Genomic DNA, 43419 nt, shown 5'->3' on the forward strand with positions numbered 1-43419 from the left:
GCCTATAAGATAAGAAAACAAAACAACAAAAACAAATTTAAAATTCTGATAATCAGATGTTTATGATGATAATTCATTAATTAAAAAACAAAAAAAGTCGGAAGAAAAATCTTCCGACCACGACTAAGTTTATAAGCTCCTCTTTTTAAATTTTTCTTTTGCAATTAATGTTATTGCTGCAATTTTATTTCGCCCAAATCGGTAGTGGCACTATCTTTTACGGCAACCTTTTCAATTAAGGTATCTTTGTATGGCGCATTCGCTCTTATTAAAATGGTGTAAACGCCTTCTTTCAAATTGGTAAACGTAAATGCACCCTGACTTATCTGTGCTTTAAGCGTATCCGTTCCCGCCACTAAAGAAACGTCGGCAACAGCGTCAGCCGGACTAACTCTCCCAACAATTCCACCAACTTTTATAAAAGAGAATGCTAAAAAGAATATAGTTGATAACATCAATGCGGTTAAAAATACACCTAGCTTTTTCATATTAATTATTTTAGGGGATGAAAATATAAATATCAACCGTTAAACAGTTGTATCAGAAAAATTGTTTGTCGCAGATTTAGAACACTGTATTATCTCTTAACGCTTATTTGTCTGAATTTTTGTACATGATATTTAAAGTTTGTTTAAAATAGTGCCCTGAAAACGTTAACAGATCGTTAAAACAAGATTAGAATGTAACATATCCATAGTGTTAAACAGACACGAAGTCATGTTTTCGTCATGAAACATCCCTAGTAAAATTTTTGGCAATAATGTTGTAATAAGCAGAACATATATGCGTTTTGTATATACTTTAGAAAAAGATCTAAAGCTTCCTCCGCGGATTAGTTACCCGCAATGAGGATTTCTTCATAAATAGTTTGTTTGGTTTATTATCCGGTCAGAGGAGCCCTCCTCGACCGGATTTTTTCTTTTAAAGGGTTTTTCTTTTACATTTGATTTGATCGTTAAAAAATTTAGTGTGAGCCATTCTATTAAAAAAATTGCCATTGTAGGTCCGGAAAGCACAGGAAAATCGACCATGTCGCAACTGCTTGCAAAATATTATAAAGTTTCTTGGGTACCAGAGTATGCCCGCTATTATTGCGAAAACTTAACTGCACCTTATACCTTACAGGATGAAGTAAACATGTATTACGGCCAGGTAGCTTTGGAAGATGCCATTTTAGTAACAACTGAAAATGATTTTATTATTTGCGATACCACCTTTGTTACGGTAAAAATTTGGAGCGATGAAATGTTGGGCGAAACACCTCAATTGGTTCTGGATGCTTTACCGAAAAGACCTTATGATCTTTATTTGTTAATGGACATTGATTTGCCATGGCAGGATGATCCGTTAAGGGATTTCCCCAACCAGCGTGAATATTTTATGGAAGTGTGGCATAAAGAACTTAAAGCGTTAAATGCAAATTATAAAATAATTAGTGGAATAGGCGATGTTCGTATTCAGAATGCAATAAAAGCGATTGATGAATTTTTAGGTTTATAGTTTTTGAAAAGCAATTGCTGTGGTTATTGGGTCAAATTGTTCCCGCCCCCGCTTCTGCCACAATGAAAAATTGTGGGCATCTCGCTATGGTCGGGTTTAGGTGGCAACATAGTTGTACAACCTTAAGTTAACTAAACCCGATTAAAATGAAAATCCTTTTTATATTTTGAAAGTTACTAACCCAAATAAGCAAAATGCCATTAGGGTTAGTAACTTAATTATAAAAAGATTGTAATGTAAGCAGGGCAGAAATTGACTGACAAGGAATAAAAATTGCTTTTCAAAAAAGATTATCTGACATTTTAAAACAATCTTCACATATTTTTCTACATTTGCCCCATCATTAGGGGTGCCTTGTTTGTTATAAACACAAAAACGGGCTGAGATCATACCCATTTTAAGTAAAAAGTGAAAAGTAGAAAGTAAAAAGTTTGGATCACGCAAACTTTCAACTTTTAACCCTCAACTTTTAACTTGAATGCACCTGATCCGGGTAATGCCGGCGTAGGGATTGGAGTTATGGAAGTTTAACTGAAATCGGGAGTACCCCTATTTCCGATGGGTTTAACTAAAAACAAAAACATTGAAAAATTTACTTTTTGCAGCTCTTGTTGCAATGTTGCCTTTCTTCGCATGGGCACAAAATTCGGTTACAGGAAAAGTAACGGATAACAATCAAAACGCTTTACCTGGCGCAACCATTAAACTTAAAAACCAAAAAACATCGGTTATTAGCGATGCCAACGGCAATTACACTTTAGGCAATTTGGCTAATGGGAATTATACCGTTGTGGTAAGTTATGTAGGTTACAGGTCTCAGGAAAAATCAATCAATCTAACTGGCAATGCAAGTTTAAATTTTGCCTTGGTACAGCAAAATTTTCTGGCTGATGAAGTGGTGGTTAGCGCTACACGGGCTTCGAAAAATTCGGCAACCACTTATCGAAACATGGATAAGGAAGAGTTGGCGAAAAATAATTTAGGTCAGGATTTACCGTATTTATTAAACCAAACGCCCTCAGTTGTGGTAACATCTGATGCGGGCGCTGGCGTGGGCTACACAGGTTTACGCATTCGAGGTAGTGATGCAACCCGCATTAATGTTACCCTAAACGGTATTCCGTTAAATGATGCCGAAAGTCAGGGAAGTTTTTTTATTAATTTGCCCGATTTGGCATCATCAGTTGATAATATCCAAATTCAACGCGGCGTAGGTACATCAACAAATGGAGCCGGTGCTTTTGGCGGTAGCTTGAATATTCAAACCACCACACGTAGAGATTCTGCCTATGCTGAACTGAACAATACTTTCGGCTCTTACGATACCTGGAAAAACACAGTAAGTGTAGGTTCTGGCTTAATTGCCAATAAATTCACTTTTGACGGCCGCTTATCCAGAATCAAATCTGATGGATATGTAGATCGTGCTTCTTCAAATTTGAAATCATTTTTTGTTTCGGGTGCTTATTACGGCAAAAAAGATATTCTTCGTGCCAACGTTTTCAGCGGAACTGAAAAAACCTACCAGGCCTGGAATGGCATTAGCGAAGATATGCTGGTTACCAACCGCAGACACAACGATTTTACCTACGATAACCAAACCGATAATTATCAGCAGGATCATTATCAATTATTCTACACCAGAAACATTACCAATCAATTGGTAGCAAATGCCGCCCTACATTATACTTATGGAAGAGGTTACTACGAAGAATACAAAGAAGACCGTAAATTATCGGATTATGGAATTCCAGCTGTGGTATTGGGTGGAGTAACACAAAATACTTCCGATTTAGTAAGAAGGCTTTGGTTGGATAACGATTTTTATGGTGTAACCTACTCCCTAAATTATACGCCTCAAAACAACCTGAATTTTGTATTGGGCGGTGCTTACAATGAATATAAAGGAAAACACTTTGATGAAGTAATTTGGGCACAGTTTGCCAATTACGATGGCAGTGGATCTATCCGTCACAGGTATGATGATAATGATGCTTTTAAAACAGATTTCAACATTTTTGGTAGGATGAATTACCAGGTTGATCAGTTTAACTTTTTTGCTGATTTGCAGTATAGAAGGGTATATTATTCTTATTTCGGGATTGATCCAAATGGCAACCCGGGACAACAAAATGCTACGCTAGATTTCTTTAACCCGAAAGCAGGTTTAACTTATAATTTCAGTGATAAGAGCAACGTTTACGCATCAGTTGCTGTTGGAAATAAAGAGCCTAACAGAAGGGATTTCACAGATTCAAATATCAATAGCCGTCCAAAACCTGAACATTTAACCGATGTAGAGGCAGGTTATCGTACACAATTTTCCAATATTTCTTTAGGCGTTAATGGTTTCGCCATGTTTTACAAAGATCAGTTAATCAATACTGGAAAATTAAATGATGTTGGCGGACAAACACGTCAAAACGTTCCTGACAGTTATAGGGCTGGGATCGAAATTGATGGGAGATGGCAGATTGTTAAAAATCTATCCTGGGCGGCAACGGCCACCTTCAGCAGAAATAAAATTAAAGACTTTACTGAATTTATTTATGATGATGCAAATGGCGCCTTAACTACTTTCAATTATAGCAACACAAATATTGCTTTTTCTCCATCTATCATTGCATCAAGCGAGATTAATTACAATGTATTATCAAATGCAAGTGTGGCGTTTTTAAGCAAATACGTAGGCAAACAGAACCTGGATAATACTTCGGCTGATTCGAGAACGCTCTCTAGTTTCTTTGTTAACGATATTCGTTTGAGTTACAATACACCATTGGCTGGAATAAAAAATGTGGGCTTAAGCTTATTAATCAATAATGTTTTCAGCACTTTGTATGAAAGCAATGGCGGCACTTATCCTTATTTATACGCCGGAGATTTAAGCAGATCTAACTACTACTATCCACAGGCCACCCGCAACTTTTTGTTGAGTTTGAATGTGAAGTTTTAAGGGCGAGCTTAAATTCATTACATTCGTCATAGCGAGGCTCGAAGCAATCTCATTCGCTAAATAGATTGCTTCGTGCCTCGCTATGACGATTTTTTTTTATAACCATTACATGAAATACATCGAAAAACTTCAATACATTACCCATGATGTACCAAATTTCCCTCACATTGATCAAGTGCAGTTGGCTTGCGAGGCAGGAGCAAAATGGATTCAGTACCGTTGTTTAACCAAAAGCAACGAGGAACTTTTAGCCGACATTAATGCCATTGCCGAAGTTTGCGATGACTGGGGTACAACACTAATAGTAACCGATCACATTCATTTAAATGGCAAAGCTGATATTCAAGGTTTTCATATTGAAGATATGAATGCCGATTTTACCGCTTTGAGAAAATTAGTTGGCGATGATATTACTTTAGGAGGTTCTGCAAATACAGCCGAAAATATGATCCGTTTGGCTAATGAAGGGGCTGACTATGTTGGCTTAGGCCCATTTTCTACAACCGAAACCAAGCCAAATAATTTTCCGCTTTTAGCTGCTGATGACTATTCTTCTATTATAAACCAACTTAAAAAACTACAAATAGATATCCCGGTTTTAGCTGTTGGCGGAATTAAAATTTACGATGTAAAGGCTTTAATGCAAACGGGCATCTATGGCATAGCTGTTTCAGGCGCAATTTATTCTGCTGATGACTTTATCGAGGCCTATCAGGACTTCTATGATTTGGTGAAACTTTAATCTTAAACTTGATGCTAGCTACTTGATACTTTAATTTTTATCTTCGCAATATGTCATCACATCACATTGTAAAAGAAAAACAAGAGCCAGCTTTATATATCGATGATCTTGGAAATTTTAATGAAGAATTACTAGGTCAGCTTTTAGAGTGGAGCCCAACCCTTTTGGTTAATGGAGAACATTACGATAAAATATTCTCGCTGGGTTTAAAAGTTGATGTTTTGGTTAACGGAAGCAATCAAGATGTACAGGAAGACACCAAGATTATCCAAGGTCCGGTTGATGCTTTGATGGTGGCTATAAATTATCTATTCGAAGAAAAATATCCTGCCGTAAATGTAATTAGCCGTAAATTTGATTTGGAAAAATTTGCGGGTTTTGAAGATCAGATTAACATTGTAGTCTTTACGGAAAAGGCCAAACACTACCCTATAAAATCTGGATTCTCTGTATGGAAACCAGCTGGAAGTCAGTTTTTAATTCACGGCAATCGTTATCTGGAAGTAACCAATTTAATGCAAAATGAAGAGGAAGTTTTCGAAGTGGTTGATGATGGTTTTGTTGAGTTTACTTTTTCAGGACTGCCAATTTTCGTTAGTGAACCATTATGATTACGATTAGAAAAGCCAAAGAGCAAGACATAGAAATTATCAGGGATATTGCCGCAGCAACATGGCCGGCTACCTATCTCGAAATTATTGGGCAAAATCAAATCGATTACATGCTCGAGAAAATGTATAGCAAAGGGGAGTTGCTTGGACAACTGTTGGAAGGGCATATCTTTTTAATTGCCGAGGATAATGAAAATCAATTTGGTTTCGCTGGTTACTCAATTGTTGATCATGAAGAAAGAACCTACAAACTGCACAAACTTTATGTTTTGCCTTCAGCTCATGGAAAAGGTGTTGGAAAAATCTTGATTAATGAGGTTTTCAATCAAGTAAAAGATGCCGGAGGAGCTGCACTGCAACTCAATGTTAATAAACACAATAAGGCTAAAGACTTCTATTTAAAAGGTGGTTTCACCATAAAAGAATCCGTAAAAATCGATATCGGTGGAGGTTATTTTATGGATGATTATGTAATGGAATATCGGTTTTAGGCTTCAATACTTAACGGTCGTCATTGCGAGGCACGAAGCAATCTTAACACAAAAGCAAATCCAATATTGAGATTGATTCGTGCCTCGCAATGACGATTTTGTAATCCTACTGCTTCAACTTCGGAATTCTTGTTGGCGTATCCGTTCCGTTAACAATTGAAGTTGCACTTTTAGCAATGGCCTTTATGGTTGCTAATATATTCTCAACATCCAATGTGCTATATTCATCTTTCACAGTGTGATAAAATTTATCTATATCAATTTGATCTGTACTAATCGTATGTGCCGGAACACCTAGTGCTGCTAACGTTGCATTATCGCTTCTGTAAAATAAATTTTGTTCGGTGTATGGATCTGGATGAAAAGTGAATTCTGTACCAGCTAAATTTTTCTGCAAAATTTTTCCGAAATCAGACTTGTCGTAACCAGTGATGAACGCTGTATTTTTACCGAATTTAGAGTCTTTTCCAATCATTTCAATGTTGAACATCGCCACTACTTCATCAGGGTTTAACTTACTGGAGAAATACTTTGCCCCATAGCCGCCAATTTCCTCAGCGGTGAAAGCCACGAAAATTAAAGTGCGTTCATTATTCTTTTGCGCCTTGTAGTATTTGGCCAAAGCAATCATTGCCGTTGTCCCGGAAGCATCATCATCTGCTCCGTTTGCAATGCTATCACCATTAACAGTTTTTATTACGCCTAAATGATCGTAATGACCTGAAAAAACCACCAATTCTTTAGCTTTTGATTTTCCCGGAATTATTCCTGCAACATTAAACAAAGGCATTTTAGAAACCTTGCCTTTTAAAGCTACAGTAAAATCGTCGGCCTTATTGGCACCCAAAACAAAAACCTGAACCGCAGATTTTCCAGCGCCCATATCCTTTTCATCTAAAGTAGCAGGTTTATCAAAATAAGCTTTGTAGCGCTTAAAATTTTCAGCAAACTTCTCATCTACCAAAATGATTTGATTTTTGCCTGCTGAAAGCATCGATCTGAACTGGTTTACAAATGGCTTTTCCGGATCCAGCGTTACCACACTTGCATTGGATTTATTTAAAGTGATGTTTTCTTCATTTGCACCGGCGAGGATTACATTTTCGGCAGCCATATCTTTACCATCAATCTTAATGGCTTTACTCACATTGGCCACTTGATATTTGTAAAAAGCCTGGCGGAAATTTTTCTCTCCGGCTAGCGGCTGTAATCCAATCTTTTTAAATTCAGATTCGATAAAAGTGGCTGCTTTATCAATTCCAGGAGAAAATGTTGCACGACCTTGCATCTCATCGCCACTTAAAGTTTTGATCAGATGATCGGCATATTCTCTGGTGATAATTTTATCGATATTTTGAGCATTTACCTGTAAACCTGCCATCCCGACAAGTGTAACTAGCAATAATTTTTTCATTTTATATTTATTAAGTTATTATTTAGATTTTACCTGCGAGTTTAACCAATTATCTCTAAAAGTTTGCATGGACGGCGTTAAAGTTCCCCCAGTTTTTTCGATGGAAACAATTTCCATTACCGGATTTTCTGCAAATGTTAATTTAGTCGATTTATTTTCTCCGCGATATTGATAATTAATTTCTACCACATCGCCAGGTTTGTGCGATTTGGTTACTTGATCAACAATTGATGCATTTGTGGCAGCTTGCCCATCGATACTTAAAATAACGTCGCCCATATCTAAACCTGCTTGATAGGCAGGTGTGCCTTGTAAGGTTTGCGTCAATGTAACTTTACTATCCGCTGGATTAAAATTGCCAAAACCAGCATACGCTTCTCCTGGCTTTGCTTTACGCAATACGAAACCAGCATTTATAAGCAGTTTAGTGTAATCATTTTTCTCCTTCCCGTAGATGTATTTAGTGAAGAATTCTTTTGCAAACGCTTCATTCTTTGTCAGCGAGGCCAATGTTTTTTCCAAATCTGGAACCGTATAAGCAATCTCTGGTTTGCCGTAAGCTTTCCATAATGCCCTCATGTAATCATCAAGTGTAAGTTTAAATTCCGAACGCAAACGGAGATCCAAAGCCAAAGCTGTTGCAGCGCCATACGTATAATAGGAAAGGAAAATATTTCCTTTATTGGTTTGGTCGATTGCCACACCCGCATCCGCAAAAACGGCATATCGGCTGGCTTCTATCGGCGAAAAATTTTTGGCGCCTGGCGAATTTAAAACTGCATTAACCATTCCGTTAAATGCCTGAACAGAATTATCAACGGTTTTTAACCCTGCTCTTGTTAAAAGCAAACCTCCATAATATTGCGTAAAACCTTCAGCAAGCCAAAGTTCATCACTAATGTTGGAATGCTCGAAATTAAAAGGCTCCAAAGTTTTTGGCCGCAAACGCTCAACATTCCAGCTGTGGAAATATTCGTGAGAGAAGGTTCCCAGTAAATTTGATTCATAGCCTTCAATTTTCTCGGTTCGCTGAACAATGGAAGTACTATTTCTGTGTTCCATGCCATCGCCGGCATTTGTAGGATACACATCTTCCAAGAAGTAATAATTGCCGTAATCATAAGTTGGAAAATCGCCCCAAACCGCATAATGTTCATCAACCATTTTCTTCAGCATTGCTGCATAATGATCAATGGCTGCTTGCGTATCGTTTGAATGTGCAACCAAATGTATGGTTTGCACTTTACCATCATGATTTTTAACTTCCCATTTTGCGGTTTTGTAATCGGCAATTTCTATCGGGCTATCCATAAAATACTGGAAATTTGGCGCATAAAATATACCATTGCCCATTGGTTTTAGCTGTGTAGCCACTTTCCAGTTTTGTTTATCGGCATATTTAAACTGCACCAACCGTGGTCGGCCATCCATCCCGATAGGAAATGCAAAAGTTGCAGGAATATTCATGTGGGCATGGGTTTCATCGAAACCCGCATAAGTGCCGTCAATCCAGTTGCCAAATAAAGTGTAGGTGATTTTTACATTGTTTCCATGTGATGGAATTTCATATACATCGCCAGCAGATTGCTTAACTATTAAAACTTTGCCGTTCGCATCAAAAGCTTTTAAATTATACACGTTTTTACCAAATTCATGCGTAGCATATCTTCCAGGAGATGACCTGCTCATGCGCACCTTTAAATTTCCGGTTGGAACATTTGGGATTTGCATGGTAATTTCAGCTTCGTGATGAATGGCATTTGGAAAAGAAACCGTATAACTGATTTCATTTTGAGCAAAAGCACCGAGCGACAAAACACTGAATAAAGCAGCGCCTAAAATTTTCTTCATAAAAAAGGATTTGGATAGCCGAAAAGTACAAAAAATGTAAGAGTTAAGATGTAAAATGGTTGATGGAATGAGGGATGGAAGAGGTAAGATGGAAAATGGAAGATGGACTGAGGAACATAAGAGGTATGATTTAAAATGGATGATGGATTGAGGAACGTAAGAGGTATAATATAAAATGGATGATGGCCTAAGTATTATCGTTATGCGGTTAAAATCATGCATTTTCTATTCCTTATTTCCCTTTTCCATCTCCCATTTCCATTTTCCATCTTCTATTTCCCTCACTCCTTATCCCAATCGTATTTTTCCAAATCGCGGTAAGCCTTGCCTTTGATAATTTCCTTTTGTTTAGATGATTCTGCATCAACCCGGGTTTCGTGAATATTATCGGCGACTTCAAAATGGAAATCTTTATCTTTTTTAGATTGATAAATTGAAATGTCATCAGTATCAGAAGTGGCAAAATCGTAAGGACCGCGAGCGCTCATCAGTTTTACGAAAACAGGTAAACACTCGAAGAAAATAAATAGTAAACCAATAAAAGTTACTGCAATGGCCGTATTATCATCTTTTGTTCCATCAACATTAAATTTCAATTGCCCCAAGGCCCAGTTACGGTCGGCAAAACCCGCTATATCGGCAAGACTATCGAGTTGCTTTTTAGTGTATAATTTCTCATTAAACAATCCATCAAACTCCTTACGTTTATCTACAAAGACTTCAGATTTATTAATGTTGGCCTTTAACGAATCAAGCTCGGTTTCGCGTTGCTTAATCTCTGCTTCCTTGCGTTTGGCATAAGGACCATAACCCATTACGCCAGAAGTTTCCGTGGTTTTGTTCCCGAAAATTTCGAAGTTTAATTTTTGTCGATCGGTTTTAATGCCCTTTTCCAACGAATCTCTGGTGGCTTTTTGCTGATTTAATCGACCAAACTCTACCTGATATTTCTTTTCAAATGCTTTATTTAGCGTATCAATTTTTGAACGTTGACCGTTCAGGTAACTCACTTTCAGTCGCTCTTTAATTTCCTTGTCGAAAATTTTCAATTCGATTGGGCGTGAAATTACCATACCAATCATAATGGCCAATAAAATACGTGGGGTAGCTTGTAAAAGTTGCTTATTGGTACTGGCGCTTTTATTAATACTGGCCACAATGTACCGGTCCATATTAAAAATGGCTGCACCCCATAAAAAGCCAAAGACGATGGCAAAAATTATAGCCAGATCATCACCTTTAAACACAAAATACATGGCATATCCACCAGATAAGGCAGCAAATAAACCCGTAAAGAAAATGGTGGCACCAATGCCAGTATATTTATTTTGTTCTGTAGGATACTTTTCCAGTGTCGGGATGTGAGCGCCAGAGCAAAACCAAAAGAAACGGTTCAGTTTGTCCATTGTAAAACTTTATAATTAAACGCCTAAGGGTTTGATATGTTACAGAACTAAATGAAAATATATGACTCCAGTTTGTTGATAGTAGTAAAATCGATTTTCTTATATTTGCACAAATACTTTAACAACATGAAAGAAATATCAGTACAAGAACTAAAAGAGAAAATTGACAATAAAGAAGATTTTCAATTGATCGATGTTCGTGAAACATTCGAATATGAGGTTTCTAACCTTGACGGGGAAAATATTCCATTGGGTGGGATTTTAATTGAAGCTGATAAAGTTGCTAAAGATAAACCTGTAATTATTCAATGTCGTAGCGGAAAACGAAGTGCTGCTGCAGTAATGCAATTGGAAGCACAATATGGTTACGAAAATTTATATAACCTAAAAGGTGGGATTTTAGCTTGGCAAGAAGTTTATGATCCAAATATGCCGGTTTACTAAATGATAGTATGAATGAGTTTTGAATGAGTGAATGTAAAACACAATACTTATTCAAAACACATTTTTTTTAAATTAGGCGATGGTCTCAACATTCACTAATTCTCTCATTCAAAATTCAATCATTTTATATTGTGGGTAAAAAATTCGCTTTAAATATCTTTTACAACCTGGCTATTATCCTTTCTATTTTAGGAATAGTTTGGTGTTATAATAATCACAAACCACTTCCGGGTGGCTTTTTGGTTGGCGTTGCGGCTTGTTTGGTTTATTTCAAATACCAGCTGATGAAAGATTTACGCAAAAATTTTAGAGAAAAAGATCAGAAGTAACTCCTTCTAAACCTAATCCAGGTAGGTTTTTTAGAACGTATTTTCCATCTACAAACTCTGGATCGCTAAAGGGATTATTTTTGGTTAACCAAGGGCCATCTAAATCAGCCCAATTACATAGTGGTGCTAAAGCAACAGCAGCCAGGGTAGCACAACTCGTTTCGCTCATGCAACCAATTAATACTTTCATACCGAAAGACTGAGCTTTCAAAATCATTTGATGCCCTTCATACATCCCACAACTTTTCATCAGTTTTACATTAATGCCGTGGTAGGCCCCTTTTAGTTGATCCATATCAGCTAATCGTTGTACCGCCTCATCGGCTAATAATGGAATCGGGCTGCGTTCTGTTAGCCAGGCATTGCCATCCAGATCCATTTTATCCATAGGTTGCTCAATGAGAACAACGCCTTGGTTGTGTAACCAATAAATTAAATCGATGGCTTTAATCCGATCGCTCCAACCTTGATTTGCATCAACATAAAGTGGCACATCGGTCATGCTGCGAATGGTTTCGATAATTTCTCGATCATTATCCCTACCCAATTTTACTTTAATTACCTTAAAATTTTCTGCATCTTTAAGTTTCTCCCGAATCACTTCGGGAGTATCAATACCGATGGTGTAAGAAGTTACAGGCATTTTAGATGGATCGGCTCCATAAATTTCGAAACAAGGCTTATTTAAAATTTTGCCATTGATATCGTTCAGTGCAATATCGATTGCCGCTTTTATTGCTGGCTGCCCAGGCGCAATACCATCCAAATAACCAATAATCTCTTCAAAGTTAAACGGATGTTTGAATCGACTTAAATCTACCTGCTTTAAAAAAGCGGTGGCAGTTTCATAACTTTCGCCCATGTAAGGCACCATTGAGGCTTCGCCATAGCCAATAATGCCATCATAATCTACTTTTAAAAGCATCAATGGCGTACTGGTACGGGTAAACTTAGAGATGGAAAAAGGGTGCTTCAACTCTAATTCAAACTGCTTGCAACTAATCTTCATTATCAATCGTCTAATAATTAAATAGGGCGGATATCGTCTTAAAACTTAGTTATCGGAGGAATAAAACATTTGGCTATATTCATCCTATGACTACTAAATGCGCTATTCTATGAAAAACATTTCAAGATTACGGTATTTTATTTATTTATCCCTAATAATTTTAGGGGGATGTACCACAGGAAAAAATGCCTTACAAAAAGGCGATTACGATGCATCGGTTTCAAAAGCCGTGAGCAGATTACAGAATGCTCCGAAAAACAGTGAAGCCATGCAGGTTTTAAAAACAGCTTACGATTTGGCTTTGAAAGATCATTTGCGAAGAATTAACGAAGCTAAAATGTCAAACGATTTGTTTAGATGGGAATCGATTATGTACGATTATCAGAAGATCAATCAATTGGCAGACGATATCAATAGCTGCCCGGCATGTTTAACCCTCGTACCTAATCCATCGAAATACATTAAAGAACTTGCAGATAGCCGTTACAATGCTGCCGTTGCCAGGTATAATTCTGGAGTGGCTTACTTAAATGAACGCAACCGCTTAGCTGCAAAAAAAGCCTATTACGAGTTTGAAAAAGTGCAAAATCTTCAGCCGAATTATAAAGATGTAAAAGCTAAAATGGACGATGCCTACTGGGCAGCAGTAACCCGTGTTGTGGTTCAACCCATCATTTTAAACGGAGGGCCGTATAAGCTAAGTGCTGATTATTTTCAACAACAGATTGATCAGTTCATCAGCAGCTATTCCAGAAATAAGTTCGTAATATTTTATGGCGAAGAACAAGCTACTCAACAGAAAATTGTTCCCGATCAGGTTTTGAGTTTAAATTTTGATGATTTCATTGTTGGCCAAACTTATGTTAAAGAAAGGGTTGAAAGACTGAAACGCGACAGTGTAGTAATTGGCGAAACACGTGAACGTAAGCCTATTTACGGAACCGTACGGGCAACTTTGAGTATTTTCGAAAAAAATATTTCTTCTTCTGGATTATTGGACATGAGCATTATGGATTGGCAGAGCAAGAAAGTTGTTCGCCAGCAAAAGTTTCCAGGTACTTATGTTTGGAGAGACAGTTGGGCAAGTTATAAAGGTGATGACAGGGCATTGGATAAAAGCCAGTTTGCCATGACCAGAAGAAAGGAGATTTTGCCACCGCCGCCGAGTGCGCTGTTTTTAGAATTTACCAAGCCGATTTATAGTCAGCTCGTAGATAACATTAGCGGATTTTATAATAATTATTAAAGAAAAAATGATCGGTGCAATCACAGATCATTTTTAATTTTGGTCTACATGGACACAGAAAATGCTCATAGTATTTCCGCCTTAAGATCGCCAGTCAAGCTAAGGATGACGACCGGTCATGCAAAATGCCAAACACAAAGGTGTATGAATGCTGAAACATTAAGTAATCCCAACGTTAAAATAAATCATCGCTGATAAGCCCTAAAAATATAATGGCTAATATTGTAGTAATGAATACTGGCTTATACAATCCTTTTAAAAGTTTCGATTTTTTATACAAAAAATGCTTTCTAAGTGGCAACACTTTTAACTCTCCTGTACTTCAGGTTCCATTGATTCCGAAATGGTTATTGGAACAAGCAGGATTAACTGGCGATGAACAAATTCAGTTTTTGGATGAAAGTATTCGTTCGTACAACACTTTGGTGATACCAGTGAACAGCGAAATTAATGAGCAGTTTCTAAATCCATTAGAAGCGAAGATCGAAACTGCTTTTGCCGTAGGCTATGATGCTGTTTCGGCTTTGCCAGAATTGGATTTATTTAACTGGATTGGCAAATTTTTGTATGGCTTTGTGTATATCGAGATGCATTCTGCCTTACGCAAAGAGATGACCGCCGATGGTTTGAATATGTCGCAATCTTTGATGATGAAGTTCGCCAATTTAAACTTCATGATGCAGAATTTATACACCAGCATCGAATTTGAGGATTTTACTCCATGGTCTATCACTGTTGTAAAGCTAGAAAATGAGGAAACGCCTTTTAGCTTTCGCGATGAAATTAATACCTTAACTTTTTCTTTAAAAATGAAGGATTTTGGTATTGTGGCTTGTTTACAGGATAACGGAACGAATAAACGATATCACCAGGAAATTATTAATGAGGTAAAAAATAAAGCCTTAACGGCAGAACAGTTTGAGGAATTAACTGCTCGTTTTTATTACTCGGCATACCTTTTTAACCGCTTACCAGAATATACATTTATGCCTGTTGAAGGCATTACCTATATTGAAGCTATGCCACTTCGTGGAAACATGACCAAGCCTTTGTTCGATGTTTGGCAGCACAAAATTTATGCACAGGTGTTAGAAAATTTTTGGAAACCCTGGGGTTATGTGAAATTCGAAATTATTAAAGATCCTGATCGCCCAATGAGTTTTTTTGAGAAACCTTGTTTACCTGCCGCAGGCTAATTACATTCCGAGTTTTGCTCCAATAATGGCAAAAAAGTTTTGGAGGATACCCGGAACAAAAATAATGGTAAAAATTAATCCGGTTAAGGCACCAAAAAAGTGTGCGTCATGGTTGATATTATCCCTCGAATTTTTGGAAGCATAAGCACAATAAGCTAAATAAATTCCGCCGAAAATTACCGCTGGAATGGAAAAAGGCAAAAATAAAATGCCAATTCCAGCCATTGGATTAAATAAAATGAAGCTAAATAACACGCCACTAATTGCACCCGAAGCACCTAAACTGTTGTAATGGAAATCATCTTTATGCCTAAAAACAGTTGGAAGATCACTTAAAATCAGGGCAAGAAAATACATTAATCCAAATTGCCAGCTTCCCATCATTTGTTCCAAAGCAAAACCAAAAGCATAAAAAGTAAACATGTTGAAGAAAAGGTGCATCCAATCGGCATGAATTAAGCCGCTGGTGATTAAAGTGTAAACATTTTTCCCCTTCGATACGCTGTACGGATGAAGCATAAATTTGCCGTAAAGGCTTTGATCGTAGAAAGCGTAAAGGCTCGTAACAATAGTAAATACAAATATGATCGATGCTACAGGAGCTATGCTAAGGTATTCCATTTTTTTATTTTAAGTTGAGCTTTACATCTGTTAACAAACGAGCTATTGGGTATCTGTTGTGTGTTTTCTCGTAATAATCAGAATTTTTATATACAAAATCAAGTTGAGCTGCACCATTTTTGGCGAACTCCGCATCTGAAGCCTTCTTGGCCTCTAATTTATTTTTTAAGTCTGGATTATTCTTCAGTAATTCTGCAGCAGTATCTTCAAAAACATAAGCAGAAAAATGTTCTTTCATATCCAAAATGGAATCGAAAAAATTCCAGTTGAAATAAGAATCTGTAGCTTGTGGCTCAAGGGTTTCTACAATAAATCGATTTGTTTTTTGGTTTACATAAACTACAAAATCGCCAGCATAATATTGCAACGTATTTTGTACAGGATTAACGGCTACGGCAGAATGTAAATAATGCCCTTCATAAGGGCGGGTTGCAGTTTTAAAATCAGTGATGTAATAACTTTCTACAGCAATTTTAGCATCTGCTTTTAATTCATCAACCTTAACATTATTTAGCTTAAGTAGCGTAATTACCTTATCCCAGGCCTTCGGAATAATATAAGCTAAAGGTTTTTGTACCGAAACTGCTGGTTCGTAATTGTTCCATTCTTTAATGGTTTTGGTAAACGGCTTGGTTCGGTCATAAAATAAGCGATCGGTTCCGCTTACCTCACTTGGCTTTTTACCTGCCTCAAAACCCTTGAAAGGCAAGTCGTTTGCTATGGATTTATTTAGCTTCCAGGCCAGGGGAAATTCTTGTTGAGCAGCCACAAATTCGTCTGCTTTGCGTTTGTTTTCGCCAATAATTTTGGCGTCACGCTGAACAATATCGATGTAGGTTTGCAACAATTTGTAAGTGGCATCTACCCGTAAATCGTACGATTTTAGCATGTGGCTTTCTGGCATAAAACCAATGGTATTGTGCAGAGTGGTATAACCCGTAGAATAGCGTGGCGATTCGATAAAACCCGCAATTCCACTTTCGGGTATTTCGCCAAAAGAGTTTACATAAGGAATCATTGGATAACCTTTTTTCTCCATACCAACATATAAATCAGGCACCAACGTTTTGGTTAAATAGCCTGATAGAATGGAATTCAGCTTATCTTTTTGTGTTGGAATTAGCGTCATCACATACTGGTAATCGGCACCATTACTGGTATGTGTATCCACAAAAATTTCGGGCTGCCAGGTATTAAAAATTAACTGAAAAGCTGCAGAATTTTTCGAATCGGTTTTAATAAAATCACGATTTAAATCTAAATTTTTACTGTTGCCACGAAAGCCATAAGCTTTGGGCCCGTTTTGATTTGCCCTTGAAGTTGAGGTTCGGTTAAAGCTTCCATCAATATTATAAACGGGAATAATGCAAATCACCACATCTTTTGGAAGTTGACCAGCTTTCAATAGATCTCTTGCTAACATCATCGAGGCATCAATTCCTTCTGGCTCGCCAGGATGTATCCCATTGTTAATCAGCAAAATTCTTTTATTGCTTTTTCTAATTGTCGCAGGATCAAAAACCTTATCTCTAGATAAAACCAATAAATGAAGTGGCTTGCCAAAATCGGTACTGCCGTAGGTTAAAAGTTTTGCTTGAGGATAAGTTTTAGCAATGTTTTCGTAATAGGCTATAGCCTCATTGTAGGTTGCTGTTTCAGTTTTACCACTATTTTCGAAAGGTGTTTTTTGAGCCATTGTTTTTAAAGTTAGGAATAGAAAACAAATGACAAACAAATTTCTCATGCAAACAGATTTAAAGAAAATGAATAAGATTTAGAAAAACTTACGGTACGCTTTAATATTCCCGAAGAAATATTTTACGCCAATACTATACACATTAAAAGTATCAGGATCGTAGTTTTTAAATTTTGTAGAAGGATCATTGTAACCATCCAAACCTTCGCCAAATGTGAAATTGCTTTGGGCGTTAAAGTTGATTACATAGCGTACATAACCATAGCCATCGTTTAGGTAATAATTAAAACCCAAATTTACGGGAACTAATAAATTAATGCTTTTATCTTCTCCAGGAAATGGACCATAACCCGGATCAAAAGCTGCCCAACTTGGTTTGTAGCGTACAATATCGGTAATGTTATTACTAATTGCACCCACGCCAATCCCGGCATATAATCCTTTAACTGCTTCTAGAAAAGGCCTTCTTTCGTAAGGAATAAATTCGCCCAGATGCAGTTTCAAATTTGCAGTTATGCTGGTATATTTATTAATAAACTGCCGGTTATGAGGGTCGGTTACAATATCTCCACCCTGCACCATTCCGTATTGCGCTTCTACACCACCAGTTATAAAAGGTGTAAAGTGATAATTGATTTCGCCTGTTGCTGTATAGCCCCAATTTCCATCAACAACATCAGTTTTCGAATAGTTTGCACCACCGCCTAAACCCCACGACCATTTAAAATAATTCGATTGAGCAAATGAAATGGTAGCCAAAAAAGAAAATAAAACAGTCAGGATTGTAGCCTTGAGCAGGTTAAAAGTCATATCGTTTTTTTACAAAAATAATATGTTTATTGAATATCTATAACTTTTACCTTTGATTTATGAGCAATTACATAAACTTTAACAATTCTTTATCGCATAGATTTATTAGATATGCCAAAATTGATACGCAATCTGATCCAAATTCTTCCACTTGCCCATCAACAGAAAAGCAAAAGAATTTAGGAAAATTATTGGTTGAAGAATTATTGGAAATAGGCATTACTGATGCTGATATGGATGAAAATGGATATGTTTATGGTACTATTCCAGCTACGAGTGATAAAAACCTGCCAATAATTTTCTTTTGTTCGCACATGGATACCTCACCAGATTGCAGCGGGGAAAATGTGAAACCAATTATTCATGATAATTATCAAGGAGAAGATTTAATCCTGCCGGATGATAATAACATCGCCATAAAACTTGCCGAACATCGCGATTTAAAGCAACAAATTGGAAATGATATAATTACCGCTAGTGGTACAACTTTATTGGGTGCTGATAATAAAGCAGGTTTAGCCGAAATTATGGAAGCAGCAGCTTTTTTGATGAACAATCCTGAAATAAAACATGGCACCATAAAAATCCTATTTACCCCTGATGAGGAAATTGGAAGAGGGGTTGACAAAGCCAATCTCGAAAAACTGGGCGCTGATTTCGGATACACTATCGATGGTGAAACCTTAGGATCAATTGAAGATGAAACATTTTCTGCTGATGGCGCAACACTAATCATCAACGGCGTGAGCACTCACCCTGGTTTTGCCAAAGGTAAAATGGAAAGTGCCATCAAAATTATTGCAGATATAATTGCTGCTTTACCTAAGGATGATTTAACTCCGGAAGCAACACATCAAAAAGAGGGCTTCATTCATCCTGTAAGTTTTGGAGGACAAGTGGAACAAGCAGAAGCGCAATTTATTATCAGGGATTTTACCGATGAAAAACTAACAGAACATGGATCATTCCTGGAGGAAACGGTTAAAAATGTGATTAAGAATTATCCGCATTCCACTTACACACTTACCGTTACGCCGCAATACCGAAACATGAAACAAGTGCTGGATAAACATCCGGAAATAGTAAAATACGGAATTGAAGCAATAGAAAGAGCTGGTGTAGTGGCTAAACAACAAAGTATCCGTGGCGGTACTGATGGTTCAAGGTTATCTTACATGGGTCTACCTTGTCCGAATATTTTTGCAGGCGAACATGCTTTCCACAGTAAGCAGGAATGGGTGAGTATTCAGGATATGGAGAAAGCGGTGCAAACCATCATTAACATTGCCATCATTTGGGAAGAAAAGAATTAGTCAGGAGTCCGAAGTTTGCATTGAACCTGCAGACTTCGGACTAAAAATTCCGGTTCAAAAAGTACCTTGTCCTATATCCAGCCTACTTATCTTCCCATCTTTCCCAATCTGGAACTTAAAATAGGTTTTAAAGTCTCCCCATTGGTCGGAATGGAAATTTCCGTATAAATCTAAGCCATTATTTTCTACTTTATCAATACTGGTAAAACGCTCATGACCCAAAGCTTTTTTAAAGAAATTATTGAATTGAAGCTGATTGCCATCATCGTAGAATTTAACATCTGTAGCAAACAACGGAAACCAAGCTTTTTCATCGCCTTTTTGTAAGGCGTTTATTGCGGCTTTAACTTTTGCATTCGATAATTTTGAGAGATCAACAGGCATGATTTTTTGATTTTGTTTTTGTTGTGCCATCGCAAAAAACGATGTCACCAATAAGAATGATAAAAATAGCGCTTTCATCAGCTGATATTTTTAGCCAGCGGATGTTGCAAATAAATAATCAACAATGATAATAACAGAAAAGGCAATTCGATTGCAACGCCCTTTAAACGCTCTGCCGATGCTGCTGTAGTTTCATTTAAATGGAAACAAATAATAAGCAGAATGCCAGCAGCTGTAATAAAATTACCCCACAAAAATGTTTGTGGTATTACAACCATAATCGCCCCTAAAATGGTGGCTGCACCAATAACCATCATTCCGTTTTTCCCAACATTCCATTTGGCAAACATTTCCATCATGGCTGGTTTGCCAGAAACCATTGCCCAACCCTGTTTTACTCCCATATAAAGCGCAACCAGAATTAATACAGAACTCAGAATTTTTGAAGCCATAATTTAAAATTTCCTAAATAAAGGGTTACAATAGGGAGGATGAATCAAATTTAATAAAAATTGTTTCTAAACCACGGCTAAATTGTTACTTTTAAAATGTAATGATAACCCTCGAAAACGATTACCTAAAAGTAAGTATAGCAGCAAAAGGTGCAGAACTTCAAGGCCTGTATAGCAAAGAAACCGAAATAGAATATTTATGGAATGCTGATCCAGAATATTGGGCAAAATACAGCCCTGTTTTATTCCCGATTGTAGGTTCGCTTAAAAATGATCATTTCAATTATAAAGGCAAAACCTACAATTTACCAAGACATGGTTTCGCCCGCGACCATGTTTTCAAAGCAGCACAAATAAGCAAAACTGAAGCTGTTTTCACGCTAACGCAAAGCGAAGAAACGCTCAAGGTTTATCCTTTTCAATTCGAGCTGAAGTTAATCTACCGGTTAATTGATCGGAAATTGAGTTTAACTTACGAGGTAATCAATACAGGTAAGGATGAGCTTTTATTCTCTATTGGTGCACATCCGGCTTTTGCAGTTCCAAATACACCGAATACCAGCTACGAGGATTATTATTTAGCCTTTAATACAGATGAAAAGCTAACCTATTGGAAGTTAGATAATGGATTGGTAGCCAATGAAACGGAAAGCATTGACCTAAATGGCCATAAACTCAATTTAAAGCACGATTTATTTTATAATGATGCCTTGGTTTTTAAAATGCTTCAAAGCAGTTGCATCAGTTTATTGAATACCAAAAACGATTACGGCTTGCATTTCCATTTTGAAGATTTCCCTTTCTTCGGAATTTGGGCAGCAACCGATGCGCCATTTGTATGCTTAGAACCTTGGTGTGGTGTGGCAGATGGCGTAAATCATAACCAAGAACTTAAGCAAAAAGAAGGTATTATTTCTTTAGCACCCAACAAAAATTGGGAGCGTTTCTGGGAAGTAGAGTGTTTTTAGGTTTTTCCTCGGCCGTCATCCTGAATTTATTTGGGAATCCTAATGCAGTACGAATATTTCTTTCGCTTTAAAATCCCCGCATATGCAAGGATGACGGATAATGAAAACACGAACCAGTAGAAAAAATCTTTAAATCCTTACATCCATAACCTTACCATTTTTTCTACTGCTTTCTGCCATAAAACCCATAATGTGGCTTTCTATAGATTCATCAATAGTCGATGTGAGTAAGGCCGGATTTTGCTGTGAAACTGCCTGAACAAAATCTCTTACTAAAAGCCAGTCTCCACCACCATGGCCACTATTTTTATAACCATCAACATCTTCTGCTTTAGGTACAAATTTGGTTTCTTGCCGGGTTTTAAAATCATGCACCACCAATTCGGTCATGTCGCCAACCATATCGCCCATCGATCCCATAATACGCGTTCTTCTATCGTGGTACGAGGTAAAAGCTTCCATCGAAAAATTTGCGGTAACGCTATCGCTAAACTGAATGCTGGTTACATAATGATCTGGCTGATCGTTATCCATTTTATAAACACAACGACCGTAATTTGTGGTCTTTAACTTCTCTAACACCGCAGCTTTTCTATCAGTTGTACCTTCGGGTATATCCAAAACCGATGTTCGCGAATTCCGATCAACATATTCCTTAAGGGCCGAATATGGGCAAGATCGTTCTACTGCACAACCATCAGTACATCTTGCTGTACTTCCTTCCGGAGCATTTTCTTTTTTGAACCATTTCAAATCGCCCATGGCAACTATCCGCTCTGCTTTCTTGTTAATTATCCATTTCATGATATCCAGATCATGACAAGATTTTGCCAAAATAATGGGCGTAGTTTGCTTAGAATTATGCCAATTTCCTCGTACATAAGAATGTGCCATGTGCGTGTGTTCAATCGGTTCAAAATGTTGAATGCTAATCACCTCGCCTATGGCTCCTTTTGCTATTAATTCTTTCATTTTCACAAAATATGGCGCATACCTTAATACATGGCAAACGGCAACTATTCTTCCCGTTCTTTTCGCCAAAGCTAAAATAGCCCTGCATTCCTTTTCTGTTGGCGCAATGGGTTTCTCCAGCAAAATATCATAGCCCATCTTTAGTGCCTGCATACAGGGTTCGTAGTGCAAATTATCGGGCATGGAGATTATAATAGCATCTGCCATCTTGGGTTTTTTAAAAACATCTTCCCAAGTGTTGAAACGATTTTCATCAACAATTTTATGTTTTTTGGCGTATTTTTCGTTCCGATAAGAGATAGGTTCTGCAACGCCAACTATTTTGATTTGATCGGGAAAACCGGCCGCAAAATTTCCGTAAACCGTTCCTCTGTTTCCTGCGCCACACGTAATTGCTGTAATGGGTTTAGCCAAAGGTTTATGCAAAGGATTATCGCCTATCCGATAACTGTAAGAATTTTCGGCCAGTCGGGCAAGTACATCAGTGCTTACCACGGTAGCGCCTAAACTTATACTTAAGGTTTTCAGTAAATTTCTGCGGTTCATATTTTTGGTTTGGTTAGGTTGGTCTATTTATTCAATTTCATTACAGCTAAAACAGGTAGGTGATCAGATGCATAAGTTTCGTTGATTACCTGATGTGAAATCACTTCAAATTTATTTCCTTTTTTAAATGCGATATGATCGATGGTATGTTTAGGATTAATAACCGGAATGGTAAAGCCACAATCGGTACAAGTCCTGGTAAATTGTTGATCAAAAATTTTAATGGTTTCAGAAGCTGGATTGGCATTCAAATCTCCCGCCAGGATGAACGGCAAAGTTTCCCTTTCCATTAATTTATTAATTTCTTTGACTTGCATGATCCTGTTTTCTTCCAATCGTTGAGCATCCAAATGTGTAGAGGCAAAACGAATTTTTCTACCATCGGGCATTGTCGCGGTGGCAACTCCTAGCACTCTTGGTTCAGCTTTCGGGTCTTTGTTATTTGGGAGTTTATAGGTTTGCGGATCACTCAGTGGATATTTTGATAATATAGCCACGCCATAATCCCCACCATCATGATCTATGGCTTTAAAGAAATAAAAATTCATTTTTAGCTTGCTGGCCAAAAGCACCGCCTCATTAATACTTCCCGATCTTTTTGTGTTCACATCAACCTCCTGCAAAGCAACTAAATCTGGCTTTTGTGCTTCAACAGTTTTAGCAATTGCATCCAAATCGATTACACCTTCTTTTGCTTTCGATGGTGGGTTGGCATGATGAATATTGTAGGTTAAAATGCGAATAACACCCGGATCATTGTTTACAATATGTGTTTTAGGTGAGCAGGAAAAAAGTAAAGTGGTAAGCAGTAATAAGTATATAGGTTTTATCATGATTTTGTTAGGATGAATTGCTTATCGAATTTATAAAATAAAACCAATTGAAAGAAATTGTAATATATTTTTTATAAAAAGAAACTAAACGTAACAATTTATTGATGGGTTAATTCAGTATGCGATCTCAAAATTGCGGAAACAACATGAAGTTTATCCTGTTTAATTATTAATTCTTCAACAAAAAATATAGAATATATGGATAATCAAGTAGAGAAAAACAAAGCGATTTGTAAGGTATTTTTTGATGAACTTTTTAATCTGGCAAATTTAGATGCAATAGATAAGTTCGTTGATGGTAGTGTTAAAGTGCACAAAACATTTCCTTGGCAGCGAGAAGGTGCCAAAGCGTTTTACGATACTGTAGAAGTATTTAAGTTAGGCTTTCCAGATTTAAAAATAAAATTTGATGATATTTTAGGCGATGGCGACAAAGTGATGTGCAAGTTCACCGTATCTGGAACACATAAAGAATCGTTTCTCAATATTCCGGCAACTGGAAAAAAAATTGAATATGAGGAAGTAAACATTGTGCGATTTAGAGACGAAAAAATTATTGAACATTGGGCAGTTGCCGATACCTATAGTTTAATGCAAAAATTAACGGGTGGAGAAATTCACAATCTGGTATAAAAATACCCCTTTATTGTCTCGAATACCCCCACAAAAATGTTTTCTCTTTTAATAACTTAGTACTAACAAAAAGATATTTTATGAGAACCATGCACCCATATTTAAACTTCGATGGCCAGGCCGAAGAAGCGTTTAATTTTTACAAATCAGTTTTAGGAGGGGAGTTTATTTTTTTTAAGAAAATGAGTGAAACCCCGGAATCTGACAAATTACCCGAAAATGAGCGTAACCGAGTAATGCATGTGGCACTACCCATTAATGAGCATACCATTTTAATGGCATCTGATTGTTTGCCTTCAGCTGGCCACACGCTTAACCAGGGCAATAATATGTATGTTCACCTCGCTGCTGAAAGTAGAGAAGATGCTGATCAACTTTTCAATGGTTTATCGGCAGGCGGAACCATAGAAATGCCTATGGAAGATATGTTTTGGGGCGATTATTTCGGGAGTTTCAAAGATAAATTTGGCATCCAATGGATGATTAATTTCGGCAGTTATTAGTTGATAAATTTTTAAATAGGACTTTCGATTGAACCGAAAGTCCTTTTATTGTTACATCCTCCGTTCAAATCTTGCTTGGTTTAATTTGGCCAAAACTGTATCCTTGCTGTTATAAGTTGATCACGAGCATACCATGAATAATGTAACCCCAAGCTTATTAAAAACCAAACAACACTTTAACATTCTCGATGGATTACGCGGTGTGGCAGCTTTAGCCATTGTTGCTTTTCATTTTATGGAAGTTGTTTTTGAGTTTAGCAAAAATTTTCTTGGTCATGGATTTTTAGCGGTTGATTTCTTCTTTTGTCTTTCGGGCTTTGTTATTGCTTATGCTTATGATGATCGGTTGGGAAAGATGGGAATCATGGAATTTTTTAAATCGAGGGTAATCAGACTACATCCATTGGTGGTTTTTGGATCGGTATTGGGCCTTTTAAGTTTTATTTTCGATCCATTTAGCGGAACCGTAGCCCAATACAGTATTGGCAAAATTACCTTACTGTTTTTAACTTCGGCCCTGTTGATTCCTTTTCCAACTATGGAAGACCGATATTTTAACAATTTTGGTTTAAATGCACCGGCCTGGTCGTTATTTTGGGAATATGTGGCCAACATTGTCTATGCCTTTGTACTTTACAAACTGGCCAGAAAATATCTCATTGTACTGGCCTGTATTGCTGCCATAATTTTAGTCAGCGTTGCTTACCGCAGCGGATCGTTATTGGGCGGCTGGGCTGGCGAAAATTTCTGGGAAGGCGGAGCAAGAATATTATACTCCTTTACAGCCGGATTATTAATTTATCGTTCCAAATGGATCATTAAAAATAAACTTGGTTTTCTGGGTTTATCTGTATTGCTACTACTAGCATTTTTTATGCCTTATTCCAAATACAATTGGATTACAGAAACCCTGGTGGTGGTTTTTTATTTTCCGTTATTGGTTTCTCTTGGCGCTGGTACTGTTGCCACTCAAGGCCTTCATAAACTATGCGATTTCTCTGGGAAAATTTCATACCCCCTTTATATGACGCATTACATGGCCATTTGGGTATTTGCAAATTATTATAACACCTACAAACCAGAAGGCATAAAATTGGCACTCATCATCATTGGCGGAATGTTTGCTTTGGTATCATTAGCATATCTAACCATGATTTTATTCGATATCCCAGTTAGAAAATACCTATCCAGAAAGCGAATCAAGGCATTATAGATATTATTTAACTTTTTTTAAAAATTTTAAAACAAACCCATAACACCTGTGTTTATAATATAGTTTGTTTGGTTTAGTTTTATCGGTGGATACTTATAAGACATTCAATATAGCCTCATAGAGATATGAGGCTTTCTCATTTCTAAACTTTTTATTGGCAAAATCTCAATATGCCTATTCAAAAAATACCGAATATCAGGTATTGATAATCAGCACATTATCATTTAACTTAGTAAAAATCACATTATCCCTTTTCGTTTTAGAATATCTCCATACGTTAATCTGATTGGCATAAATATTTAGCAAAAACCATTTTGAATTTATTGTTTTTGGCAAAGAAGTTTTTCAAGACACCCTAAATAATCATCCTATGCATTTTAAGAATCCCTCTGTTCTAACTGATGATACTGATCATCACTGGAAAAATATTGTCAAATCTATTTCAATCCTGGTACTTTAGTATGAAGCGGATTATTATTTGTTGCGATGGAACTTGGAATAGTCCGGGCGACACAGAAGATGGTTCTCCAATTCGTACAAACGTACAAAAGATGTTCGAAAGCATTTGCAATACCGATGATAAAGGTGTTGAACAAATAAAATACTATACCGATGGTGTTGGCACATCTGGAAGCAAATTACGCAGATTTTTTGATGGCGCCACTGGTTTTGGTTTAGACCATAACATTGTAAGTGCCTATAAATTTTTGGTCTGGAATTTTGTAAAAGGTGATGAAATCTATTTGTTTGGTTTTAGCAGAGGTGCCTATACTGCCCGTAGTTTGGCCGGCATGATTCGCAATTGTGGCATTATCAAAAATAACGATTTAAGTTTAATTAACCAGGCTTACAATTATTACCGCCGGAGAACCGAGCTGGATTGGAACCCCAGCGGCGAGAAAGCCAAAGCATTTAGAGAACGAAACAGTTTTGAAAGCCGCATTAAATTTGTGGGCGTTTGGGATACGGTAGGCTCGTTGGGCATTCCGCTATCTTTATTCAGACCATACAATGCTACAAAATATCAATTCCATGATACCGAACTAAGCAAGTATATAGATTTTGCTTACCATGCTTTGGCCATTGATGAAAAAAGAGGCAGTTTTTCACCAACACTCTGGATTCAGGATAAGCAAGCAGCTGAACATAAAGATTTTCCACAGGTAATGGAACAGCGATGGTTTTGTGGCGTACATTCCAATATTGGAGGTGGTTATCCGGAAACGGGATTAAGCGATATTGCTTTTAGTTGGATGGTGGATAAAGCAAAAGCCGCTGGATTAGGTTATGAGGCTGACTTTCTGCGTCGATTTGTAGCACCAAATGCTTACACCGGTAAGCTATACAATTCGCTGAGTTTCCCATTTAGTATCGCTCCAAAAACAATACGGGAAATCAAATTCGATAGTCAAACCAAGCAAACCATTGATCAATCGGTTTTCGAAAGATATTATTACGATGAAAGTTATCGTCCGCCCATGCTGGAAGCTATTATAAAAAGTGTTGAAAAGGAGGGAATGGAAAGCCATTGGTATCCCAATCCAGCCAATAATGGGCCCTTTCCACCAAAATTATCGATAGGATAGTTTCTTACTTGTATTAAAACAAATATTTGATCAAAAACCAATTGGCAGGGAGGCCAAGTTAGATGAGCAGATTTATTGTTAACGTAAACAAGCTAAATAAAAGAACTTCGGTACCTATATCACTTACCGATAAAAGCAATTTGGCTGGCGCTGTTTTTAAAGGCTTTACTTTCGATGGCGAAAAAGTTTTGGGCATTAACAATCCCGATTTGGGCGATTGGTATAAGGATGCCCAAAACAACTATTATTGGGGTGGCGGTTTAAAATTACTTGAAGATAGCTTACCAATTAATTTCCCTGATCAGGATTCATTGATCACTCCGCTGATCAAGAAAAAAATAGAACAAATTGTAAACGTATTTGAAACCAGTTCCATTTTGGGTAAATACCATATCATCGCCAAACATCAGGATTATAACGATCCGATCAGTAAAACCAGAATAGTGCAGGTAACTTATGGCCGATCGCAAACCACAGAATTTGGTTATTTAAAAGATTTGATTGTTGATTACGTCAATCAAAATGGAATGTTCGCCAACGTACTCAAACCGTATTTATCCAGCATTGGAAAACTTCCAAGTTTAGCTACAGATGAAATATTCTGCAATGCCTTAATTGATGCAGGCAAAACAGATCCGATAATGAAACGCTGCCAGGATGAATTGTTTGATAGAAAATACTTTCAGGTAGCCAATCAATGGTTTAGCAAAAATGGTTTCACGCTCCCGCTAAGTTTTCTGGTTATTTACGATAGTCAGATCCATTCGGGCAGTATTTTGCAGTTTTTAAGAAATCGATTTTCGACACTCGTACCTATAAAAGGCGGCTTGGAAAAGGAGTGGATAACGTATTACGTAGATGCCCGACAGGATTGGTTACAGAATCACAGCATTCAAATCCTCCGCAATACCGTTTACAGAACGAATTGCTTTAAGCAACAAATTGCAGCAAACAATTGGAACCTGGAGCAACCGGTAATTGCGAATGGGATTGCTGTGGTTTAAGAGCATAAAAATTACCTGAAAATTTACTAACTAATTTAGTAATTTGCGGCTCGTTTTATTAAATCGCATTATGGAAAATAAGGTTAGTATCAATAACAATAGTGTTGAATTTTCGGGCATTACCCGCGATTACATGGAAGCCGTATCTGAATTAATTTGGAATGGTTTTGATGCCGGAGCTACAAAAGTAGATCTTGTTTTCGACACCAATGAAATTGATTTTATTCCTTCAATAGAAATTATAGATAATGGAACAGGAATAAATTTAAGTAACCTGCACCAAACCTTTGGCGCCTTTTTAGATTCGTTAAAACGTGGTGCCGATCATCGCTCATCTTATGTTAGGGGGAAAAAGGGCAAAGGCCGATTTTCATTCATCGCTTTCGCACAAACGGCCATTTGGAACACCACATTTTTTGATGAAATTGAAAATAAATACATCACTTATGATGTTAGCATCAATGCCGGCAATAAAGATTTCTATACGGATGAGAACATCACTTCGGCTGCACACAAGGCTACAGGAACACGCTTAAAACTGGTAAATTTATTTGGCGTAACCGCTTATTCATTTTCAAGCAATGCTTTTATCAATCACCTGAAATCAGAATTTGGCTGGTTCTTATTGCTAAACAGCAAACACGATTTTCAGCTTTGCATAAACGGCGAACGGATTCAATATGAAGATCTTTTGGCCGACCATGAAATTTTTGAAAGGGAGATTGTAGATGCTTCTACATCGAGATTTAAGTTTACCGTCACTTTTGTTCGATGGAATGAAAAAATTGGCGATAAGTTTTATTACTACTTTTTAAATAGTGATAAAAAAGAGGTTTTCAAACAATTAACTTCCTTTAACAATAACGCCATCAATTTTTACCACAGTGTATATATCGAATCCCATTATTTTAATCATTTTAACTTTAACGATGCAGAAGAAACTGCAAATCTATTCGGTTCAAATCCTCAAAGTCCTATTTTTAAACAACTGATCAAAGAACTTCAAAAAATTGTAAATCAAAAACAAAAGGAATTTGTAAAAGATACTGCCGCAAACGAATTGATCAAAAAATTTGAAGAGTCATTATCAATGCCCAAATTTTCTGCATCAGAATTTGAGCAGCAACAAAGATTTATCGAATTGATTAAAGCGATATATTGCATCCAGCCTAGGATATTTAAAGGATTAAATGATAGCCAGGAAAAAATGATCCTTTCGCTGATTAAAGCGCAAATGAGCGATACAGATGAACTTTATAGTTTGATCAAAGGGCTTCTTCCTGTTAATGATGATGAAAACCAACATTTGAAACACATTTTAACACTAGGCACTACCACTATCAGTTAAAACCTTTGCACAAAGCCTTTGTTGTTTTACTGGACCTATATCCGCAAAATACTTATGGAAAATCAAGGCAATACTTATAGTGAATTACAAGAATTATCAAACAGCGACTATAAACTTACCGCTGGAGAAGCGGACATTAAAGGATGGACCGTTCAAAATGAATCAGAAACGCAGATCGGAAAAGTGAGAGATTTATTATTTGACCCGATCAACAATGCGGTGAGGTATTTAATTATCGATCTGGATGATTTAGGCGTTGATATGGAAAGTAAAGGTGTAATTATCCCGATTGGATTGGCACATTTACATGAGCATGAGGACATTGTAATTTTACCAAATATTCACACCGATCAGTTTAAAGCCTTGCCCTATTATGTATCCGGCGAGATTGATCAAAATGTTGAAAACGAAATCAGGACAATTATTGGAAGCCCGGCGGCTTTACGTTTAGAAGAAAAAATAGTAGAACTTGATGTTGCTGAATTTTATAATCACCATCATTTTGATAAGGCTCAATTTTATAATAGAGATCGTAAGATACATTTGTAACCGTTCGAATAGCATGACAAGCGAGGCCCTTTATGGGCCTTTTTTTTGTGGGGAATTTTCGCAAATAAGAAGAAAGCTTAACAAAGTATGGAGGGCAGAATACAAGTTAAACGACTTTAATCATCAGATGCGTTTTTATATTTCTTATTTTAGCATTTAAATTGAAATCTATTTATTTACGCAACCAAAGCTTATCGAAAAACTTTTCCAGAGTTGCTTTCAAAACCAATATTACACCATTGCAGTAAAAAGGTATCTGCAATAACTTAATTACTTATGGCATATTGCAATCACATTTCTTCTATGGCAGAGCCAAGCAGAAGCCTTCATCAAAACTATCACGATAACCATTATGGCTTCGCCATTCATGACGATAATGAACTTTTTGGTCGGTTATTAATGGAAATTAACCAAGCGGGCCTAAGCTGGGACTTAATTTTAAGGAAAGAGCAAACTTTCAGAAAGGCCTATAATGATTTTAATATCAAAAAGGTTGCAGCATACACCGAAACAGACCGGGAGCGGCTGCTGCAAGATGCTGGAATCATCAGAAATAAATTAAAGATAAATGCTGCGATTGAAAATGCCAGAACCATTTTATTATTACAAAAGGAGTTTAGTTCTTTTGAAAAGTGGCTACAATTCCATCATCCAAAAACTAAAGCAGAATGGGTGAAGCTTTTTAAAAAAACCTTCAAGTTTACCGGCGGAGAAATTGTTGGCGAATTTTTGATGAGTATTGGTTATTTACCAGGCGCCCATAGCGAATCGTGTTCTGTTTACCAAAAAGTGCTGCAACAAAAACCAATGTTTCTTAATATGAATAAATAAGATTTATGGAAAGTTTAGATTTTGAAAATATTAAAATGCCGATAATAAAGCCAAACAGAAAATAGCCATGTGATGAATTCATGGTTATGTACAGGTGCGAAAAGATGACAAATTTCTCCAAAAATCCTTAATGATCTATATCAATGGCGGTCTAGAAAACCGCCATTTTATTTATATTTGAAGCAAATCCTTTCCCTTTGAAAAATTATCTGCTCCTATTAATATCTCTCGGAATTATTGCTTGTAAAGAAACTAAAACCAATTATAAAAAAGTTAAAGAAGATCAAGACTTCGTTCAGGCACTATCCATGTTCGACAATGGAAAGGATTCGGCCTACTTCTACTTTAATAAAGTTACTTCAAAACAAATACGTGGATTAGATGCTGCAAAAGCTTATTGCTATATGTCTATGATCCAAGCCAATAAAGGTGATTATTATGGATCGCAGGAAAGTTCTATAAATGCACTTAAATTACTCAAAGAAAAAAATAAAACGCACTGGTCTAGTGTAGGATCTTGTTATAACCAACTTGGCTTAAATAGCATTGTATTTAAACAATACAATTTGGCGATAGCCTATTTTAACAGTGCCCTAAAATTTTTTAATCATAGGGATGAGATTACAATGGTACTAAACAATAAAGCTTTGGCTTATCAAAAGCTTAAACAATATCCCGAAGCGCTCAAAATTTACAACCATATCCTTGCTCAAAAAATCAATCGCAATGAGTATGCCCGTTTTCTTTCCAATGCAGCAAGAACACAATGGCTAGCCAATTCTGAATACAATGCTGCTGCCCAAATGTTAAAAGCATTGAATATTCGTAAAGCAGAAAATAACGACTGGGGTTTAAACGCCAGCTATTCTCACTTGGCAGATTATTACACCATGAGCAAACCTGATTCGGCATTGTTTTTTGCCGAAAATATGTATGAGGTTGCAAAAAAGTTGAAAAGTGCTGATGATCAACTGGAAGCTTTGGATAAATTGATCAAACTTAGTCCGGCAGCAGCAACCAAAAAATATTTTGATATTTACCAAAGCTTAAACGACAGTTTGCAAACAGCCCGAAATGCTGCAAAAAATCAGTTTGCCGTAGTTCGGTACGAATCTGAAAAAAGCAAGGCCGATAATTTGATCTTACAAAAAGATAATACCGAAAAGCGCTATCAGATTATTAAAAGAGAAATATTGCTGGCATCAGGCTTTCTGTTGTTTGCTGCAGCATCTGTTATCGCCTTCCTTTGGTACAAAAAACGCCATCAAAAAATGGAGCTTGATAAGGAAAGTGCCATTCAGGAAAATAAATTAAAAACCTCGAAAAAAGTTCATGATGTGGTAGCCAACGGATTATACCGTGTAATGAGTGAAATGGAAAATCAACCCGAAATCGATCGTGAATCTATTATCGATAAAATTGAAATCCTCTACGAAAAATCAAGAGACATTTCTTACGATAAACCTGAGCTGGATGAACAACCTTTTCAGCACAAAATATCAGAAATCTTAACCTCTTTCGCTACACCACAAACCAAGGTAATTATTGTAGGAAATACCAATACATTGTGGGTAAAAGTACCAACCAATGTTTTGTACGAGCTCGAACAAATTCTACAAGAGCTAATGGTTAACATGAAAAAGCACAGCGGAGCCACAACCGTAGTACTTAAATTTGATCAAGAAGTTAATCAGGTTAATATTTTTTATACCGACGATGGAATTGGCATGCCTGAAGAAAAAATTTTTAATAATGGATGGAAAAATACGGTTTCCCGTATAGAGGGAATTGGGGGGAAACTTACCTTTGAAACCAAACTGGAGAAAGGGCTTAAAGTTCATATTTCATTCCAAGTTTCTTAATCCAAAATAAAAATGTTCAAAAGAGTATTAATTGCCGAAGACCACGAAAGCACAAGTATTTCAGTTAGAAAAACTTTGGAAGATTTAGGAATTACCAAAACTGAATATACTTATTATTGTGATGATGCATTTACGCAGATTCAAAAAAGCTTAGGTGATGTTCAGCCTTTTGATATGCTCATTACCGATCTTTCGTTTGAAGAAGATCATCGGAAACAACATATTACCAGTGGTTTATCATTAATTGAAGCTGTAAAAAAAATACAACCTCAAATTAAAGTATTGGTATTTTCTGCTGAAACCAATCCGGCCGTAATCGATAATCTTTTTAAAAATTTACGCATTAATGGCTATGTGCGTAAAGCCCGCCACGATGCCAAAGATTTAAAAAAGGCAATCGAAACCATTACTTTAAACAAAATTTATTTATCGGAAGATTTACGACAGTCGCTTAAGCAAAAAAATGCTTTCGAATTTACTCAATATGATATAACCATCATTTCTTTGCTCTCGCAAGGAACTTTGCAAAAAGATATTCCCAATTATCTGCAACAAAATAAAATTAAACCCGCCGGATTGAGCAGTGTAGAGAAACGCTTAGGCAGTATGAGAGAAGCGCTAGAATTTTCGAAAAATGAGCAGTTGGTAGCTTACTGCAAAGATTTCGGAATTATCTAACATCACATTTTATTACATTCATTGCTTTAAAACACATTTTTGAAAGAATTAAATCTTTCAATTAAACTTCTGTTACAAACTTATTACAAAAAAAACCTACGCTTTACGGTTTCCCGTAAAACATAACGATCTTTATTCTGTAGTTTTGGCACTACATATTTATTAATAACTGCAAAATCTTTGTTTTTATTAATCTATCATCCTCCCGTTAACACATCCCTGTTCATGATTAATAGATCGATAGATGAAAAATATTTTAACGCCTCTTATCTTCACTTTCATCATTGGAAGTGCAAGTGCTCAAAAACCAAAAATGCAAACTTTCCAGCTAATGGAGCCTAATTTTAACAAAACAGTTATTGAAGGAACCATTTCTGAAGTATATAATACCCAACGTTATGGCAAAACATTATGGTGGGTAAGATTAGGGAATGATACGCTTGTGCATGTATGGGAAAAACATTTTGATAATACTTCAATGAAAGTTGGTGAGAAGAAAAAATTCACTTCTATTAAACGATTAGATAGCAATTGGTGGATGAAAGAAAAATCAGAAGTTAAATTCAGGAATCAGGATACCCAAAATGTGTTAACTGTACAGTAGTATAAACCTCCACATTTCTTCTAAATAAATTTTTCTCCTTTACGGTTTCCCGTAATAATTGATCTTTCTATACCTGTATTTTTGAAAAAAGAAATAAAGTAGTTATAAAGAAATAATATAATTAACACTCAATTTCTCTCACAAAAATGCAGCAGATTGCTTCAGATCATTCAAGGAAAAGATGGGAGGCAATCTGGCATTTTTATAAGACTTATTACTGTAGCTGCAAACCAGAAAAAAACAAATTGTAAATCAGGAAATAATTAAGCAAGGTATGGCTTGGCACTTTAAAAAATATTCAACTGATGCGTATTATGCTCAATTGGAAATCAATGCAAGAAAAGGTAAAGTAGGATTATGGCGAGATCCAAATCCAATTGCACCCTGGGAATGGCGAAAACATACAATTAAAAATACAACCTTAGTTAGGTAGTCAACTTTACCTTATAAAAACTTTCTGTTACTATTATTGTTGCTTTATCAAAACAATATTATAAAAATGATAAGTCCAAAACCACTGCTTTCGGAAAATGTAAAAGATTTTATGGATTACGCCCTCGAGGTGATTAAATCAATGGATGGCGCCCCTGAACATAGTGCAGAAGATCGGATCCGGGTAAATGAAAATATGGCTAAACTAAAAGAATATTTAGAGGCGGTATCAGTTTCATACCATGATACGATACCAAAAGAGACTGAAAATCCGGCTACTGATATAAGCACAAATTTCATTGGTACTGGTCATAGCTAATAACCAAAGTTTAATTTATAATTTCGATTCGTAAGGAAACAAGGCGAGAGAAATTATATTTAAATATGTCACGTTGAGCCTGTCGAAACGCATGGAACAATTTCTTCGGCAAGCTCAGTATAACAAATGAGCTTTCTGAAATACTTCAGAAATATTTCTTATACGACGCCACAAACCTATTGCATTGATAGTTAATCATTTACTAATCTATTTTAAGATAGTATTTCGTTGTCAAGATTTTCTCCCTTAACAAATGCATCTGCATTGGCAAAAGTTATATTGGCAATTTGCTCCATGGCTTCTTTTGTAAAAAAACCTTGATGAGAAGTAATTAACACATTCGGAAAGGAAATTAGCCTGGAAATTAAGTCGTCTTGAATAACATCTTCAGAAAGATTTTGAAAAAACAATTGTGATTCTTGCTCATAAACATCCAACCCAAGGTACCCCAATTGTCCGCTTTTTAATGCTTCGATCACATCTTTTGTAGCAATTAGTCCGCCACGACTTGTATTAATTAACATGGCGCCAGACTTGAAAAGTTTTAAGGTTGTGCTATTGATCATGTGATGATTATCATCTACCAAAGGGCAATGCAGCGATACAATATCAGCTCCGCCGACTACCTCTTCCAGTGAACCATAAATTAAGCCATCTTCTACAAGAGATTGATCAGGAAAAGGATCAAATGCCATCACCTTGCATCCAAAACCTTTTAATATTTTATAAAAGGCCTTTCCGATATTACCCGTTCCAATGAGGGCAACTTTGCAATGATGAAGATTAAATCCCATCAATCCTTCTAAAGAAAAATTACCTTCCCGAACACGGTTGTAAGCTTTATGTGTTTTTCGGTTAAGCGTTAAAATCATAGCCATAGCATGTTCAGCTACTGCTTCAGGGGAATAAGCGGGTACTCTTAAAACTTTAATTCCAGCTTCATTTGCCGATTCGAGATCAATGTTGTTAAATCCGGCACAGCGCAATAAGATAAGCCTAACACCATTTTCTTCGAGCTTGGCAATCACATCAGCATCAGCACAATCATTTACAAATAAACACAATGCATTAAAATCTTTCGTTAATGCTACATTCTGCAAACTTAAAGCTTCTTCAAAAAAGACAAGTTCATGGCTGGTGTTATATTTCTCTAAAAATTCCCGATCGTATTTACAAGTACTGAATACTGCGATTTTCATATAGTTTCGATTTTCTGTAAGTTAACGATATATAACCGAAGCATTGTAAAGCACTTCACTTTATCTCACAGAAAAATCCCACTAGTCACAATCGCCTTTTCGTTCATCGATCTTTTTCAAAATATAGGAAAGCGTTCTGGCAAATACAACCTAAGCCACGAAAACAAAAAGTAATTTTTATTTCTTTATAAAATACTTCAAATTTCTATGTCACATCCGCCGATTCGTGGTTATGTGAATGATTAGTAATTTTCTTTAAAATATAAGAGAGAACAAAGGCGAAAATTACATAGCCTACAAAAATAATATACCCCGGTTGTAGCGAAGAGTTATTAACCGTGGCCGTTGTCATAAATTCATTTTTAATATTCAGGCTGGTGAGCTGACTTTTTAAAATGCCGTTTAATCCAATGTAGGTCATTGCTATTCCAACCACCATTACATCTGCCATATCCCATTTGCCCGATTCAAACGCAAGATATTTCACCACGCCACTCTCTGCTATAGATGGTTTAGCAAGCCTGTGTATCCCTCTCGCCGTAATCCTCAGAACGGGCAAAATAATAACAAATAGCAGTATAAGCACCCCAACTGTAATGGCATCTGGCTTCGGTTGCTTAATCAAAACATCAGCAATGTCTAAAATACTTTTGCTTTGATAAAATAACACTTGATTTTTAAAAGCAATATTTTCGCCCATTAACATAATATTAATGGAACTGAGCCTTGCATCTACATCTATAATGGATACTGTTACGCCAACAAACAATAATACCAAAGCAAACAATAGCGACATCACAAATAAAGTAGTGTGTAAATGTGCCCATTTTCTAATAACCACCCATAAACAAACCATTAATATCATGCAGCCCAACATATAATAAGCATCATTGTAGCTGGCCTTACGCATACTAAATAATTTATTATCGATGTTTTTATTAAAATCATCTTTGTTTGTAACCTGGTATTTATCAAACATGGTTTTAGTTACCGCATCAATAGCAACCTTTGTACTATCATAGGTTTGCGCCACAAGTTCATCAACCTTTCCGGTGGCTATAGTTTTAAGCTTATTGGTTGCTCTGGGGCTGGTAATGCGATCGATAATGGTTTTGGCGAATGAAGGTACTTGTTGGTGTAGTTCTTTAGGATCAACAAATTTTTTGAAAGCGAAATTTTTTAATTTACCACCAATATTTTTCTGTGGCTTATTAAATTCCTTTACTACCTGATTAACCATGCTGTGGAGTTGTTTTTCCACCTGCTCTCTCATCATTAATTTCTGCTCGCTGGTAATTTTAAATCCCTTTATTTTTTGGGAGATAATTTTTGAAATACTTTCGCTCCATAAATCAATAGAAAATACACCGAAGGTAATGTTGTTTACCATGGAATAATCTTCTTTAATCTGTTTTTGTTCGTTAGATATCGTACGAAGTTGATAACCGAAATAACCCGCTGTGGCAATTAATATTGCCATCACTAACGCCAATACGATATTAGCAATTAATGCGTTTTTAGGTTTTTGCGCTGTTTGATTATGTAGGTTACTGGCCAAAGTTTTATATTGTTTGAGTGTGTTTCTAAGAATTGATTAGTGAGAATCGTTGGGTGAAATAAATTTTAATATGGTAGAAAGGGTTAGGCCAAATAGTACAAAGGCAATAAATATGATATATCCAGGTTGAAGGGCGGTATTGTGTGTAGAGATAAGTGTGAGCGTATCACTTGGGATTTTAAGTTGATTAAGTTGGCTTTCCAGAAGACCGTTAAGCCCTATATAGGCCATTAAAATAGCAATAACAATTACATCGGCCATGCTCCACTTGCCCGATTGAAATGCAAAATATTTGATAACCTTATTCTCCGCCAGGCTTTTTTTACCTAAAAGATGTATGCCTGTAGAACTAAGTTTCATAATTGGAAATAAGATACTGAACACCAGAATAAGTACCCCAACACCTATAGAATCTATTCCGGAACCACTCATTAAAATTCGCACCACATCGAGTATGCTTTTACTTTGGAAGAAAAGTACCTGATCTGTAAAATCGATAGGTTGACCCAAAAGCATAAAATGTACCGAGCTGATTCGGGCATCAACCTCGATCATCGATGCGGTTAAACCAACGGCAAGTAATATAAATGCAAAAATTAGCGACATCACAAAAAGTATGGTATGGAAATTCTTGAATTTTCTAAAAATCCACCAGGCTAAAAGGAAAACTACAATACCAAAAAGCATGGCTATAGAGTAAGTGTATGTACCCTTTTCTATTATTTTTAATTCTGATATGATTTTACTGTTAAATTCTTTACGGCTTTTTACATTATACTCTTTGTAAACACTATTTATTTTAGCTGCATTTGCTTTAAGTGTACTATCAATAAAAGCAATATCATCCATTTGGTTCACCTTGGCAAGAGCCATGTTGCTCAGCTGTTTTTTGGAAGAAGGATTATCAACTTTTTGTATGATAGTTTTTGCAATTGATGGTGCCTTTTTTTTGATGTCCTGAATATCTACAAAGTTTTTTACGGCAAATTTAACAAGCTTACCCCTAATGGATTTTTTTTCAGGCTTAATCAATAAAGCTTCTGCCTTATTAATTAAGGCCAGAATTACCCCTTCAATCTCCTTCTGTAAGTCTTTTTTTTGTTTTGCAGTAATATCGAGGTGTTTACTTTGATAGCTAATGATATTTTCAATTTTACCTGTCCATTGCTCAATTGAAAAAAGCCCGAGCATAATGTTATTCATCTCTGCATAGCTTTTTTTCAAATGCTCTTGTTTTTCAGAAAGCTCATGTAATCGAAAACCGCAATAGCCTCCTGCACCAAGCACAATGGCCAGAAAAAATATCAAGAGAAATTTTGAAAGTAAGGGACTTTTCTTCTCAGCTAGGCTCGTTTGTGTTTCCAATCCAAAAAAATTATGTGGTTATAACATTTCTACGCTACCGCCCAAAATTTGGAATCACCAAAGCAAGTGCTTTAAGCGCAGGCAAATATTTGTTTAGGTATTGGGAAATAAAACCATATAAATCGAAAAAAGTTTTAAAAGGAAAAATTTTATTTGGCATACCAATAAAAAGACCACAGAAATGAACCAAAAAGCTTAATGTACAGGAATTATGAATTGTATTATCAGATTATCCTGATCTCCTGTTCTGTATTTTAAAAGATTCATACCAACTTCACTATTTGCCGATTATCCCTAAATGAATACCTTTGCCGCCATCATTTTAAATATTACACCTAAAGAGATGATTACTGATAAAAAAGATATGGTTGCTGATTGGATTAAAGAAAATGGAAATCCGGCGATTGAAAAGCTAACCAGCAAGAATGCAGAAACTGCGAGTATGATAGCAAGTGTTCTTGATCACGCGGGATTGAGTGCAGATCACCTGGCCCAAATGATCGACATACATGTTGCAGAAGTGAACAAGTGGTTATCTGGCAAACATAATTTTAGCGAGAAAATGCTCGATAATATTGTAGAAAAAATAGAATCGAACCCAATTACTAATTAAACTCCTGCCTAAATGCCAATGGAGAAATATTGGTTTTCTTTTTAAATAATGTGCTAAAGGATTGGGCATGTTCAAAACCTAAAGCATAGGCAATTTCGCTCACCGATAAATTAGTGGTCGATAACTTTTCCTTTGCTTTTTCAATCAACTTTTCGTGTATATGCTGCTGAGTATTCTGACCGGTATGTAACCGCAATAAATCACTTAAATAATTTGGCGAAAGATTCATTTGCCCGGCCACATATTGAACAGTTAACAAACCATTATTTTGATTCTGATGAAAATAATCTTCCAATAGCTGTTCAAATTTTGCAAGTAACTGATGGCTATTGTTTTTCCTGGTTATAAATTGTCGCTCGTAAAAACGATTGGAATAACTAAGGAGCAGCTCCATTTGCGATAAAATAATTTCTTGTGTATGCTTATCTATGTGCGCACATTCTTTATTGATTTTATCCAGAATGGCAATCAGGTTTTCTTCTTCCTCTGCCGATAAGTGAAGTGCCTCGTTTACCGCATAAGAGAAAAAACCATACTGATGGATGGTATTGGCCAGTCTATTGCGCAATAAAAAATCGGGATGGAAAATAAGTAAATAACCAGAGCCACATTCCATACTGTGTAAATCCAGGTATTGCACCTGATTTGGAGCCGTAAAACTCAGCACACCCTTATCGTAATCGTAATGCTGTTGGCCATACTTAATTTTACCCTTAGCTTCTCTTTTTAAGGCCACACAATAAAACCGGTTGATAAACCCTTTCCAGATTTCATCTTCTAAAAAAACCGCCTGCGCCAAATTTATTACACTAACTAATGGATGCAATGGCGCTGGAAGCGATAATAGTTTATGAAACTGGGAGATGGAATTGATGGCATTCATGTTTGTAATTTATAAATTAAAGTGATGCGATTTACTGTTGCACCATCAAAATAATGCAACCGTAAAATAATTAATCGAGTAAGCCCATGCTAAATTCATCGTATGCGTTGCCCGTATCGGTACCAAGTGGCACTATACTTTCCAATTTAGCCAAATCATTTTCTGTTAACACGATGCTTGCTGCGGCCAGATTTTGCTCCAGGTATTTTCTTCTTTTTGTTCCCGGAATAGGAACAATCCCTTTACTGATAATCCATGCAATGGCAAGCTGCGATGCCGTAACATCTTTGTCATTTGCCATCGCTTCAATCGCTTCTACAAGTTCGAGATTTTTGTGAAAGTGGGTTTCCTGAAAACGTGGTATCGATCTGCGGAAATCATTTTCAGGCAAATCATTAATGCTTTTAATATCGCCAGATAAAAATCCCCTGCCAAGTGGCGAGTAAGCTACAAAGCCAATGCCCAGCTCTTCTAAAGTTTTGAATATGCCACGTTCTTCTACTGTACGCTCAAATAGAGAATATTCGCTTTGTACAGCAGTGATGGGATGAACCGCATTTGCTTTAACTATTGTTTCTGAAGAAACTTCTGATAAGCCAATGTAGCCCACTTTACCTTCTTTAACCAATTCACTCATGGCCCCAACCGTTTCTTCGATTAGTGTATTTTTATCCAGCCTGTGCATATAATACAAATCTATATAATCGGTGCTCAGGTTTTTAAGAGATCGCTCAACTGCCAACTTCACATATTCTTTCTTCCCGTTTATTGCCCATGTTACTTTATTGTGCTCATTAATTTCCCAGCCGAATTTGGTGGCTATAATGTACTTGTTGCGGTTAGCACCGATGGCCTTTGCAATCAGCTGCTCATTTTTTAGAGGTCCGTATAAATCTGCAGTGTCTAAAAAATTGCCACCCATTTCCAGTGACTGATGAATAGTTGCAATGGCTTCCGCCTCATCTGCTGGCCCATACATGTGTGCTTCTTCAAACCCCGTCATACCCATGCAACCCAAACCTATTTGAGGCACAACCAAACCCTGATTTCCTAATGATATCTTTTTAATTTCCATTTCCTGATGTTATTGAATAATCAAATTTATGGATGTCTGATTCAAAATTTGTTTGCAAAACCACGAATAATGTATGCAAAATGAATCAACAAAACTTCAAACTCAATATACTACATCAATCCAACCCATTGGAAAAATCAATTAATCGTAAATAAAGTATAGTTTTTGTCTATTTCTCCATCTGGTTATTATTGTATTATAAAATAGGATTTAAAAATCCTTTAAAACAAAAACAGCTGCCCATAATTGAGCAGCTGTTTCTAAGGAATACTTAATATTTATTTTGCTAAAACCATTGCGTTTTGTTCTGTATTCATGATAGCTTCTGAAGCATAAGATGATGATTTTTTACTAGCAAATTTATCGAGATTTATATTTTTGGTATTGCTCGCAATCATCGTGCTTTGATCTGCTGTACCATTTAACTTAAGCACCGCATCTTCTTTAACTACGGTATATAAACTACCTGCAGTTGCTTTAATTTTAACTGTAGCGCTTTGGCTTAAAAATAACTGAAGGTATTTTACATCTAAGTTATTATTGCTCAACACCACCGATTGGCCATAAGCTTCAATTCTTTCTAAATGTTTAATGGTAATGTTAAGCGTAACCTGACTCGTTTCTAATGAATTGATAAAAAGTGTTTTTCCATCACTCGTTATTGATGTTTTTGATGCATCGTAAGAATCGCCCCCCACAATATTTTGTTTTTCACCTTGTGTTAAAACGATTTTCACATTTCCACTAACCCAAATTCTGTTAAACGCTGGGATTGAAGTTACTTTTGTTTCTTTTTTAACTGGCTCTGTAGCGAAGCTGCTCATTGCTGAAGAAGTAAATACCACTGCTGTTAATGCTACTGCGAATAATGTTTTTGCTAAATTTTTCATGACTTTATATTTTAAGTTTCTTAATGTTTTCTGATAATAAGACATCATCAAAGCCAAAACGTTGCAGCCAAAATCGCGGTATTATTCCATCATGAGTAACTTCCAGACAAACGCCTGTTATTTCTCGACGAAAAAGAGTTTGTAAAGTGTAAAGCGAACTTTAAACCATGTAGTTAAATCCCCTATGTCATTGCGAGGAGGAACGACGTGGCAATCTTACCGTTCACGCGTATTAACCATAAATTTTAAACATAGGAGGCATTTAGAACATATAGCTTGCCCAACGCTTTCATCCACGAGTGTCATCGTAAGTTTGTATAAATAGGTTTTGAGAATTGCTGTCAGAATATAATTTTATTCAGCATAAAAGATCCAGCAAAGAGAAGGAATAAGACTTTTACTTGTCATTGGCCAATAAGGTCCTTCAGGATGTTAGTCCCCTTCTCTTTCTTTATCCTAAACTTGAACAGTTCATTAGGCCTGG

43 protein-coding genes are annotated in these 43419 nt (G+C 36.4%); 25 read left to right on the plus strand and 18 right to left on the minus strand.

Annotated features, from left to right (window positions below; all coding sequences use genetic code 11):
* Positions 1–170: 170 nt before the first annotated feature.
* Positions 171–488, minus strand: a complete 318-nt coding sequence (locus tag LUA91_RS19595) for a carboxypeptidase-like regulatory domain-containing protein (protein ID WP_231427806.1) — start codon at positions 486–488, stop codon at positions 171–173.
* 481 nt (positions 489–969) lie between these two features.
* Here LUA91_RS19595 and LUA91_RS19600 point away from each other — a divergent pair, with 481 nt between their 5' ends.
* From LUA91_RS19600 to LUA91_RS19620, 5 genes are all read left to right on the plus strand, one after another.
* Entirely contained in the window at positions 970–1500 is a 531-nt protein-coding gene (locus LUA91_RS19600) for an AAA family ATPase (protein ID WP_255717839.1), read from the plus strand.
* Between the two features lie 583 nt (positions 1501–2083).
* The gene (locus tag LUA91_RS19605; protein ID WP_231427807.1) at positions 2084–4456 is read left to right on the plus strand and encodes a TonB-dependent receptor; all 2373 of its coding nucleotides are present in this window, start codon (positions 2084–2086) and stop codon (positions 4454–4456) included.
* Positions 4457–4565: 109 nt separating this feature from the next.
* A complete protein-coding gene (locus LUA91_RS19610) occupies positions 4566–5198 on the plus strand; it encodes a thiamine phosphate synthase (RefSeq protein ID WP_231427808.1) in 633 nt (210 codons plus the stop codon).
* Between the two features lie 50 nt (positions 5199–5248).
* Complete coding sequence (locus LUA91_RS19615; protein ID WP_231427809.1) at positions 5249–5809, plus strand: thiamine pyrophosphokinase; 561 nt, start codon at positions 5249–5251, stop codon at positions 5807–5809.
* The gene (locus tag LUA91_RS19620) at positions 5806–6300 is read left to right on the plus strand and encodes a GNAT family N-acetyltransferase (RefSeq protein ID WP_231427810.1); all 495 of its coding nucleotides are present in this window, start codon (positions 5806–5808) and stop codon (positions 6298–6300) included. Before LUA91_RS19615 ends, LUA91_RS19620 begins: the two co-directional genes overlap by 4 nt.
* 106 nt (positions 6301–6406) lie before the next feature.
* Here LUA91_RS19620 and LUA91_RS19625 read toward each other — a convergent pair whose 3' ends face one another.
* From LUA91_RS19625 to LUA91_RS19635, 3 genes are all read right to left on the minus strand, one after another.
* Positions 6407–7714, minus strand: a complete 1308-nt coding sequence (locus LUA91_RS19625) for a M20/M25/M40 family metallo-hydrolase (protein ID WP_231427811.1) — start codon at positions 7712–7714, stop codon at positions 6407–6409.
* 18 nt (positions 7715–7732) lie between these two features.
* Complete coding sequence (locus LUA91_RS19630; RefSeq protein WP_231427812.1) at positions 7733–9565, minus strand: M61 family metallopeptidase; 1833 nt, start codon at positions 9563–9565, stop codon at positions 7733–7735.
* A gap of 281 nt (positions 9566–9846) precedes the next feature.
* The gene (locus LUA91_RS19635; RefSeq protein WP_231427814.1) at positions 9847–10971 is read right to left on the minus strand and encodes a DUF4407 domain-containing protein; all 1125 of its coding nucleotides are present in this window, start codon (positions 10969–10971) and stop codon (positions 9847–9849) included.
* Positions 10972–11097: 126 nt separating this feature from the next.
* Here LUA91_RS19635 and LUA91_RS19640 point away from each other — a divergent pair, with 126 nt between their 5' ends.
* Together LUA91_RS19640 and LUA91_RS19645 are read left to right on the plus strand one after the other, a co-directional pair.
* Positions 11098–11415: a rhodanese-like domain-containing protein gene (locus tag LUA91_RS19640; protein WP_231427815.1), complete on the plus strand. Its 318-nt coding sequence runs from the start codon at positions 11098–11100 to the stop codon at positions 11413–11415.
* A 131-nt stretch (positions 11416–11546) separates the two neighbouring features.
* Positions 11547–11744 (plus strand): DUF6358 family protein, encoded by a 198-nt coding sequence (locus LUA91_RS19645; protein WP_231427816.1) that lies wholly within the window; start codon positions 11547–11549, stop codon positions 11742–11744.
* On the opposite strand, the gene LUA91_RS19650 is transcribed toward LUA91_RS19645, so the two are convergent.
* Positions 11722–12753 (minus strand): dipeptide epimerase, encoded by a 1032-nt coding sequence (locus LUA91_RS19650; protein WP_231427817.1) that lies wholly within the window; start codon positions 12751–12753, stop codon positions 11722–11724. The genes LUA91_RS19645 and LUA91_RS19650 overlap by 23 nt on opposite strands.
* Before the next feature lie 109 nt (positions 12754–12862).
* Between LUA91_RS19650 and LUA91_RS19655 the strand changes: the two genes are divergently transcribed.
* Together LUA91_RS19655 and LUA91_RS19660 are read left to right on the plus strand one after the other, a co-directional pair.
* Complete coding sequence (locus LUA91_RS19655; protein ID WP_231427818.1) at positions 12863–13999, plus strand: hypothetical protein; 1137 nt, start codon at positions 12863–12865, stop codon at positions 13997–13999.
* 212 nt (positions 14000–14211) lie between these two features.
* A complete protein-coding gene (locus tag LUA91_RS19660; RefSeq protein ID WP_231427819.1) occupies positions 14212–15195 on the plus strand; it encodes a hypothetical protein in 984 nt (327 codons plus the stop codon).
* On the opposite strand, the gene LUA91_RS19665 is transcribed toward LUA91_RS19660, so the two are convergent.
* From LUA91_RS19665 to LUA91_RS19675, 3 genes are all read right to left on the minus strand, one after another.
* Positions 15196–15816 (minus strand): rhomboid family intramembrane serine protease, encoded by a 621-nt coding sequence (locus LUA91_RS19665; RefSeq protein WP_231427820.1) that lies wholly within the window; start codon positions 15814–15816, stop codon positions 15196–15198.
* A 4-nt stretch (positions 15817–15820) separates the two neighbouring features.
* A complete protein-coding gene (locus LUA91_RS19670; protein ID WP_231427821.1) occupies positions 15821–17512 on the minus strand; it encodes a M14 family zinc carboxypeptidase in 1692 nt (563 codons plus the stop codon).
* A gap of 78 nt (positions 17513–17590) precedes the next feature.
* Positions 17591–18322 (minus strand): outer membrane beta-barrel protein, encoded by a 732-nt coding sequence (locus LUA91_RS19675; RefSeq protein ID WP_231427822.1) that lies wholly within the window; start codon positions 18320–18322, stop codon positions 17591–17593.
* Between the two features lie 59 nt (positions 18323–18381).
* On the opposite strand from LUA91_RS19675, the gene pepT reads away from it, so the two are divergent.
* Complete coding sequence (pepT, locus tag LUA91_RS19680) at positions 18382–19635, plus strand: peptidase T (RefSeq protein WP_231427823.1); 1254 nt, start codon at positions 18382–18384, stop codon at positions 19633–19635.
* A 54-nt stretch (positions 19636–19689) separates the two neighbouring features.
* Here pepT and LUA91_RS19685 read toward each other — a convergent pair whose 3' ends face one another.
* Positions 19690–20097 carry a hypothetical protein gene (locus tag LUA91_RS19685; protein WP_231427824.1) on the minus strand — a complete coding sequence of 136 codons (408 nt, stop codon included), beginning with the start codon at positions 20095–20097 and terminating at the stop codon, positions 19690–19692.
* Complete coding sequence (locus tag LUA91_RS19690; RefSeq protein ID WP_231427825.1) at positions 20097–20471, minus strand: hypothetical protein; 375 nt, start codon at positions 20469–20471, stop codon at positions 20097–20099. Before LUA91_RS19690 ends, LUA91_RS19685 begins: the two co-directional genes overlap by 1 nt.
* 101 nt (positions 20472–20572) lie before the next feature.
* Here LUA91_RS19690 and LUA91_RS19695 point away from each other — a divergent pair, with 101 nt between their 5' ends.
* Positions 20573–21439, plus strand: a complete 867-nt coding sequence (locus tag LUA91_RS19695) for an aldose 1-epimerase family protein (protein ID WP_231427826.1) — start codon at positions 20573–20575, stop codon at positions 21437–21439.
* A gap of 129 nt (positions 21440–21568) precedes the next feature.
* On the opposite strand, the gene LUA91_RS19700 is transcribed toward LUA91_RS19695, so the two are convergent.
* Both LUA91_RS19700 and LUA91_RS19705 read right to left on the minus strand, forming a co-directional pair.
* Positions 21569–22957 (minus strand): Gfo/Idh/MocA family protein, encoded by a 1389-nt coding sequence (locus tag LUA91_RS19700; protein WP_231427827.1) that lies wholly within the window; start codon positions 22955–22957, stop codon positions 21569–21571.
* 23 nt (positions 22958–22980) lie between these two features.
* Positions 22981–23790 carry an endonuclease/exonuclease/phosphatase family protein gene (locus tag LUA91_RS19705; RefSeq protein ID WP_231427828.1) on the minus strand — a complete coding sequence of 270 codons (810 nt, stop codon included), beginning with the start codon at positions 23788–23790 and terminating at the stop codon, positions 22981–22983.
* A gap of 198 nt (positions 23791–23988) precedes the next feature.
* On the opposite strand from LUA91_RS19705, the gene LUA91_RS19710 reads away from it, so the two are divergent.
* The 13 genes from LUA91_RS19710 to LUA91_RS19770 all read left to right on the plus strand — a co-directional run bounded on the left by LUA91_RS19710 (position 23989) and on the right by LUA91_RS19770 (position 35352).
* A complete protein-coding gene (locus LUA91_RS19710; protein ID WP_231427829.1) occupies positions 23989–24423 on the plus strand; it encodes an ester cyclase in 435 nt (144 codons plus the stop codon).
* Between the two features lie 80 nt (positions 24424–24503).
* A complete protein-coding gene (locus LUA91_RS19715; RefSeq protein WP_231427830.1) occupies positions 24504–24926 on the plus strand; it encodes a VOC family protein in 423 nt (140 codons plus the stop codon).
* A 133-nt stretch (positions 24927–25059) separates the two neighbouring features.
* Entirely contained in the window at positions 25060–26139 is a 1080-nt protein-coding gene (locus tag LUA91_RS19720; protein WP_231427831.1) for an acyltransferase, read from the plus strand.
* A 461-nt stretch (positions 26140–26600) separates the two neighbouring features.
* Positions 26601–27725 carry a DUF2235 domain-containing protein gene (locus tag LUA91_RS19725; protein ID WP_231427832.1) on the plus strand — a complete coding sequence of 375 codons (1125 nt, stop codon included), beginning with the start codon at positions 26601–26603 and terminating at the stop codon, positions 27723–27725.
* 62 nt (positions 27726–27787) lie between these two features.
* Positions 27788–28729: a chitosanase gene (locus LUA91_RS19730; RefSeq protein WP_231427833.1), complete on the plus strand. Its 942-nt coding sequence runs from the start codon at positions 27788–27790 to the stop codon at positions 28727–28729.
* A gap of 70 nt (positions 28730–28799) precedes the next feature.
* Positions 28800–30077, plus strand: coding sequence for an ATP-binding protein (locus LUA91_RS19735; protein ID WP_231427834.1), 1278 nt, complete (start codon positions 28800–28802; stop codon positions 30075–30077).
* A 54-nt stretch (positions 30078–30131) separates the two neighbouring features.
* Complete coding sequence (locus tag LUA91_RS19740) at positions 30132–30626, plus strand: PRC-barrel domain-containing protein (protein ID WP_231427835.1); 495 nt, start codon at positions 30132–30134, stop codon at positions 30624–30626.
* A 276-nt stretch (positions 30627–30902) separates the two neighbouring features.
* Positions 30903–31457 (plus strand): DNA-3-methyladenine glycosylase I, encoded by a 555-nt coding sequence (locus tag LUA91_RS19745; RefSeq protein WP_231427836.1) that lies wholly within the window; start codon positions 30903–30905, stop codon positions 31455–31457.
* Between the two features lie 197 nt (positions 31458–31654).
* Positions 31655–33319 carry a tetratricopeptide repeat-containing sensor histidine kinase gene (locus LUA91_RS19750; RefSeq protein ID WP_231427837.1) on the plus strand — a complete coding sequence of 555 codons (1665 nt, stop codon included), beginning with the start codon at positions 31655–31657 and terminating at the stop codon, positions 33317–33319.
* A 12-nt stretch (positions 33320–33331) separates the two neighbouring features.
* Positions 33332–33997: a response regulator gene (locus LUA91_RS19755; protein ID WP_231427838.1), complete on the plus strand. Its 666-nt coding sequence runs from the start codon at positions 33332–33334 to the stop codon at positions 33995–33997.
* A 244-nt stretch (positions 33998–34241) separates the two neighbouring features.
* A complete protein-coding gene (locus tag LUA91_RS19760) occupies positions 34242–34601 on the plus strand; it encodes a hypothetical protein (protein WP_231427839.1) in 360 nt (119 codons plus the stop codon).
* Between the two features lie 274 nt (positions 34602–34875).
* A complete protein-coding gene (locus LUA91_RS19765) occupies positions 34876–35034 on the plus strand; it encodes a thermonuclease family protein (RefSeq protein ID WP_231427840.1) in 159 nt (52 codons plus the stop codon).
* Positions 35035–35100: 66 nt separating this feature from the next.
* Positions 35101–35352, plus strand: a complete 252-nt coding sequence (locus LUA91_RS19770) for a hypothetical protein (RefSeq protein WP_231427841.1) — start codon at positions 35101–35103, stop codon at positions 35350–35352.
* Positions 35353–35564: 212 nt separating this feature from the next.
* On the opposite strand, the gene LUA91_RS19775 is transcribed toward LUA91_RS19770, so the two are convergent.
* The 3 genes from LUA91_RS19775 to LUA91_RS19785 all read right to left on the minus strand — a co-directional run bounded on the left by LUA91_RS19775 (position 35565) and on the right by LUA91_RS19785 (position 39474).
* Positions 35565–36551, minus strand: coding sequence for a 2-hydroxyacid dehydrogenase (locus tag LUA91_RS19775; RefSeq protein WP_231427842.1), 987 nt, complete (start codon positions 36549–36551; stop codon positions 35565–35567).
* Positions 36552–36756: 205 nt separating this feature from the next.
* Positions 36757–38109, minus strand: a complete 1353-nt coding sequence (locus tag LUA91_RS19780) for a paraquat-inducible protein A (RefSeq protein ID WP_231427843.1) — start codon at positions 38107–38109, stop codon at positions 36757–36759.
* Positions 38110–38145: 36 nt separating this feature from the next.
* Complete coding sequence (locus LUA91_RS19785) at positions 38146–39474, minus strand: paraquat-inducible protein A (RefSeq protein WP_231427844.1); 1329 nt, start codon at positions 39472–39474, stop codon at positions 38146–38148.
* Between the two features lie 298 nt (positions 39475–39772).
* On the opposite strand from LUA91_RS19785, the gene LUA91_RS19790 reads away from it, so the two are divergent.
* Positions 39773–40087: a helix-turn-helix transcriptional regulator gene (locus LUA91_RS19790; protein WP_231427845.1), complete on the plus strand. Its 315-nt coding sequence runs from the start codon at positions 39773–39775 to the stop codon at positions 40085–40087.
* Here the strand turns inward: LUA91_RS19790 and LUA91_RS19795 are convergent.
* The 3 genes from LUA91_RS19795 to LUA91_RS19805 all read right to left on the minus strand — a co-directional run bounded on the left by LUA91_RS19795 (position 40080) and on the right by LUA91_RS19805 (position 42935).
* Entirely contained in the window at positions 40080–40970 is an 891-nt protein-coding gene (locus tag LUA91_RS19795) for an AraC family transcriptional regulator (RefSeq protein WP_231427847.1), read from the minus strand. The genes LUA91_RS19790 and LUA91_RS19795 overlap by 8 nt on opposite strands.
* A gap of 70 nt (positions 40971–41040) precedes the next feature.
* A complete protein-coding gene (locus LUA91_RS19800) occupies positions 41041–42045 on the minus strand; it encodes an aldo/keto reductase (protein ID WP_231427848.1) in 1005 nt (334 codons plus the stop codon).
* 278 nt (positions 42046–42323) lie between these two features.
* Complete coding sequence (locus tag LUA91_RS19805; RefSeq protein WP_231427849.1) at positions 42324–42935, minus strand: GIN domain-containing protein; 612 nt, start codon at positions 42933–42935, stop codon at positions 42324–42326.
* Between the last annotated feature and the right edge of the window lie 484 nt (positions 42936–43419).

Source organism: Pedobacter sp. Leaf250 (assembly GCF_920984735.1).
In the GTDB taxonomy this organism is placed as follows: domain Bacteria; phylum Bacteroidota; class Bacteroidia; order Sphingobacteriales; family Sphingobacteriaceae; genus Pedobacter.

What these genes read in the sequence shown, in the direction of transcription:
- LUA91_RS19670 (WP_231427821.1), bottom strand. Translation starts at nt 17,512, where the DNA reads ATGGCTCAAAAAACACCTTTCGAAAATAGTGGTAAAACTGAAACAGCA.
- LUA91_RS19740 (WP_231427835.1), top strand. Translation starts at nt 30,132, where the DNA reads ATGGAAAATCAAGGCAATACTTATAGTGAATTACAAGAATTATCAAAC.
- LUA91_RS19650 (WP_231427817.1), bottom strand. Translation starts at nt 12,753, where the DNA reads ATGAAGATTAGTTGCAAGCAGTTTGAATTAGAGTTGAAGCACCCTTTT.
- LUA91_RS19690 (WP_231427825.1), bottom strand. Translation starts at nt 20,471, where the DNA reads ATGGCTTCAAAAATTCTGAGTTCTGTATTAATTCTGGTTGCGCTTTAT.
- LUA91_RS19760 (WP_231427839.1), top strand. Translation starts at nt 34,242, where the DNA reads ATGAAAAATATTTTAACGCCTCTTATCTTCACTTTCATCATTGGAAGT.
- LUA91_RS19695 (WP_231427826.1), top strand. Translation starts at nt 20,573, where the DNA reads ATGATAACCCTCGAAAACGATTACCTAAAAGTAAGTATAGCAGCAAAA.
- LUA91_RS19735 (WP_231427834.1), top strand. Translation starts at nt 28,800, where the DNA reads ATGGAAAATAAGGTTAGTATCAATAACAATAGTGTTGAATTTTCGGGC.
- LUA91_RS19730 (WP_231427833.1), top strand. Translation starts at nt 27,788, where the DNA reads ATGAGCAGATTTATTGTTAACGTAAACAAGCTAAATAAAAGAACTTCG.
- LUA91_RS19620 (WP_231427810.1), top strand. Translation starts at nt 5,806, where the DNA reads ATGATTACGATTAGAAAAGCCAAAGAGCAAGACATAGAAATTATCAGG.
- LUA91_RS19795 (WP_231427847.1), bottom strand. Translation starts at nt 40,970, where the DNA reads ATGAATGCCATCAATTCCATCTCCCAGTTTCATAAACTATTATCGCTT.
- LUA91_RS19640 (WP_231427815.1), top strand. Translation starts at nt 11,098, where the DNA reads ATGAAAGAAATATCAGTACAAGAACTAAAAGAGAAAATTGACAATAAA.
- LUA91_RS19665 (WP_231427820.1), bottom strand. Translation starts at nt 15,816, where the DNA reads ATGGAATACCTTAGCATAGCTCCTGTAGCATCGATCATATTTGTATTT.
- LUA91_RS19660 (WP_231427819.1), top strand. Translation starts at nt 14,212, where the DNA reads ATGGCTAATATTGTAGTAATGAATACTGGCTTATACAATCCTTTTAAA.
- LUA91_RS19635 (WP_231427814.1), bottom strand. Translation starts at nt 10,971, where the DNA reads ATGGACAAACTGAACCGTTTCTTTTGGTTTTGCTCTGGCGCTCACATC.
- LUA91_RS19775 (WP_231427842.1), bottom strand. Translation starts at nt 36,551, where the DNA reads ATGAAAATCGCAGTATTCAGTACTTGTAAATACGATCGGGAATTTTTA.
- LUA91_RS19790 (WP_231427845.1), top strand. Translation starts at nt 39,773, where the DNA reads ATGAATACCTTTGCCGCCATCATTTTAAATATTACACCTAAAGAGATG.
- LUA91_RS19705 (WP_231427828.1), bottom strand. Translation starts at nt 23,790, where the DNA reads ATGATAAAACCTATATACTTATTACTGCTTACCACTTTACTTTTTTCC.
- LUA91_RS19720 (WP_231427831.1), top strand. Translation starts at nt 25,060, where the DNA reads ATGAATAATGTAACCCCAAGCTTATTAAAAACCAAACAACACTTTAAC.
- LUA91_RS19700 (WP_231427827.1), bottom strand. Translation starts at nt 22,957, where the DNA reads ATGAACCGCAGAAATTTACTGAAAACCTTAAGTATAAGTTTAGGCGCT.
- LUA91_RS19610 (WP_231427808.1), top strand. Translation starts at nt 4,566, where the DNA reads ATGAAATACATCGAAAAACTTCAATACATTACCCATGATGTACCAAAT.
- LUA91_RS19655 (WP_231427818.1), top strand. Translation starts at nt 12,863, where the DNA reads ATGAAAAACATTTCAAGATTACGGTATTTTATTTATTTATCCCTAATA.
- LUA91_RS19805 (WP_231427849.1), bottom strand. Translation starts at nt 42,935, where the DNA reads ATGAAAAATTTAGCAAAAACATTATTCGCAGTAGCATTAACAGCAGTG.
- LUA91_RS19755 (WP_231427838.1), top strand. Translation starts at nt 33,332, where the DNA reads ATGTTCAAAAGAGTATTAATTGCCGAAGACCACGAAAGCACAAGTATT.
- LUA91_RS19625 (WP_231427811.1), bottom strand. Translation starts at nt 7,714, where the DNA reads ATGAAAAAATTATTGCTAGTTACACTTGTCGGGATGGCAGGTTTACAG.
- LUA91_RS19630 (WP_231427812.1), bottom strand. Translation starts at nt 9,565, where the DNA reads ATGAAGAAAATTTTAGGCGCTGCTTTATTCAGTGTTTTGTCGCTCGGT.
- LUA91_RS19615 (WP_231427809.1), top strand. Translation starts at nt 5,249, where the DNA reads ATGTCATCACATCACATTGTAAAAGAAAAACAAGAGCCAGCTTTATAT.
- LUA91_RS19595 (WP_231427806.1), bottom strand. Translation starts at nt 488, where the DNA reads ATGAAAAAGCTAGGTGTATTTTTAACCGCATTGATGTTATCAACTATA.
- LUA91_RS19715 (WP_231427830.1), top strand. Translation starts at nt 24,504, where the DNA reads ATGAGAACCATGCACCCATATTTAAACTTCGATGGCCAGGCCGAAGAA.
- LUA91_RS19685 (WP_231427824.1), bottom strand. Translation starts at nt 20,097, where the DNA reads ATGAAAGCGCTATTTTTATCATTCTTATTGGTGACATCGTTTTTTGCG.
- LUA91_RS19725 (WP_231427832.1), top strand. Translation starts at nt 26,601, where the DNA reads ATGAAGCGGATTATTATTTGTTGCGATGGAACTTGGAATAGTCCGGGC.
- LUA91_RS19675 (WP_231427822.1), bottom strand. Translation starts at nt 18,322, where the DNA reads ATGACTTTTAACCTGCTCAAGGCTACAATCCTGACTGTTTTATTTTCT.
- LUA91_RS19745 (WP_231427836.1), top strand. Translation starts at nt 30,903, where the DNA reads ATGGCATATTGCAATCACATTTCTTCTATGGCAGAGCCAAGCAGAAGC.
- LUA91_RS19800 (WP_231427848.1), bottom strand. Translation starts at nt 42,045, where the DNA reads ATGGAAATTAAAAAGATATCATTAGGAAATCAGGGTTTGGTTGTGCCT.
- LUA91_RS19710 (WP_231427829.1), top strand. Translation starts at nt 23,989, where the DNA reads ATGGATAATCAAGTAGAGAAAAACAAAGCGATTTGTAAGGTATTTTTT.
- pepT (WP_231427823.1), top strand. Translation starts at nt 18,382, where the DNA reads ATGAGCAATTACATAAACTTTAACAATTCTTTATCGCATAGATTTATT.
- LUA91_RS19765 (WP_231427840.1), top strand. Translation starts at nt 34,876, where the DNA reads ATGGCTTGGCACTTTAAAAAATATTCAACTGATGCGTATTATGCTCAA.
- LUA91_RS19770 (WP_231427841.1), top strand. Translation starts at nt 35,101, where the DNA reads ATGATAAGTCCAAAACCACTGCTTTCGGAAAATGTAAAAGATTTTATG.